At 70.4% G+C, this 41,637-nt stretch carries 35 protein-coding genes and 1 riboswitch (1 of these 36 cut by a window edge); of the genes, 28 read left to right on the forward strand and 7 right to left on the reverse strand.

Annotated features, from left to right (window positions below):
* Together KME78_RS42790 and KME78_RS42795 are read right to left on the reverse strand one after the other, a co-directional pair.
* Nucleotides 1-427, reverse strand: the 5' portion of a protein-coding gene (locus KME78_RS42790) for an ABC transporter permease subunit (RefSeq protein ID WP_219535245.1). The gene continues 1,142 nt to the left of window position 1, outside the view; 427 of the gene's 1,569 nt are visible here — the first part of the coding sequence; it begins with the start codon at nt 425-427; the stop codon falls past the left edge of the window.
* A gap of 4 nt (nt 428-431) precedes the next feature.
* Nucleotides 432-1,715, reverse strand: coding sequence for a sugar ABC transporter substrate-binding protein (locus KME78_RS42795; protein ID WP_219535246.1), 1,284 nt, complete (start codon nt 1,713-1,715; stop codon nt 432-434).
* A 267-nt stretch (nt 1,716-1,982) separates the two neighbouring features.
* Here KME78_RS42795 and KME78_RS42800 point away from each other — a divergent pair, with 267 nt between their 5' ends.
* The 3 genes from KME78_RS42800 to KME78_RS42810 all read left to right on the forward strand — a co-directional run bounded on the left by KME78_RS42800 (nt 1,983) and on the right by KME78_RS42810 (nt 5,835).
* A complete protein-coding gene (locus KME78_RS42800; RefSeq protein ID WP_219535247.1) occupies nt 1,983-3,470 on the forward strand; it encodes a glycoside hydrolase family 13 protein in 1,488 nt (495 codons plus the stop codon).
* Between the two features lie 125 nt (nt 3,471-3,595).
* A complete protein-coding gene (locus KME78_RS42805) occupies nt 3,596-4,939 on the forward strand; it encodes a sensor histidine kinase (protein WP_219535248.1) in 1,344 nt (447 codons plus the stop codon).
* 77 nt (nt 4,940-5,016) lie between these two features.
* On the forward strand, nt 5,017-5,835 hold the full coding sequence (locus KME78_RS42810; protein WP_219535249.1) for an SAM-dependent methyltransferase: 819 nt from the start codon (nt 5,017-5,019) through the stop codon (nt 5,833-5,835).
* Here KME78_RS42810 and KME78_RS42815 read toward each other — a convergent pair.
* Complete coding sequence (locus tag KME78_RS42815) at nt 5,832-7,166, reverse strand: cation:dicarboxylate symporter family transporter (RefSeq protein ID WP_219535250.1); 1,335 nt, start codon at nt 7,164-7,166, stop codon at nt 5,832-5,834. The genes KME78_RS42810 and KME78_RS42815 overlap by 4 nt on opposite strands.
* Before the next feature lie 105 nt (nt 7,167-7,271).
* On the opposite strand from KME78_RS42815, the gene KME78_RS42820 reads away from it, so the two are divergent.
* From KME78_RS42820 to KME78_RS42840, 5 genes are all read left to right on the forward strand, one after another.
* Complete coding sequence (locus KME78_RS42820) at nt 7,272-8,786, forward strand: sensor histidine kinase (protein ID WP_219535251.1); 1,515 nt, start codon at nt 7,272-7,274, stop codon at nt 8,784-8,786.
* Nucleotides 8,783-9,448, forward strand: coding sequence for a response regulator (locus KME78_RS42825; RefSeq protein ID WP_219535253.1), 666 nt, complete (start codon nt 8,783-8,785; stop codon nt 9,446-9,448). The genes KME78_RS42820 and KME78_RS42825 overlap by 4 nt, the downstream gene beginning before the upstream one ends.
* Nucleotides 9,449-9,520: 72 nt before the next feature.
* Nucleotides 9,521-11,560, forward strand: coding sequence for an N-acetylneuraminate synthase family protein (locus KME78_RS42830; RefSeq protein ID WP_219535254.1), 2,040 nt, complete (start codon nt 9,521-9,523; stop codon nt 11,558-11,560).
* 11 nt (nt 11,561-11,571) lie between these two features.
* Nucleotides 11,572-12,552: a glycosyltransferase family 2 protein gene (locus KME78_RS42835; protein ID WP_219535256.1), complete on the forward strand. Its 981-nt coding sequence runs from the start codon at nt 11,572-11,574 to the stop codon at nt 12,550-12,552.
* Nucleotides 12,549-13,787, forward strand: coding sequence for an alpha-2,8-polysialyltransferase family protein (locus KME78_RS42840; RefSeq protein ID WP_219535258.1), 1,239 nt, complete (start codon nt 12,549-12,551; stop codon nt 13,785-13,787). Before KME78_RS42835 ends, KME78_RS42840 begins: the two co-directional genes overlap by 4 nt.
* A gap of 138 nt (nt 13,788-13,925) precedes the next feature.
* On the opposite strand, the gene KME78_RS42845 is transcribed toward KME78_RS42840, so the two are convergent.
* Both KME78_RS42845 and KME78_RS42850 read right to left on the reverse strand, forming a co-directional pair.
* Complete coding sequence (locus tag KME78_RS42845; protein WP_219535259.1) at nt 13,926-15,092, reverse strand: DUF6716 putative glycosyltransferase; 1,167 nt, start codon at nt 15,090-15,092, stop codon at nt 13,926-13,928.
* A 110-nt stretch (nt 15,093-15,202) separates the two neighbouring features.
* Complete coding sequence (locus KME78_RS42850) at nt 15,203-16,147, reverse strand: hypothetical protein (protein ID WP_308127344.1); 945 nt, start codon at nt 16,145-16,147, stop codon at nt 15,203-15,205.
* Nucleotides 16,148-16,243: 96 nt separating this feature from the next.
* On the opposite strand from KME78_RS42850, the gene KME78_RS42855 reads away from it, so the two are divergent.
* The 13 genes from KME78_RS42855 (at nt 16,244) to KME78_RS67530 (ending at nt 29,097) form a co-directional block, all read left to right on the forward strand.
* Nucleotides 16,244-17,071 carry an aldo/keto reductase gene (locus KME78_RS42855; RefSeq protein ID WP_219535261.1) on the forward strand — a complete coding sequence of 276 codons (828 nt, stop codon included), beginning with the start codon at nt 16,244-16,246 and terminating at the stop codon, nt 17,069-17,071.
* A 19-nt stretch (nt 17,072-17,090) separates the two neighbouring features.
* A complete protein-coding gene (locus tag KME78_RS42860; RefSeq protein WP_219535263.1) occupies nt 17,091-18,044 on the forward strand; it encodes a Gfo/Idh/MocA family protein in 954 nt (317 codons plus the stop codon).
* Between the two features lie 118 nt (nt 18,045-18,162).
* A riboswitch (cyclic di-AMP (ydaO/yuaA leader) is annotated at nt 18,163-18,299 on the forward strand.
* 12 nt (nt 18,300-18,311) lie between these two features.
* Nucleotides 18,312-18,992 carry a CHAP domain-containing protein gene (locus KME78_RS42865; protein WP_219535264.1) on the forward strand — a complete coding sequence of 227 codons (681 nt, stop codon included), beginning with the start codon at nt 18,312-18,314 and terminating at the stop codon, nt 18,990-18,992.
* A 269-nt stretch (nt 18,993-19,261) separates the two neighbouring features.
* Nucleotides 19,262-19,426: a hypothetical protein gene (locus KME78_RS42870; RefSeq protein ID WP_214641500.1), complete on the forward strand. Its 165-nt coding sequence runs from the start codon at nt 19,262-19,264 to the stop codon at nt 19,424-19,426.
* Between the two features lie 136 nt (nt 19,427-19,562).
* On the forward strand, nt 19,563-20,003 hold the full coding sequence (locus tag KME78_RS42875) for a YciI family protein (RefSeq protein WP_219535265.1): 441 nt from the start codon (nt 19,563-19,565) through the stop codon (nt 20,001-20,003).
* A 62-nt stretch (nt 20,004-20,065) separates the two neighbouring features.
* Nucleotides 20,066-21,307 carry an RNA polymerase sigma factor gene (locus KME78_RS42880; RefSeq protein WP_219535267.1) on the forward strand — a complete coding sequence of 414 codons (1,242 nt, stop codon included), beginning with the start codon at nt 20,066-20,068 and terminating at the stop codon, nt 21,305-21,307.
* A gap of 328 nt (nt 21,308-21,635) precedes the next feature.
* Nucleotides 21,636-22,976, forward strand: coding sequence for an ABC transporter substrate-binding protein (locus tag KME78_RS42885; protein WP_219535268.1), 1,341 nt, complete (start codon nt 21,636-21,638; stop codon nt 22,974-22,976).
* 57 nt (nt 22,977-23,033) lie between these two features.
* Nucleotides 23,034-23,984, forward strand: coding sequence for a carbohydrate ABC transporter permease (locus tag KME78_RS42890; RefSeq protein ID WP_219535269.1), 951 nt, complete (start codon nt 23,034-23,036; stop codon nt 23,982-23,984).
* Entirely contained in the window at nt 23,981-24,811 is an 831-nt protein-coding gene (locus KME78_RS42895; RefSeq protein WP_219535271.1) for a carbohydrate ABC transporter permease, read from the forward strand. Before KME78_RS42890 ends, KME78_RS42895 begins: the two co-directional genes overlap by 4 nt.
* On the forward strand, nt 24,808-26,217 hold the full coding sequence (locus tag KME78_RS42900; protein WP_219535272.1) for a GH1 family beta-glucosidase: 1,410 nt from the start codon (nt 24,808-24,810) through the stop codon (nt 26,215-26,217). Before KME78_RS42895 ends, KME78_RS42900 begins: the two co-directional genes overlap by 4 nt.
* Nucleotides 26,198-27,199 carry a LacI family DNA-binding transcriptional regulator gene (locus KME78_RS42905; RefSeq protein WP_219535273.1) on the forward strand — a complete coding sequence of 334 codons (1,002 nt, stop codon included), beginning with the start codon at nt 26,198-26,200 and terminating at the stop codon, nt 27,197-27,199. Before KME78_RS42900 ends, KME78_RS42905 begins: the two co-directional genes overlap by 20 nt.
* Before the next feature lie 42 nt (nt 27,200-27,241).
* Nucleotides 27,242-28,084, forward strand: a complete 843-nt coding sequence (locus KME78_RS42910) for an aldose 1-epimerase family protein (RefSeq protein WP_308127345.1) — start codon at nt 27,242-27,244, stop codon at nt 28,082-28,084.
* A gap of 17 nt (nt 28,085-28,101) precedes the next feature.
* Nucleotides 28,102-29,097: a phosphotransferase family protein gene (locus tag KME78_RS67530; protein WP_219535276.1), complete on the forward strand. Its 996-nt coding sequence runs from the start codon at nt 28,102-28,104 to the stop codon at nt 29,095-29,097.
* Here KME78_RS67530 and KME78_RS42920 read toward each other — a convergent pair.
* Nucleotides 29,041-31,308, reverse strand: a complete 2,268-nt coding sequence (locus KME78_RS42920) for a M64 family metallopeptidase (protein WP_246653147.1) — start codon at nt 31,306-31,308, stop codon at nt 29,041-29,043. The genes KME78_RS67530 and KME78_RS42920 overlap by 57 nt on opposite strands.
* Nucleotides 31,309-31,738: 430 nt before the next feature.
* Nucleotides 31,739-32,773: an anti-sigma factor gene (locus KME78_RS42925; RefSeq protein WP_219535278.1), complete on the reverse strand. Its 1,035-nt coding sequence runs from the start codon at nt 32,771-32,773 to the stop codon at nt 31,739-31,741.
* A gap of 118 nt (nt 32,774-32,891) precedes the next feature.
* Here KME78_RS42925 and KME78_RS42930 point away from each other — a divergent pair, with 118 nt between their 5' ends.
* From KME78_RS42930 to KME78_RS42960, 7 genes are all read left to right on the forward strand, one after another.
* Nucleotides 32,892-34,088, forward strand: a complete 1,197-nt coding sequence (locus KME78_RS42930; protein ID WP_219535279.1) for an FAD-dependent oxidoreductase — start codon at nt 32,892-32,894, stop codon at nt 34,086-34,088.
* 90 nt (nt 34,089-34,178) lie between these two features.
* Nucleotides 34,179-35,525 (forward strand): class II 3-deoxy-7-phosphoheptulonate synthase, encoded by a 1,347-nt coding sequence (locus tag KME78_RS42935; protein WP_219535280.1) that lies wholly within the window; start codon nt 34,179-34,181, stop codon nt 35,523-35,525.
* 353 nt (nt 35,526-35,878) lie between these two features.
* Nucleotides 35,879-36,748 (forward strand): branched-chain amino acid ABC transporter permease, encoded by an 870-nt coding sequence (locus tag KME78_RS42940; protein ID WP_219535282.1) that lies wholly within the window; start codon nt 35,879-35,881, stop codon nt 36,746-36,748.
* 10 nt (nt 36,749-36,758) lie between these two features.
* Complete coding sequence (locus tag KME78_RS42945) at nt 36,759-39,314, forward strand: ATP-binding cassette domain-containing protein (protein WP_219535283.1); 2,556 nt, start codon at nt 36,759-36,761, stop codon at nt 39,312-39,314.
* Nucleotides 39,314-40,438 carry an acyl-CoA dehydrogenase family protein gene (locus tag KME78_RS42950; RefSeq protein WP_219535284.1) on the forward strand — a complete coding sequence of 375 codons (1,125 nt, stop codon included), beginning with the start codon at nt 39,314-39,316 and terminating at the stop codon, nt 40,436-40,438. Before KME78_RS42945 ends, KME78_RS42950 begins: the two co-directional genes overlap by 1 nt.
* Before the next feature lie 79 nt (nt 40,439-40,517).
* Entirely contained in the window at nt 40,518-41,306 is a 789-nt protein-coding gene (locus KME78_RS42955; RefSeq protein WP_219535285.1) for an enoyl-CoA hydratase/isomerase family protein, read from the forward strand.
* A 57-nt stretch (nt 41,307-41,363) separates the two neighbouring features.
* Nucleotides 41,364-41,637, forward strand: a 274-nt coding sequence (locus KME78_RS42960; RefSeq protein WP_219535286.1) for a Zn-ribbon domain-containing OB-fold protein, incomplete at its 3' end; no start/stop codon positions are given.

Raw genomic sequence — 41,637 nt, forward strand, 5'->3', positions numbered from 1 at the left:
TCAGCGCGCTGGTCAGGTTGTACTCCGGCGAGCCGGGCGCCTGCCGCACGGAGCCCGTCTCGATCGCCGCGATGGCCGCCGTCTTGTCGCCGCGGTGGCCGTCGCCGAAGTTCGTGAACGCCGTGCTCACCGTGTAGAGGACCGGGAACACCTGGAAGGCGATCAGGAAGATGGTGCCGGGGATCAGATATTTGGCCGGGACGAACCGGCGGGTCAGGTAGAGGTAGGCGATCACCGCGGTGGCGCCGCCGAGGATCACCAGGGCGGGCCACGACCCGGCCGCCACCAGGGGCGGCGCCGCGTACACCAGGAGCGCCGCCGCCACCGCGAGCACCGCGATCCTGCTCACCAGGAAAGCCGTGGTGATCTCGCGGCGGGGCCGCGGGGGAGCATGAGCCCCCGTGGCCTCACGCACGTCCAGGGTCATGGCGTCAGTTCTTGAGCGAGGTGTCGATGGCCTTCTGCGCGGCCGCCGCGGCCTTGGCCGGGTCGCCGCCCTTGACCACCGCCGCCTCGGCGATGCCGAACGGCTCCCAGACCGCCTGCATCTCGGGGATGGCCGGCATCGGCAGGCCGTTCTTGCCCGCGTCCATGAACTTGCCCGCGTCGGGGTCGGTCGCCCCGACCTCCTGCAGCGCCTCGGTCAGCGCCGGGGGCCGCGGGTCGGCCGCGTACAGGGCCTTGGCCACGTCCTTGTTGGTCACGTAGTTCGCGACGAACTCCTGCGCGAGGGTCTTGTTCTTGCCCTTGGAGGCCACGAAGAACGACTGGACGCCGACGAACGGCGTGGCGGGCTTGCCGTCCTTGAACGACGGGACGGGCGTGATGTCGTAGCTGATGCCGCCCTTCTTCACGTCGCCCATGGCCCAGGGGCCGGAGATCAGGAACGCGCACTTGCCGCCGGCGAAGCTGGCGATGTAGTTCTCGTTGGTGATCGACGTCTTGAGCGCGCCGTCACCCTTCTCCCCCAGCTCCTTCAGCTTGCCGAACGCCTTGACCGAGTCGGGCGAGCCGAGCAGCACCTTCTTCGGGTCCGGGTCGCCGGAGGCGGTGGTGCCGAACAGCGAGCCGCCGCCCGCCGCGAAGAGCGGGTAGACGTGGAAGGCGTCGCCCTTCTGCGCCACCGGCAGGCAGAGCACCTCCTTGACCTTGCCCGCCGCCTTGAGCGCCTTGCCCTGCTTGACCAGGTCCTCCAGCGTCGCGGGGGCATCGGGCGCGAGCTTGGTGTTGCGGATCAGCGCGATGTTCTCCACCGCGTACGGTGCGGCCATCACCTGGCCGTCGAACGTGACCGCCTTCATGGCGATCTCCGGGAACGCCGCCTTCTGCGCGTCGGTGAGGTTGACCGGGTCGATGGCGCCGTTCTGCACCAGGTTGCCGATCCAGTCGTGCGCGCCGACCATGATGTCCGGGCCGCTGCCCTGCTGGGAGGCGGTGAGGAAGGTCTGCTGGTTGTCCTTGCTGATCTCCTTCACCTCGACGGCCACGCCGTTCTCGGTGCCGAACTGATCGGCGAAGGGCTTGAGCGCCTTGACCCGGTTGGGGTCGGCCCAGATCACGAGCTTGCCGCTGCCCTTGTCGGCGGCGGGGGCCGAGGCCGAGGTGGCGGAGCCGCTGGGGGCGGCGGAGGGGGTGCCGGGCTGCGAACCGCCGCACGCCGTGGCGGCTAATGCCAGGGACGTGAGTGCGGCCACACCCAGGGCTCGCTTGCGCATGGGACCTCCTGAGGTCCGGAGGGGGCTAATGACCGCTTTCGCGGCTTATATTTCGGGGACGTTAGCGAGTCTTTGCAAGAATTGGAAGAACTTGCGAAAGAGCGTTACCTGATCCAGATGCACGGGATACTCCCTTGACCTCGCCGCCTGGTCTCCTGGGGGAAGTACGGTGTTGTCTGCAACTTTCCGCAACTTACGCTTGACCCCACAGAACCACGCAAGCCATCCTTCACCAGACATCACGGACATTTCCCCCGGAGGACCGCAATGCTCGGCAACGACGATTGGTGGCGCGACGCCGTCGTTTACCAGGTCTACCCACGCAGCTTCGCCGACGCCAACGGCGACGGCATCGGGGACCTGCCGGGCGTGCGCGAGCGCCTCGGCTACCTCGCCGAGCTGGGCGTGGACGCCATCTGGTTGAGCCCCTTCTACACCTCGCCGATGGCCGACGGCGGCTACGACGTGGCCGACTACCGCGACGTGGACCCGATGTTCGGCACGCTGGCCGACCTCGACGGGCTGATCGCGGACGCGCACGAGCTGGGCATCAGGGTGATCGTGGACCTGGTGCCGAACCACTCCTCCGACCGGCACCCGTGGTTCCAGGCGGGGCTGCGCGACCGTTACATCTTCCGGGACCGGCCCAACGACTGGGAGTCCATCTTCGGCGGGCCCGCCTGGACGCAGGTGGCCGACGGGCAGTGGTATCTCCACCTCTTCGCCCCCGAACAGCCCGACCTCAACTGGGAGCACCCGGAGGTGCGGGCCGAGTTCCGCGACATCCTGCGGTTCTGGCTGGACCGCGGGGTGGACGGCTTCCGCGTCGACGTGGCGCACGGCATGGTCAAGGCCGCCGGGCTGCCCGACGTGGGACCGAAGGAGGGCCGCCAGGCCGAGATGCTCGGCGACGAGCAGGTGCCGTACTTCGACCAGGACGGCGTGCACGAGATCTACCGCGAGTGGCGGCCGATCCTCGACTCCTACCCCGGCGGGCGGATGGCCGTCGCCGAGGCGTGGGTGTCCTCGCCCGAGCGGCTGGCCCGCTACGTCGGCCCCGACGAGCTGCACCAGGCGTTCAACTTCGACTTCCTGCTGGCCGACTTCCACGCCAAGTCCTTCCGCGCGGTCATCGAGAAGGCGCTGGCCGAGGCGGAGCTGGTCGGTGCGCCGACCACCTGGGTGCTGTCCAACCACGACAAGCCCCGGCACGTCACCCGGCACGGCGGCCTGGCCCGGGCGAAGGCGGCCACGCTGCTCATGCTGGCGCTGCCCGGCTCGGCCTACCTCTACAACGGCGAGGAGCTCGGCCTGCCCGAGGTGCTCGACCTGCCGGACGAGCTGCGGCAGGACCCGGCGTTCCTGCGCAGCGGCGAGAGCCGTGACGGCTGCCGGGTGCCGATCCCGTGGACCACCGCCCCCGGCTTCGGCTGGCGGGACCCGTGGCTGCCGATCCCCGACTCGTGGGCGCCACTGTCGGCCGAGGCCCAGCACGACGACCCCGGCTCCACGCTGAACCTCTACCGGGCCGCACTGCGCCTGCGCAAGGCCCACCCGGCACTCGGCGGCGGCACGCTGGCCTGGCTCGACTCCCCCAAGGACGTGCTGGCCATCGAGCGCTCGCCCGGCCTGGTCGTCGTGCTGAACACCAGTGACGAGCCGGTGGAGGTGACCGGCGAGGTGCTGCTGTCGAGCGGCCCGCTCACCGCCGAGGGCACCCTCCCGCCCGACACCACGGTGTGGCTCCAGCGCTGAGGCCGGACGCGGCCCGTACGGCCTTCGCGGGCTGTGCGGGCTGAACGGCCCGCGCAAGCTGACCATGGGGGAAATTTTCCCTCTGGCCGCCATATAACGGTACTTACCGTTAGTAGCCTCGTTTAATGACCCCGCGCCTATGGGCGAGGTCCCTGCGCGGCCGCGTCACGCTCGTGGCGGCCGCGGTGGCCGCCTCCGTACTGATTCCCGCGGGTGTCGGCAGCGTCGTCGTGGCCAAGTCCGTGATCGAGGCCCATGTGTGGGAGGAGACCAGGGACGCCGCCGAACAGGTCGCGGTCGATTCACGCGGGGGCCATCTTCCCCTGGGGGCGGCGATGCCGTTGCCCGACCCGTACGTCGACCTGATCCAGGTCGTGGCCCCGGGCGGTCAGGTGATCGGGACGAGCGACGCGGCCCGCAACCTGCCGCGGCTGAGCGACGTCTGGCCCACGCCCGACAACCGGGTCATCAGCACCACGAGCTGCCTCCCGAGACTGTGCATCCACCTGACGGCCGTCCGCGTGTCGCCGGCGCCGAGCTCGAACGTCGTGTACGCCGGACGCACCACGCCGGGCCTGCTGGACCTGCGGATCCTGGAGACCGTGGTGTTCACCCAGATAGTCGTGCTCATGGTCCTGGCCACCTGGACGACCTGGCTGACCATGGGCCGGGCGCTGCAACCGGTGGGCGCGATGCGGGCCGAGCTCGACGAGGTCAACGCCAGTGACCTGAGCCGCCGGGTGACCCAGCCGTCAGGGGAGGACGAGGTCGCCGAGCTCGCGCGGTCCGTCAACGGCACCTTGGCCCGCTTGGAACGTTCCGCGTGCCAGCAGCGCCGCTTCGCCTCCGACGCCTCGCACGAGCTGCGCACCCCCATCGCCGGGCTGCGCGCGCAACTGGAGAGCGCCCAGCTCTACCCCGAGGACACCGACTTCGTCGCCCTGGTGGACAGCGCGCTGCGCGACACCGACCGGCTCGAAGCGATCATATCCGACCTGCTGCTGCTGGCCAGGATCGGCTCGCGCGTGGATGTGGTGAAGGAGCGGGTGGACCTCGCGGCCCTGGTCCGCGACGAGCTGTCGTGCCGCGACGGCCCGGTGCCTGTCAAGCCGGCGCTGGAGGAGGGCGTCGTGGTGGCCGGGGTACGGATGCAGCTCGCCCGGGTGCTGACGAACCTGCTGGACAACGCCCAGCGGCATGCCGAGACCATCGTCAGGGTGGTCGTCACCAGAGACGGGGGCATGGCCGTCGTGGCCGTGGAGAACGACGGTGTGGAGATCGCGCCGGCGGACCGCGAGTGCATCTTCGACCGCTTCACCCGGCTGGACGCGGCCCGCAGCCGCGACGCCGGCGGCACCGGTCTGGGCCTGGCCATCGCGCGCGACGTCGCGGTGGCGCATCGCGGCGAGATCCGCGTCGAGGAGTGCCGAGGCGGCGCCCGCTTCGTCCTGAGACTGCCTGCCGCGTGACACGATCCACCTACCGTCGTTCACCTTGTGACATGAACCGGTGGATTTACGCGCCCTTTGTCCGAGATCATGGGGACATGACGGAACAAGCGCCGCAAGGTGTGGACCCGCACATCCCCAACGCGGCGCGGATGTACGACTACTTCCTTGGTGGCAAGGACAACTTCAAGGCCGACCGGGAGCTCGCCGAACTGGTCATGAGCGTGTTACCCGAGGTCAGAGAGGGCACGAGGCAGAACCGCAAGTTCATCGGGCGAGTGGTCGAATACCTCTGCCGTCAGGGCGTCACCCAGTTCCTCGACCTGGGCTCCGGCCTGCCGGCCGCGGAGAACGTGCACGAGGTCGCCCACCGGTTCGCGCCGGAGGCGCGCGTGGTGTACGTCGACAACGACCCCGTGGTCGCCGCGCACGGCCGCGCCCTGCTGGCCGACCCGGAGAAGGTCACCATGGTGCTGGGCGACGGCCGCGAGGCGGAGAAGATCCTCGGGCATCCCGACGTGCTGTCGGTGCTGGACTTCGACCAGCCGGTCGCGGTGCTCATGATGTTCTTCCTGCACCTGGTGCCCGACGAGGACGAGCCGCACGAGTTCGTGGCCACCTACCGCGACGCGCTGGCGCCGGGCAGCTATCTGGCCATCTCGCATGTCGGCAACGACGTCGTGCCGGAGCAGGTGGCCAAGATCAGCGAGTTCTACCAGAAGGCCAACGCGCCCTTCTGCCCGCGCCCCGGCAAGGAGATCGCCCGATTCTTCGGTGACTTCGAGCTGGTCCCGCCGGGGCTGGCGAGCGGCCTGGGGCCGGAGGTCGGCTGGCCGTTCAACGACCCCCAGGAGACGCTGTTCCTCGATGAGGAGATGGCGCGGATGGGCTATGCGGGCATCGGCCGCAAGCCCTAGACGGCCGTCATCTCCCGTTGCTCGTCCGCCGCGGGCGGTTCGGGTCGTACGTCCTCGTCCAGCAACGTCGCCTCGTCGAACGGCACGTTGCCGGCGAGCACCTCGGCCGCCCGCGCCCTGTCGAACTCGCCCGTCCAGGTGGCGACGAGCACGGTGCCGATCGCGTTGCCCGCGAAGTTCGTCAGCGCCCGCGCCTCGGACATGAAGCGGTCGATGCCGACGATGAGGCCGACGCCGTCGACCAGCTCGGGCCGGTGCGACTGCAGGCCGCCGGCCAGCGTGGCGATGCCGGACCCGGTCACGCCCGCCGCGCCCTTCGAGGCGATCATCATGAACCCCAGCAGCGCGAGCTGCTCACCGAAGCGCAGCGGCGACCCGCTGGCGGAGGCGATGAACAGCGTGGACATGGTCAGGTAGATCGCGGTGCCGTCGAGGTTGAAGGAGTAGCCGGTGGGCACCGTGATGCCCGCCACGGTACGGCTCACGCCGAGGTGCTCCATCTTGGCGATCAGCCTCGGCAGCGCGGCCTCGGACGACGACGTGGACAGGATCAGCAGGAACTCGCGGCCCAGATAGCGGAACAGCGGCCACAGGCCGATCTTGGCCACCCCCCAGAGCAGCGGGCCGAGTATCAGGCCGATGAACAGCACGCAGGTCGTGTAGAAGGCGATCATGATGATGGCCAGGCTCCTGAGCGCGTCGAGGCCGGTGGCGCCGACGACCGCGGCGATGGCGCCGAACGCGCCGACCGGCGCCGCCCACATGATCATGGCGAGGATGCGGAACACCAGCCGCTGGATGTGCTCGATGGCCGTCAGGATCGGCGCGGCCTTGGGCCCTATGGCCTGCAGCCCGAATCCGGTGAGCAGCGCGACCAGGAGCGTCTGCAGCGTCTGACCCTCGGTGAACGCCGACACCACCGTGGTGGGGATGATGCCGAGCACGAAGTCGACCGAATCGGTGGCGCCCCCCTTGGCCGCCTCGCCCTCGGCGACCTTCTTGGCGGCGTCGGTGAGGTGCAGCCCCGAGCCCGGGTCGATGAGGTTGCCGACCAGCAGCCCGATGATGAGGGCTACCGTGGACATGACGAGGAAGTAACCGATGGTCAGCCCGCCGACCTTGCCGACCTTGGCCGCCTTGGTGACCGAACCGATGCCGAGCACGATCGTGCAGAAGATGATCGGGCTGATCATCATCTTGATCAGGTTGACGAAGCCGGTGCCGAGCGGCTTGAGCGCCTGACCGGCGTCCGGCCAGACGAATCCCACCAGGATGCCGAGCAGGACCGCCCCGATGACGGCCAGGTAGAGATAGCGAGTGCGATCACGCATGGAGGGTCTCCGGTCGCTATGAGTAAAAGTCCTAACCATGCGACTATGCGGTCCGTGGTGATCCAGGTCACTATTGCGTAAGTTTCGTTCATTGAGAGGTCCCCGATGCGCCGCTGGAGCCTGGCAGGGCAGATGTTGCTCCTGCAACTGCTCGTGGTCACCGTCACGCTGGTGGGCGCCGCCACGCTCGTCTCCGTGCTGGCGGACCAGCTCGTCACCGCCGAGGCGGCGGGCGCGGCCAGGTCGGCGGCGGCGGCCGTGGCGGCCTCGCCCGACGTGCTGGCCGCCCTGGACGAGCCGTCGCCCACCACGCGGCTCCAGCCGTTCGCCGACCGGGTGGAAGCCGAGTCGGGCGTCGACTTCGTCACCATCATGAAGCCCGACGGCACCCGCTACACCCACCCCAACCGGGCGGAGATCGGCAAGCGGTTCCTCGGCCACATCGACCGCGCGCTGCGCGGCGAGACGTTCACGGAGACCTACACCGGCACGCTCGGCCCATCCGTGCGGGCGGTCGCCCCGGTCCGCGCGGGCGGCCCGAACGGCCCGATTCGGGCGCTGGTCAGCGCGGGCATCAAGGTGGACAGAATCAGCGCCAGGCTGCGCGGCCAGCTCATCTGGACCGGGCTCATCGCCCTGCTCGGGCTCGCCGTCGGCGCCGTCGGCACGTGGCTGGTGACCGCCCGGCTCCGCAGGCAGACGCACGGGCTCGGGCCGGTCGAGCTGGGCCGCATCCACGAGCATCACGACGCGGTCCTGCACGCCGTACGGGAGGGGCTGCTGCTGGTCGGCAAGGACGGCACGCTGACGCTCTGCAACGACGCCGCGCGGCAGCTGCTCGACCTGCCCGCCGACGCCGAAGGGCGGCACCTGGACGAGCTGGGCCTGTCGGGGTTGTTCGACACGGACCAGGAGCGGGTGCACCTGGTCGGCGACCGGGTGCTGGCCGTCAACGGCGCAGCCAGCAGGCTCGGCACCGTGGTGACCGTGCGGGATCACACCGAGCTGCAGGCGCTGGCCGGGCAGCTGAACGCCGAGCGCGGGTTCGCCGACTCGCTCCGGTCGGCCGCCCACGAGTCGGCCAACAAGCTGCACACGGTCATCACGCTGGTGGAGCTGGGCCGTACCGAGCAGGCGGTGGCGTTCGGCACCGCCGAGCTGCGCGCGGCGCAGGAGCTCACCGACCGGGTGATGGGCGCGGTACGCGAACCAATCCTGGCCGCGCTGCTGCTGGGCAAGAGCGCCGAGGCGGCCGAGCGCGGCAGCGAGCTGGTGATCAGCCAGGACAGCGACCTGGACGACCTCGGACTCGACCCCGGAGAGCTGGTGACCATCGTCGGCAACCTCATCGACAACGCGATCGACGCGGCCACCCGGGTCGAGGTGCTGCTGCGGGGCGGCCGCGACGGCTTCCTCATCCGGGTCGCCGACGACGGGCCCGGCCTGATCGCGCCCGACGCGTTCCGGAAGGGCTGGACCACCAAGGGCGACGGGCACGGGCTGGGGCTCGCGCTGGTCGGGCAGGCGGTACGGCGGCTGGGCGGCACGATCGAGGTGGACGGCTCGGTGTTCACCGTACGGCTGCCGGTGCCGCGGTCCGTGGCGGAGCCGGTCCGATGATCTCGGTGCTGGTGGTCGAGGACGAGGAGATCACCGCCGAGGCCAACCGCATCTACGTGAACCGGGTGCCGGGCTTCGAGGTGGCGGGCGTGGTGCGCTCGGGCGGGGAGGCGCTGCGGTTCCTGCGGCACACGCCGGTCGATCTCATCCTGCTCGACCTGTACCTGCCCGACATGCACGGGCTGGAGGTCTGCCGGGCCGTACGGGCGGGCGGGCTGCTGTGCGACGTGATCGCGGTCACCTCCGCGCGTGATCTGGCCATGGTGCGCAGGGCCGTGTCGCTGGGCATCTCCCAATACCTGCTCAAGCCGTTCACCTTCGCGACACTTAACGAGAAGCTGACCGGCTATGCCCGGTTCAAGGAGGAGGCCGGCGAGATCGTCGGCCAGGGTGACGTGGACCGGGTGCTCGGCACCCTGCGCGGCCGCTCTGAGCTGCCGAAAGGGATGGCCCGCGACACCCTTGACCTGGTCGCCGCCGAGCTGCGCGGCAGCCCCGCGGGGATGTCGGCGCAGGCCGTGGGGACGGCCGCCGGAGTCTCCAGGGTGACCGCCCGCAGATACCTGGAACACCTGGTGGAGCTGGGGGTGGCGGTCCGGATGCCCCAGTACGGCGGAGTGGGTCGTCCAGAGCTGCTCTACCGGATCCCCCCGGAAAGTTAATAAAGGGGACGCTGCTCGTTCAATCCGCACCTCTAGCTTCGGGATGCAACCCGTTAGCACTGAGGAGTCACGTTGCGAGTCCTGGCCGTTGTTCCCGCCCGCGGAGGTTCTGCCGGCGTTCCGCTGAAGAACCTCGCGCCGGTGGGCGGTATTCCCCTGGTCACCCGTGCTGTGCGCGCTTCGCTGCGCAGCGAGCTGATCGACCGGGTCGTGGTCAGCACCGACCACGCGGGGATCGCCGAGGCCGCCAAGGAGGCGGGCGCGCTCGTCGTGGACCGTCCCGAGGAGCTCAGCGGCGCGACCGCCTCCAGCGAGTCTGCGGTGTTGCACGCGCTCGACGCGCTCGGCGAGGACCCCGAGGTGGTCGTCCTCGTGCAGTGCACCAGCGCGTTCATCGACTCCGACGACCTGTCGGCGGCCGTGCGCAAGGTGCTGGACGGCGAGGCCGACACGGTCGTGTCCGGCCTGCCGACGCACGAGTTCCTCTGGACCGCCACCGGCGGCGGGATCAACCACGACCCCGCGATCAGGCAGCGCAGGCAGGACCGCGAGCCGCAGTTCCGGGAGAACGGCGCCTTCTACGTCATGCGCACCTCCGGGCTGCGCGAGCACGGCCACCGCTTCTTCGGCACCGTCGCCGTACAGCCGGTGCCCGTGCGCCACGCGATCGAGATCGACGACCCCGAGGACCTGGAGCTGGCCCGCGCGCTGGCCCCGTTCGTGGACGTGCCCGAGCCGATCGACGTCGACGCGGTCATCACCGACTTCGACGGCGTGCACACCGACGACCGCGCCTACGTCGACTCCGACGGCCGTGAGATGGTGCTGGTCAGCCGCTCCGACGGGATGGGCATCTCGTTGCTGCGCCGCTCCGGGGTGAAGGTGCTGGTCATGTCGACCGAGCACAACCCGGTCGTGGCGGCCCGCGCCCGCAAACTGGGCGTCCCCGTGCTGCAGGGGATCGCCGAGAAGCGGATCGTCCTGCGTGACTGGCTGACGATCGAGGGCCTGGACCCGGCCCGCGTCGCCTACGTGGGCAACGACGTCAACGACCTGGGCCCGATGGCCGAGGTGGGCTGGCCGATCGCGGTGCCCGACGCGCACCCGCGGGTCCGCGCCGCCGCCAGGGTCGTGCTGACCAAGGTGGGCGGCGACGGAGCGGTGCGCGAGCTGTGCGACCGGGTCGTGGCCGCCCGGCCCGAGGCGCCCGCCGCGCCCGAGGCCAAACCGCGTCTCAGGTTCCGCCCGGTGGCGGTCGGCGAGGTGCTGGTCGGCGACAGCGAGCCCGTCTACGTCATCGGCGAGATCGGCATCAACCACAACGGCGACCTCGACCTCGCGCGCCGGCTCATCGACGTGGCGGCCGACGCGGGCTGCCAAGCGGTGAAGTTCCAGAAGCGCACCCCGGCGATCTGCGTGCCCGAGGCGCAGAAGGGGCAGATCAGGCAGACGCCCTGGGGCGAGATGACCTACCTGGAGTACAAGGAGCGGACCGAGTTCGGTCACGACGAGTACCGCCAGATCGCCAAATACTGCGACGAGCGCGGCCTGCACTGGTTCGCCTCGCCGTGGGACGTGCCCTCCATCGACTTCCTGGAGGAGATGGACGTCGTGGCCCACAAGGTGGCCTCGGCCAGCGTCGCCGACCACGAGCTGCTCCGCGCCCTTGCGGCGACCGGCAAGCCGCTGATGCTGTCGACCGGCATGTCCACGCTCTCCGAGATCGACCAGGCGGTCGAGATCCTCGGCACCGACAAGCTGATCATGATGCACGCCACCTCCACGTACCCCCTCCCGCCGGAGGAGGCGAACCTGCGCACGATCACCACCCTCAAGGAGCGCTACGGCGTGCCGGTCGGCTACTCCGGCCACGAGCGCGGCCTGCAGATCTCGCTGGCCGCGGTGACGCTCGGCGCGGTCTGCGTGGAGCGGCACATCACGCTCGACCGCACCATGTGGGGCTCGGACCACGCCGCCTCGCTGGAGCCCTCGGGTCTCGAGCACCTGGTACGCGACATCCGGATCATCGAGCAGGCGATGGGTGACGGCGTCAAGCGCGTCTTCCCCGGCGAGGAGGCGCCCAAGGCCCGCCTGCGCCGCGTCACCGTCTGACGAGCGCCATCTTGATCACTCTGTCCGTCATCGTTCCTGTGCGTGACGGCGAGCGTTTCATCGCCGACGCGCTCTCCTCGCTCTGCCGCAACGCCCGGCGCGACTTCGAGTTCATCGTGGTCGACGACGGGTCGGTGGACGCCACCGGCGACATCGTCGAGGACTTCCGCGCCGACCTGCCCGGTCTTGCCGTGCTGCGCAACCCGGCGCCGGTCGGCCTCGCGGACGCCCGCAACACCGGGCTGTCGGCCGCCTCGGGGCGGTACGTCACGTTCATGGACGGGGACGACTGGCTCGCCCCCGGCTACCTGCCCCAGCTCGTCGCGGCCATCGACGGGCTCGGCTGCGACTTCGTACGCGCCGACCACGTGCAGGTCGAGGGCCGTAAGCGGGTCGTGCACCGCGCCCCGCTGGCGCGGCGGGGCGCGGTGCTCAACCCCCGGGAGGCGATCCTGCCCGCGAACGTGCGGACCATGGTCGACTACCCCTACGCGTGGGCCGGCGTCTACCGGCGCTCGCTGCAGGACCTGCTGCACTTCCCCGGCTCGCTGCACACCGCCGAGGACCGCCCGTGGATCTGGCGGCTGCACCGGGAGGCGGCCTCGTTCGCGGTGGTGTCGCTGGCCGGGGTGTTCTACCGGCGGATGGTGTCGGGGTCGCTCACGCGGGTGGGCGACGAACGGCAGCTGCACTTCTTCGACGCCTTCGAGCTGGTGTTCAAGGACCTTGAGGAGGAGTTCCTGCCGAAGGCCGTACGCAACTTCTGCGCGCTGCTCGCGCACCACCTGGAGATCGCCGACCGCTTCACCCCGCAGTTGCGCGCCCGCTTCGAGGAGCGCGGCGCGGAAATGGTACGGGCGCTGCCCGCCGCCCTGGTGGTGGACGCGGTGGCGCGCATGTCCGTGGACCGCGAGGCCACGCTGCGGGCGCTGCTGCCCTACCTCCCCCCAAGCCCCCACGTCCGGCTCCGCCGTGAACGGGAGGACTCATGACCACGGTCTTCTACGCCTCGACGCTGTTCGGGGCGATGTCGCTGGCGGCCGGGATCGACGACGGCCGGTTCGCCGAGGGGCGCAGGGTCCTCATCGTGTCGAACAACGCGGCGGTCCCCGAGGTGACCGTCCCCCTGGACCGGACACCGGGCTTCGCGGTGCTGCGCTCCCGCTTCGACGTGATCCACTCGTGGAACGAGCTGATCGCGCCGCTGCACCCGTCGGAGTGGAAGGCCCGCGTCATCGAGGTGCCGATGATGGAGCGGCTGATCCGCGCCCAGCTCGCGCTCGACGACGTGACCGAGCTGGTGCTGGAGTCGATCGCGGTGCCGCCCGCCCGGACGATCGCGGGGCTGGTGCGCGACTGCCCGATCACCGTCTACTCCGACGGCCTGATGAGCTACGGCCCGACGCGCGACCCGCTGCCCGCCGAGATCTTCCGCCGCATCACCCGCCTGCTGCACCTGGACCTCGTGCCGGGGCTGGAGCCGCTCTTACTGAGCGAGTACGACGTGCCGGCCGCGCTCCTGCCGGACGAGGCGTTCCTGTCGGTGCTCCGGCAGGTGGCGACGACCGCGCCCGACATGCTGGCCGGGCAGGCGATGATCCTCGGGCAGTACCTGTCGGCGCTGGAGATCGTCACGCCGGAGGAGGAGGCGGCGCTGCACGAGTCGATGCTGCGCGGCCTGGTCGCCCGCGGCTTCTCGAGCGTGGTGTTCAAGCCGCACCCGGCGGCCGGCCGCAGGCACGCCCAGCTGCTCAGGGCCGCCGCCGAACCGCTGAACGTACGGCTGACGGTGGCCGACGAGAGTGTCCCCGCCGAGGTGTGCTTCTCGGCGCTCCGGCCGGAGCTGGTCGTGGGCTGTTTCTCGACCGGTCTGGTCACGGCCGGGCGGTTCTTCGGGCTGCCGGTGGCCTCGTACGGCACCGAGCTGGTGCTGGAGCGGCTGGCCCCGTACGAGAACAGCAACCGGGTGCCCGCCACGATCGTCGACGCGCTGCTGCCCCGCATGTCGGTGGACGGCACGATCGAGCCGGCGCCGCGCGGCTACCTGCGGGAGCTGGTGCGGGCGGTGGGCTACTGCATGCAGGCGGAGACGTATCCGGAGCTGCGGCCGGTGGACTTCGACTTCGACCCGCGCTACTTCAAGCGCAAGCGGCTGGAGACCCTCGGCCTGACGGCCAAGCCCACCGCGCTGACCCGGCTGCGGCGGAAGATCAAATCAGCCATCTGAGGGGCGCCACCCGGCAGGGGCGGGCGGCGCCCCTGTCCTGCGGCGCCACCCCTCTCGGCGCCCCGCCCCTCTCGGAGGGCACTCCCCTCTCGGGGGCACTCCCCTTTCGGGGGGCACTCCCTTTCGGGGGGCACTCCCTTAGGACAGCGCCCGCAGATACCGGCGCATCCGCCGCTTGGCCCGGTAGCCGGCGCGCAGCACGGTGGGGTGCACGTCCAGGCGCATCCTGGCGCGGCGGCGGGCGGCGGCGTGGTCGGGCCCGTCGAGCAGTGACCTGGCCGGGACCCGGGGGCCGCCGGTCACCAGGCCGCCCAGCAGCCCTGCCCAGTTGTTGCGATCCACCGGGTGGAAGTAGTTGGCCGAGCACCACCCGGCGTCGGCGGCGCGGAACCCGCCCGTGGCCAGCTCGTCGAGCGTGCCCAGCAGCCCGCTGCCCTCGAACACCAGGTTGATCATCTCCGCGCTCACGCCGAAGTCGCTCAGCACCAGCAGCGGCACGTCCTGCGCGATGGCCTCCAGCGCCGCCGTCGAGCTGACCGTCACGAACCCGGCCGCCTGAGCGAGCTGGTCGTGCATCGAGCCCGCCTCGAACGCCACCCGCCCCGGCTCGCCGAGCTCGCGCCAGAGCCGCTGGTAGTGGTGGCGTTCGTTGTGCGTCTGCCGTTCGTCCTCCAGGGCGCGCAGCTTCACCACCACGTCCAGGTCCGGCCGGCCGGCGGCCAGCTCGGCCAGTGACAGCAGGATGCGTTCGCGGTCCTCGCGCTCGCGCGGCACCTTGGCCTGGGTGGCGAACACCACCCGGTTCCCGCCGCCGCGCACGGCCCGCGGGCGCAGGAACGGCAGCCGGGCCAGCCCGACCGCCCCTCCCCCGCCGAGCTCGGCGGCGATCCCGCCGAACTCGGCCACCTCCCGCTCGCTGTGCACCACGAACAGGTCGCAGCCGCTGCGGAACAGCCACGCCTTCTCCGTCGCGGGCACCGAGATGCCCGGCAGCCCGGTCACGAACACCGGCCGCGACCGCAGCCCGGCGAACGCCTCGGCCACCAGCACGTCCACGACCGGCCCCGTACAGGCCACGATGATCGCGTCCGGCCGGGTACGTTCGGCCAGCCGCCGCACCGCCCGCGCCGACATCAGCGGCGGCGTGGGACGGTCGCCCACGGCGGCGGCGATCTGCTCGGGCGACGGCGCGATCGGCGTGCGCACCACCACGAGCTCCGTCTCACAGCCGGGAGGCAGGTCGCCGAGCAGGCAGGCCGCCCACTTCAGGTACGAGTCGGAGTCGGCCACGGCCAGCACTCTCACGCGGTCACTCCAGTCGAATACGGGTTGACGATGGTCACCCGGTTGTTCCCATCAGGGAGGGGTTGCCGCCGGTCATCCGGCCGCTCCGGTCAGACAAGGGTTGACGCCGGTCACCCGGCCACGCCGGTCAGATGCGAACGCAGGGCGGGAGCCGCCCTGCTGGTCCACCAATCGTCCGGTACGTCCACCGGCTCGACCGCGACGCCGCGCGGCGTGAGCAGCACCCGCAGCGAGCTGATCGCGGTGGACGGCAGGCTGAGCACCCGCTGGCTGGGATCGAGGCCGCGCAGCGTCAGCTCGGCGGGCACGCCGGCGTCGTACACGGTGATCTCGGGCCGCTCGCGGATGAGCGCCACGTCCGCGGGGTCCTCGCGGCGGTGCGGGAAGTAGGCGAGCGGCTCCTCGGCGGCCAGGTCCGTCAGCCAGCTCAGGTAGCGGTCGCGGCGCACCAGCCCGTTCCTGATCAGGGAGGTGCCGAGCACGACGGTCCGCTCGACCGGTCCGGGACCGCCCAGCGGCTGCTCACGCAGCCACCCGAAGTCGTGGCGGACCAGGTCGACGCCCGCCGCGCGGACGGCCAGCGCCAGCTCGTCGGAGACCGGCAGCGCGGTGAAGACCGACACCCGGCTCGCGCGCAGCCTGATCGCCGCCGCCAGCCCCAGCGCCGCACGCAGCTTCCCCGGACGCGCCCGCGCCCGCAACAGCGGCTTGTACGGCCCGGCGGCCAGCAGTTCGAGCAGCCGGAGCGTGGCCAGCCCGTCGTCGACGATCACGATGCGGCCCGGATGGGACACGAGCCAGCGGAGCTGAACCCGGCCGGAGAAGGCGTCGCCGACGGCGTGCGGCGAGCGCGGCATGCGCTCGCGCGGCTCGGCCAGCTCCAGCCCCTCGGGCAACGCCAGGTCGGACAGCGCCCGGCGGGTGGCCTTCAACGCCCGCAGACCGGCGCGCGGGACGACGGCGGTGACCGGCCCGAGCAGCCCAGCGCGGTGGGCCTCGATGGCGCACAGCATCTGGAGCGGGGACTCCACCCAGGCCGACGCCTGTTTGCCCACTCTGTTCTCCCCGCGCGGTGATGGCCCGTTCACGACCGCTTCAAGCTAGCCCGCCCGGCTTAAGCCGTCAGAAACGACACGTGAACAATGGAGACCATGAACTCGCTACTACTCAATACGGACGGCGTACAGGTGCCGCAGCTCGGATTCGGCGTCTGGCAGGTGCCGAGCGACGTGGCCGAGCAGGTCGTGACGACCGCCCTGGAGGTCGGTTACCGCCACGTCGACACCGCCAGCGCCTACGGGAACGAGGAGGGCGTCGGCCGCGCCGTACGCGCCTCGGGGATCCCGCGCGAGAAGCTGTTCGTCACCACCAAGCTCTTCAATCCCGACCACGGCCGGGCCGAGGAGGCGTTCGACGAGAGCCTGTCGCGGCTCGGGCTCGACTACGTGGACCTCTATCTGATCCACTGGCCGTTGCCGGAGCACGGCACGTACCTGCAGGCGTGGCGCAGCCTCGAGAAGATCTACCGTCAGGGGCGCGCCAAGGCGATCGGCGTGTCCAACTTCACCGTCGAGACGCTCACCCGGGTGATCGACGAGGCGGAGATCACGCCGTCCATCAACCAGATCGAGCTGCACCCGTACTTCCAGCAACGGCGGATGCGGGAGTTCCACGAGGCCAACGGCATCCTCACCGAGGCGTGGAGCCCCCTGGGGCAGGGCCAGGGCCTGCTCGGCGACCCGGCGCTGGCCGTGCTGTCGGAGAAGTACGGCAAGACGCCCGCGCAGATCGTGCTGCGCTGGCACATCCAGCTCGGCAACGTGGTGATCCCCAAGTCGGTCACGCCGGCCCGGATCAAGGAGAACTTCGGGGTGTTCGACTTCGTCCTCGACGCCGAGGACATGACCGCGATCGGCGCCATGAACACGACAGACGGCCGCATCGGCCCCGACCCGGACACTTTCCACTGGATGGGTTGATTCCCTACGATCTCCCCCCATGAAGAATTTCGCATGGGGTATCGCGGCCACGGGTGTCATCGCCAAGAGGGTCGGCACCGTCATCGCGGCCGAGCCGGGGATGCGGGTGGCCGCCGTCGGCTCCCGCGACCTCGGCCGCGCACAGGCGCTGGCCTCGGAACTGGGCGCCGAGTCGGCGTACGGCTCGTACGAGCAGTTGTGCGCCGACCCCGCCGTCGACGCGGTCTACGTGGCGACCCCGCACGCCCAGCACCTGGAGGTGGCCGAGGCGGCGATCGCGGCGGGCAAGGCGGTGCTGTGCGAGAAGCCGCTCGCCGCGTCCATCGCCGACGCGGAGCGGATGGTCCGCCTCGCGCGCGAGGCCGGGGTCTTCCTGATGGAGGCCATGTGGATGCGGTTCAACCCGCTGATTCAGCAGGTGGCCGCCGATCCCCGGTTCGAGGAGATCCGCTCGGTGCAGGCGTCGTTCGGCTTCAGGTCGCCGTACGACCCCGCGCACCGGCTGTGGGCGCCGGAGCTGGGCGGCGGGGCCCTGCTCGACCTGGGCGTCTACTCGTTCGGGCTGGCCCAGCTCCTGCTCGGAATGCCGGAACGGGCGCACGTCACGGGCTCGCTGGCGCCCTCGGGGGTGGACGCGGAGGCGGGCGGGGTGCTGGTCTATCCGGGCGGCCGGCGGGCTCTGGTGGAGTGCTCGCTGCTGGGCCCGTACGCGAACGACGCCTACGTCGTGGGGACCGGCATGCGCGCCGACATCAAGGCGCCGTTCTGGGCGCCGGAGCGGGTCGTGCTGAGCGGGCCGTCGATGGAGACGGAGGAGCTCGTGCTCGATCCGGCGGACAACGGATACGCCGGCGAAGTCCGCGAGGTGCGGGCCGCCGTGGCCCAGGGAAGTAAAGAATCCGCGATCATGCCACTTGACGAAAGCCTTGCCATGATGGGGCTTCTGGCGGACGCAAGGGGGCAACTCTCCTGACCTGTAGTTTTGCTATTTGTAATCCTCTTGCCCCATGTATTACCTTGTACGACATCTAAGGCATACGTACCTGTTTGTCCGGTTCGTTGCCTGACCATCGCACAAGCATCACAGGATCGTCCTGTGACCGCTGAATCCGCCTCACGCGGAACCGGGGACCCATGTCCTTTGGGGTGAATCGGCACGTCAGTGCCGTAGGGCAGCTTCCACGCCCGAACCCGTCAGCTAACCCGGTAAGCGGCATGGAAGCAAGGAGCAACCCCCTCGATGGCCATGAGTCGTCTTACCCGTGTCCCCAAACTGACCTTCGCTCAGGCCGCCCTCGGTGTGGCCGTCGCGGCCGCCGCCATCGGCGGGCAGTCCACCGCCCACGCGGAGACCCTCGGTTCGGGCACACAGCAGTACGCCGCCGCCCACGCGGACCACCCGGAGACCAACGTTCAGGCCAAGGCCAAGATCTCGGCCGCGCAGGTCCTGGCCCTGGCCAAGGCCCAGGTCGGCACCTCCGAGGACGCCGCGGGCGGCGGCACCAAGTTCCAGAAGTGGTACATGAACTCGCCGCGCGCCCTGGAGACCGTCAAGCGTGACGGCGGCAGCCGGCAGGAGTACCTGAACGCCGCCTGGTGCTCGATGTTCGTCTCGTGGGTCGGCGCGCACACCGGCGCGCGCAGCATGGTCGGCTGGGACGCCTACACCGTCGAGCACGCCCGCTGGTTCGCCAAGAACCACCGCTGGGGCCAGGCCCCGAAGCCGGGCGCCGTGGTGTTCTTCTCGTGGAGCGGCAGCAAGAGCCTGGACGACATCCAGCACGTCGGGTTCGTCGTCAAGGACAACCACAACGGGACGATCTCCACGATCGAGGGCAACACCGGCAACGGCACGGTCGCCCAGCGCGTCCGGCCGACGTCCCAGGTGGTCGGCTACGGATACCCGAACTACACCGGCTGACGGCTACTCCCCCGAGCCCTCCGGTCCGCCCCTCCCCTCCTCTCCCCCACAAGCTTCGCTGTCGACGAGCGCGCGTCCTTTGGGCGCGCGCTCGTCGGCGTCCTCCCTGGCGTGCTGCTTCGGAACACCCGAAAGGCCATCACGTTCCACCGAACACCGCATTATCCGGCCGTAACCCCCCAAGTTTGGGGATGTACGGGTCCGCCCGCCACCTCCAACACTGGCGATGACCGGACAACGCGCCGGTGCTCGATACCGCAGGAGGGGACATGTCACCGACGACCCAGCAGGACAACTGGCGGTTCTGCAACAAGTGCTACACCCTTTGGTGGAACGGTCGCCCCGACAACGGGCACTGCCCCGCGGGTGGCGCCCATGAGGGGCACGGCAGCTGGAACTTCTACCTTCCGGCGAACCCCGCCGAGCACATCTGACGCAAGACCGATCTCCCCGCGAGGCCACGGCTTCGCGGGGAGATCTTTGTGTACGCCTCTTGGTAAAGAATTCCGCGTACGTGTCGATTCGGGGTCTGATTGTTCGACGCGTTCGCGAGAGTGAAGGAGGCGGGTCATGAAGTTCATGATCGTAGGGAAGGCCAACGAGGCGACCGAGGCCGGGGCACTGCCCAGCCAGGAGCTCGTCGACGCGATGGGCGCCTACAACGAGAGCCTGGCCAAGGCGGGGGTGCTGCTGGCGGCCGAGGGACTGTATCCCAGCTCCCACGGGGCGCAGATCGCCTACTCCAAGGACGGCAAGGCGACGGTGCTCGACGGTCCGTTCGCCGAGGCCAAGGAGCTGATCGCCGGGTTCTGGCTGATCCAGGTCAAGTCCCGGGAAGAGGCCATCGCGTGGGCGCTGCGGGTGCCTGTGCCCGGTGGGCACGAGGGGATCGGGCTGGACGTCTGGCAGGTGTTCGACGCGGCCGATCTGCCGGACGCGTCGATGAGCCCCGAGGCGGCCGAACGCGAGGCGGCGTTGCGGGAGCGGCTGCTGGGATCCGCCGAAGATTAGCGACCGCCGGCCTCCGCGCCCGGCTTGCGTGATCTTTGGGCGGCTGGTCTTATGACCAGGTGATGGCTTCCGATGCGCACCGGGCGATCGAGACGGTCTGGCGGATGGAGGCGGCGCGGCTCATCGCCGGCCTGACCGGGCTGGTGCGTGACCTCGGTCTGGCCGAGGAGCTGGCCCAGGACGCGCTGGTCGCGGCGCTGGAGCAGTGGCCGGAGTCGGGCGTGCCGCGCAATCCCGGGGCCTGGCTCATGACCGTCGCCAAGCGCCGCGCCATCGACCTGCTGCGCCGCCAGGAACGCTACGCGCGCAAACTGACCGAGATCGGCCGCGAGCTGGCCGAGCCGGGCGCCGAGGACGAGCCGCCCGGCCTGGACGAGATCGAGGACGACCTGCTGCGGCTGGTGTTCACGGCGTGCCATCCGGTGCTGTCCACCGAGGCGCGGGTGGCGCTCACGCTGCGGATGCTCGGTGGGCTGAGCACCGACGAGATCGCCAGGGCGTTCCTGGTCCCGGAGCCGACGGTGGCGCAGCGGATCGTCCGCGCCAAGCGGACGCTGGCCGACAAGCAGGTGCCGTTCGAGGTGCCGCGGGGCGAGGAGCTCGCCGGCCGCCTGTCGTCCGTCCTGGAGGTCATCTACCTGATCTTCAACGAGGGCTACTCGGCCACGGCCGGTGACGACTGGATGCGGCCGGGGCTCTGCGCGGACGCGCTGCGGCTTGGCCGGGTGCTGGCCGGGCTGATGCCCAAGGAGCCCGAGGTGCACGGCCTGGTCGCGCTGATGGAGATCCAGGCGTCGCGCGCGGCGGCCCGGGTGGGCCCGTCCGGCGAGCCGATCCTGCTGCTAGAACAGAACCGGAGCCGCTGGGACCGCCTGCTCGTCCGCCGTGGCCTGGATGCGCTCCAGCGGGCCGAGGACCTCGATGGCGAGCTCGGCCCGTACGTGCTGCAGGCCGCCATCGCCGCCTGTCACGCGCGGGCACTCACCGCCGAGGAGACCGACTGGCGGGCCATCGCCACCCTTTATGAGGCGCTGGCGCGGATGTCGCGGTCGCCGGTCGTCGAGCTCAACCGGGCGGTCGCGCTCGCCATGGCCTACGGCCCGGCGGTCGGGCTGGAGCTGGTGGACCAGCTCGTCGACGAACCGGCGCTCAAGGGCTACCACCTGCTGCCGAGCGTACGCGGGGATCTGCTCGTCAAGCTGGGGCGGCCGGATGAGGCGCGGGCCGAGTTCGAGCGGGCGGCGGTGATGACCCGCAACAGCCGGGAGCGCGCCCTGCTCCGGGAACGCGCCGCCGCCTGCTGACCCGCCCCGGCACGCCGTACGACCGTCGTGACTACGGGCGCGACCACGAGAAAAGCCCGCAGTGGGTGGGCGACATGCCCGGAAAGCAAACACAAACGAGTCCCTTGTGATGGGAGCGCTCCCAAACGGCCCTTTGTGCCGTTCATCCCGAAAAATCTCTTTCTAAACCGAGAAATAGCCCCATAGGTAACGGTTGCGTTTCAGCGCATTGACGGGCAAGAGCCGCAAGTGCACCCTTTGTGGGAGCGCTCCCAAGGACTTCCCACCGCGGCCCGGAGCGTGTGCCGCGGTGCACCTCCCCACCCATTCACCCGAGAAGGGGTCCACCATGATGATCCGCAACCGTCGCGGCGGTCTCGCCGCGGCTTCGGCCCTGGCCGCGGCGGCGCTGACCGTCGCATCTTGCAGCTCCGGTGGCACTCCGGCAGCCAGCAACGCACCTGCCTCCTCCGCGGCCGCCGAACCGGTGACGATCCGGGTGCAGACTTTCGGCGGCGGCTCGAACTTCGGCTACAAGAACGCCATCACGAAGTGGAACGCCGAGCACAAGGACGTCCAGATCAAGGAAGAGCACCTCACCGACCAGTTCGAGCAGCAGTACTGGCCGCAGATGATCCAGTGGTTGCAGGCCGGCAACGGCGCGGGCGACGTGGTCGGCATCGACGAAGGTGGCATGGGCCTGGCCAAAGCGCACCCCGAGTGGTGGGCCGACCTGAAGGAATACGGCCTGGAGTCCCGCAAGGCGGACTTCCCCGCTTGGAAGTGGGAGAACGGCACCACCGCCGACGGCAAGCTGTTCGGCCTGGGCACCGACATCGGCGGCATGAGCATCTGCTACCGCTCGGACCTGTTCAAGAAGGCCGGGCTGCCCAGCGAGCGGGACAAGGTCAGCGCCTTGTGGCCCACTTGGGACGCCTTCATGAAGGTCGGCCAGCAGTTCCAGGCGAAGGCGAAGGACACCAAGTTCGCCGACGGAACGAACACGCTCTACCAGGTGGTCCTGTACCAGGAGGCGGCCAAGAACGGCAACGTCACCTACTTCGACAAGGACAACAACCTCATCGTCGACAAGAACCCGGCGGTGAAGGCGGGCTTCGACTTCGCCACGAAGATGAGCCAGCAGGGCCTGACCGCCAAGCTGCGTAACTTCACCGACGAGTGGGCGGCGGGCACCCAGAAGGGCGCGTTCGCCACGGTCGGCTGCCCGTCGTGGATGCTCGGCGTGGTCAGCGGCAACGCGGGCGACGGCGGCAAGGGCAAGTGGGACGTGGCCGCGGTACCCGGCGGCGGCGGCAACTGGGGCGGCTCCTGGCTGTCCGTGCCGAAGCAGAGCAAGCACCCGAAGGAAGCCGCGGCGGTGGCCGACTACCTGACCCAGGCGCAGACCGAGGCGAGCATCTTCACCGACTTCGGCAACATGCCGAGCAACACCAAGGCGCAGCAGGACCCGGCCGTGCAGAGCGCGAAGAACGAGTTCTTCAACAACGCTCCCATCGGCGAGATCTTCGCCAAGTCGGCGGCGAGCCTGCAGCCGGTCTTCCTCGGCGTCAAGCACGCCCAGGTCAAGAACGCCATCGAGTCGGTGATCCAGGGCATGGACGACGGTTCGGTCCCCTACGGCAAGGCCTGGCAGCAGCTGGTCGACGACGCGGTGAAGGCCGCGGGCTGATCTCCCTGCCCGGCCCGCGTCGAAGCGGGCCGGGCTACTGCCGCCGAAAGGTCACTCATGAGTATCGACACCCTCCCGCGGGCGGTGCGGCCCAGCCGCCACCACCCGCCCGGCCGCCGCTGGCGTTCCCGACTGGACGTCAAGGTGATGCCGTACACCCTGGTGTCCCCGTACTTCATCCTGTTCGCCGCCTTCGGGCTCTTCCCGCTGGCGTTCACGCTCTACTACTCGCTCTACGACTACGACCTGGCCGGGACCACGGAGTGGACCGGGCTGGGCAACTACGCCAAGCTGCTGGCCGACGAGGACTTCTGGAACGCCGTCACCAACACGGTCGGCATCTTCTTCCTGGCCACCATCCCGCAGCTGCTGCTGGCGCTGTTCCTGGCCAACGCGCTGAACAAGCGGCTCCGGCTGCGCCTGGCCATCCGGATGAGCGTGCTGCTGCCGCTGGTGACCTCGGTGGTCGCGGTGGCGGTGGTGTTCACCCAGCTCTTCGCCCGTGACTGGGGCCTGGTCAACTGGATCCTCAGCTGGTTCGGCGTGGACGCCATCAACTGGCGGGCCGAGCGGATCCCGTCGTGGCTGGCCATCGCCACCATGGTCGACTGGCGCTGGACCGGCTACAACGCGATCATCTTCCTGGCCGGGATGCAGACGATCCCGCGCGACCTGTACGAGGCCGCGGCGATCGACGGCGCCTCGCGGCGGCGGCAGTTCTGGCAGATCACGCTGCCGATGCTCCGCCCGACCATGATCTTCGTGGTGCTCAACTCCACGATCGGCGGGCTCACGCTGTTCTCCGAGCCGACCACGTTCTACAACGGCAACGTCGACGGCGGTTCGCAGGGCCAGTTCCAGACGGTGGCGATGTTCGTGGTCAAGCAGGGCTTCCGCGAGTTCGACTACGGTTACGCCGCCGCGGCGGCCTGGCTGCTGTTCCTGCTCATCCTCATCGGAGCGCTGGTCAACTTCATGTTCGTGCGCCGGATCGGGGGCACCAAATGACCAACTGGTCACCGACCCTCATCACCCGGGTCATGCTGGCGGTGGCCATCGTGCTGTCCGCCTTCCCGCTGTACTGGATGCTGGTCATCGCCTCGCGCACCAACGCCGACGCGGTCGCGGTGCCGCCGCCGTTCCTGCCGGGCGGCAACCTGGGCCAGAACATCGTCGCGGTGCTGAACAACGAGGACGCCCACTTCCTGCTCGGCCTGACCAACTCGTTCATCGTGGCGAGCGTCGTCACCGTCTCGGTGGTCATCATCTCGACGCTGGCCGGCTTCTCCTTCGCCAGCCTGACGTTCAAGGGCAGGAACGTGCTGCTGCTGCTCGTCCTGCTGACGATGGCCGTGCCGCTGCAGCAGATGGGCGTGGTGCCGCTCTACCGGCTGATGGTGAGCCTGGAGTGGACAGGCACCCTCAAAGCGGTCATCTTGCCGTACCTGCTCAACGGGTTCGGGGTGTTCCTGATGGCCCAGTACACCCGCCAGGCGGTGCCGATGGAGCTGGTCGAGGCGGCCAGGGTCGACGGCGCGGCCACCCTGCGGATCTGGTGGAACGTCGTGCTGCCGGCCGTGCGGCCGGGCATGGCGGTGCTGGGGATCAACACGTTCATGCTGATGTGGAATGACTTCATGTGGCCACTGATCGTGCTGACCCCGGACAATCCGACCGTGCAGATCGCGATCACGTCGCTGAACGCGAGGTTCTCCACGAACTACACCTTGATCTTCGCGGGAACGGCGCTGTCCATCATTCCGCTCATCGCAGTATTCGTCGCATTCGGCCGCCAGATCGTCGGCGGACTCATGGAAGGTGCGGTCAAGGCGTGACGACACAAGAGGAACAGACGCGTGCCGGGCTGCAGTTCCCCACGGGGTTCGCGTTCGGGGCGGCCACCTCGGCGTACCAGATCGAGGGCGCGGTCGACGAGGACGGGCGCGGCGTCTCCATCTGGGACACCTTCACCAAGACTCCCGGCCGCGTGCTCAACGGGGACAACGCGGACGTGGCCATCGACCACTACCACCGCTACCGGGAAGACGTCCGGATCATGGCGGAGCTGGGCCTGTCCGCCTACCGCTTCTCGGTCTCCTGGCCGCGGATCCAGCCCGACGGATCCGGGCGGATCAACCAGAAGGGACTCGACTTCTACAAGCGGCTCACCGACGAGCTGCGCGGGCACGGCATCGACCCCTGGCTGACCCTCTATCACTGGGACCTGCCCCAGGCGCTGGAGGACAGGGGCGGCTGGCCCAACCGCGACACGGCCTACTGTTTCGCCGACTACGCGGCGACCGTCCACGAAGCGCTGAAGGACCACGTGCATACCTTCAGCACCGTCAACGAGCCATGGTGCACCGCGTTCCTCGGCTACGCCTCGGGCGAGCACGCCCCGGGGCGGCGCGAGCCGGAGAACGCGATCAGGGGCGCGCACCATCTCAACCTCGCCCACGGTCTGTCCGTACAGGCGATGGGCGCGCGGCGGGTCGGCGGCTGCGTGAACCTCTACGCGATCACCCCGGCCACCGCCAGCGAGGCGGACCAGGACGCGGCACGGCGCATCGACGGGCTGCAGAACCGGTTCTTCCTCGACGCGCTGATGACCGGCCGCTATCCGCAGGACGTCCTCGACGACCTCGGCATGGACCTGTCCTTCATCAGGGACGGCGACATGGCGACCATCAAGGCGCCGATCGACCTGCTGCTCGTCAACTACTACAGCCGCTTCACGGTTTCGGGAGCACCAGGCGGCAGAGCATCGGCGGCGGCGGCGCCCACGGACACCGGTTCGCCCTGGGTCGGCAGCGAGCACGTGTCGTTCGTCAACGGCGGCCGGCCGGTCACCGCGATGGGCTGGGAGATCGACCGGAGCGGCCTGCTGGAGGTCCTGTCCAGGGTGGCGCGGGACTATCCGGGGATCCCGATGGTCGTCTCCGAGAACGGCGCGGCCTTCGACGACGTCCTGGAGCACGGCCGGGTGCACGACGCCGAGCGCGTGGACTACCTGGACGCGCACCTGCGCGCCTGCCGCGACGCGATCGACGCCGGGGTGCCGCTGGAGGGCTACTTCGCCTGGTCGCTGATGGACAACTTCGAGTGGGCATGGGGCTACGGCAAGCGGTTCGGCCTCGTGCACGTGGACTTCGAGACCCAGCGGCGCGTACTCAAGGACAGCGCCCTCTGGTACTCGGAGATCATCCGGCAGAATAGGCGCCATGAACAGACCGACTCTTGAGGCAGTGGCTGCGCTGGCCGGGGTGGGCCGGGGCACGGTGTCGAGAGTCATCAACGGCTCACCCAATGTGAGCGAGAAGGCCCGCGACGCCGTGCAGCAGGCCATCCAGGAGCTGGGCTACGTGCCCAACCGGGCGGCGCGGGCCCTGGTCACCCGGCGCACCGACACGGTGGCGCTGGTGGTGTCCGAGTCCGAGCTGCGCGTCTTCGACGAGCCCTACTTCGCCGGGACCATCAGGGGCATCGGCTCGGCGCTGGCCGAGACGGGCCTCCAGCTGATCCTGGCCATGGCCCAGTCGCAGGAGGAGCACGAACGCCTGGAGCACTACCTGACGGGGCAGCACGTCGACGGCGTGCTGCTCCTGTCGCTGCACGGCGCCGACCCGCTGCCCGGCAGGCTGGAGGCGATGGGCGTGCCGACCGTGCTGGGCGGCCGGCCCGTCGGCCTCACCCCCTACAGCTACGTCGACATGGACAACCGGGCCGGGGCCCGGCAGGCGGTCAAGCACCTGCAGGGTCTCGGGCGGCGGCGCATCGCCACGATCGCCGGATCGCAGGACATGGGCGTGGGCGTCGACCGGCTGGCCGGCTACCACGACGCGCTGCGCACCTCGGGCGCGCCGGAGCTGGTGGCCTATGGCGGCGACTTCTCCGAGGAGAGCGGCGCGGCGGCGATGTGCGAGCTGCTGGCCGCCGAGCCGGAGCTCGACGCCGTGTTCGCCGCCTCCGACCCGCTGGCGGTGGGGGCGATGCGGGTGCTCAAGGCCGAGGGCCGGGCCATCCCGGGTGACGTGGCGGTGGTGGGGTTCGACGATTCCAAGATCGCCATGCATACCGACCCGCCGTTGACCACCATGCACCAGCCGGCCGAGGAGATGGGCCGCCAGATGGCGCGGCTGCTGGTGGCGCGCATCAACGGCGAGGTGCTCCGCCAGCCCGTGGTCATCCTCGACACCCACCTGGTGCGCCGGGAGTCGGCTTGACCAGGAGATATGCTTCGCCTGACCCCTGAGAGAGGATTCTCCGTGCCCCAGCTCGCCGCCGGCGGATACACCGCGCAGATCAGCCCGCGGGGCGCCGCACTCAGGACGCTCCGGCACGGCGAACGCGACCTGATCACGAGCTGGCCCGCCGCCGGCCCGGTCCCCTATTTCGCGGGCACGATCCTCGCCCCCTGGCCGAACCGGGTGGGCGGGGCCCGCTATCCGTTCGGCGGGCGGACGCACGAGCTGGCGGTGAGCGAGCCCGAGCGCGGCCACGCCCTGCACGGGCTGGTGTCGGGCGTCGACTGGCAGGTCGAGGCGCTGCCGACCGTCGGGGGCCGGCAGGCGTTCGTACGACTGGCGCACACGATCACCCCGACGGCCGGCTACCCGTTCACGCTGGCCTTGCGGGTGCTGCACCGGCTCGACGAGCAGGGCCTGACCACCACGGTCACCGCCCGCAACGAAGGCGACGCCGCCGCCCCCTACGGCTGCGGCCCCCACCCCTGGCTGCTCGGCGACGACCTGGAGCTGCCCGCCGCCAAGGTGCTGGTCACCGACGAGGGGCTGCTGCCCCGCTCCCTCGACGACGTGTCCGGCTCCCCGTACGACTTCCGCCAGGCCCGGCCGCTCGACGGCGACGTGATCGACCACGCGTTCACCGGGCTGGCGGCCGGGGAGGCCCGGGTCGGCGGGGTGCGCATGACGTGGGACCCGGCCGTGCTGCCGTGGGTGCAGGTCTGCACCAGCGGGCAGCTCGGCTACGAGGGCGTGGCGGTGGAGCCGATGACCTGCCCGCCCGACGCGTTCAACTCCGGCACCGACGTGGTGGTGCTGGAGCCCGGCGGCGAGCACGCGGCGAGCTGGACGATCAGCGCCGCCTGACCCCAGAATCAGGACTCGTGGACAGCAGGACGAAACGGCGTTTATCGCCCACCGAGCTCGACGACCTCGCCCGGCGCGCGCTCGGCGCGGGCGTGACCGAATCCACCGAACTCACCGACGGCTACGCCAACGCGGTCTGGCGGCTGTCCCTCGACGACGGCCGCGAGGTGGTGCTCAAGCTGTCGCCGCCACCCGAGCTGGACCAGCTCAGCTACGAGCGCAACCTGCTGCGGATGGAGGCGGCGGCCTACGAACTGGCCGCCACCACCGGCGTGCCGATGGCGACGCTGCTGGGCGCCGGGTTCGACGACCCCGTGCTGGGCGGCGACTACCTGCTGCTCGGCGCGCTCGACGGCGTGTCCTGGAACGACGTGAAACCGGACGGCGAAGCCGGCCTCCGCCGCGAGCTGGGCCGCCTCCTGGCCAGGTTCAACGCCGTGACGGGCGAGGTGTTCGGCTATCCGCACGCGGCCATCACCGGCGGCACCTGGCGCGAGGCGTACCTGGCCATGGTGGGGGCGCTGCTCGCCGACACCGAGCGCTACCCGACGCCGCTCCCGCTGCCCGCCGCGGAGATCGGCGCGCTGCTGGCCGCCGCCGCGCCCGTCCTGGACGAGGTGACCACGCCGCACCTCGTCCACTTCGACGTCTGGGCGGGCAACGTCTTCCTGGACCTCACGGGGACGCCCAGGATCCAGGCCATCATCGACCACGAACGGGCGTTCTGGGGCGACCCGCTGGCCGAGTTCGTCACGCCGACCATCTTCGGCGAGCTGCGCGAGGACGATCCGCTGCTGGCCGGGTACCGCGAGGTGACCCCGGTGGAGCTCACCCCCGCCGCGCGGACCCGGCTCGACCTCTACCGCGCCTACCTCTACCTGATCCTGCTGGTGGAGAACGGGCCGCGGCAGTATCCCGAGGCGGAGTACGCCCGGATCCGCGACCTGGCCACCACCTCACTCATGGACGTCCTCGACCGCCTCGTAGGACTTGCCCCCGGGACCCGGGGCTAGCTTCCCGCACTGACCGGCGCTCAGGCCGGTGATCTTGTTCGGTACGCCCAGGTTGACCGGCGCGGGCGTGTTGCCCGTACAGGCGAGCGCGCCCTTGACCGTGGTGCCCGACAGGATCGGGGCCGCGTTCGAGGTCAGCAGGGCCGCGCCGCGGATGTCGGCGCCCACGACGGCCAGCGCGCCGGCGCGGTCGACCGTCAGCGCGCCGTCCACCCGCGCGCCGAGCAGCTGCACCGAGGCGGCCTTCGAGGCGATGAGCGCGCCGTCGACGCGACCGCCGGTGACGACCACCGAGGCCCCGGCCCGCACGGTCACCGGGCCGCTCACCTGCGCGTGGTCCAGGCAGGTGACGCCGTCGGCGATGGTCAGCGGGCCGCGCTGGACGCCCGTGAGGGTCCTGGTGCAGGCGGGCGGCGGCGCGATCGTGGTGACCGTGAAGCTGCCCGCCTTGCCGTAGTTGCCCGCGCCGTCGATCGACCGGTACTCGATCGCGTGCCGCCCCCTGGGCAGCTTGCCGTACACGAGGGAGTCGATGACCGTGCCGTCCTCGCTGAACGTCCACGGCAGCTCGGAGGAGGTCGGCCAGCCGAAGTAGTTGAACCAGCCGTCCCCGTCGACCCTCGACTCCGAGACCACGTAGCCGCCCTGATCGTCGGTCCCGGTCAGCTTCATCGTGAACGGCCCGTTGTAGACGTAGGTGTCACCGGACCTGACCAGCGGCCGCGACAGCTCGTAGCCGGTCTTCGGCGAGGTGGCGTCGACCGTCCAGGTCAGCGTCCGGCCGCCGACCGTCGCGGTGAGCGTGTGCGTGCCGTCCGCCGGCTTCAGCGCGCCGAGGTCCAGGTCGCTGTCGCCGTCGCCGACCCGCTTCCCGTCGAGCGCCCACGCGACCGCGGGCACGCTCGCGGCCGGGTGCGTGGTCTCCACGTACACGACGTCGGTACGGCCCAGCGGCCGGTCCACCGGGGTGGACGAGACGATGCCGGGAGTGACGCCGTCGGGCGGAGTGGTCAGCGAGGTGTCGACGGTCCAGGAGCGGGAGGCGCTCATCGCGGCGCGGATCGCCGGGTCCCTGACGAAGTTCGTCGGGTCGGTGACCGTCGCCTTGACCGTGTGCGTGCCCGGGGTGAGGCCGAGCATGCGCAGGTCGAGCGCGTCCGGCTCGCCGCCGGGCAGGTCCGCGCCGTCGACGTTCCAGGTGACGGTGAGCGCGTGGCCGTTGGGGCGCATGGGCTCCACCCAGAGCACCCGGTCCGCGCCGACGGGCGCGGCCGACGGGGTGGCGTCCTGGATCACCGTCGTCTTGGCGGTGATCCGCTGCGCCATCACCTCCCGGCTCACCTGGTCGTAGTAGTAGCCGAGCGTCTTCATCATCGAATGCCGGCTGGGCCGCCAGACGCCCGTGGTGGAGTACATGCCGCCCTCGTAGCGGCCGATCGGGCCGCCGGACTCGCTGGGCTCGCCGAGCCAGCGCCACCACTTCTTCTTCTGGTCCAGCATCTGCTGCTCGGTCAGCAGCGTGTGGTGGGCGGAGGCGGGCTCGGGTCCCGTGTAGGCGCCGCCCGGGACGCCGCGCTGGTAGTAGTCGTACTCGTCCTGCAGGCCGCCCAGGGAGTGGCCCAGCTCGTGCGGGCTGATCAGGGCGGACATGGAGTTGCTGCCGGACGCGGTCGCGTAGGAACCGCCCGCGCCGCCGTACGTCCCGCTGTTGGCCAGCGCGAGGATCTGCCGGTTGGCCGAGGTGGTGCCGGTGACCAGGTTCGCGTAGCGGGTGGCGGCGGTGTTGTCCATGGTGATCAGCCGCTGGACGCTGCTCGCGTTGCACTGGCCCCAGAAGCCCATGCTGAGCGGGGTGGTCTTCCTCGGCGAGGTGAGGGCGGGGTCGCAGCTGATGCCCGACTCGCCGGAGACGATGTCCACCCGGTAGACGTTGATGTAGGCGCGATAGGACTTGTACGGCTCGATGGACCACATCACGTTGAGGTGCCGGTCGACGTCGGCCTGGAACTTGGCCTGCTCGGACTCGGTGTAGCCGTCGCCCATGATGACCAGGTTGAACCGTTTGGCGGGCGCGCCGGTGACCTGGACCGGCACGACGGTGGCGGCGCCGGGCGCGGCGGCCACGGCGGCCGCGTCGGCTGCGTTGGCTGGGTGGACTGGGGGGACGTATAAGACGGCGGCGGCAAGGACCAGGGCCGCGGATCTACGCATGCCCCGCATTATCGGCCCGTTGTTGGGCCGGCGTCTTATACGAATCGCCGATAACTTCGGGATGATCGTTTCCGGACGACGATCCGCTTTCGGACCGGACGGCGTGTGCGACCGCCGTACGGGCTGGGCGCCCTTGGGGAACGCGGCCAGGGTCAGGCCGTCATAGCCCGCCGCCCTGACCCGGCACTCACGACACCCCGTCCGGACCGCACACACCACGGCCCGCCGCCTCGCTGGGCGTCCCCAGCCTCCTCCGCCTCGCTGGACCCTCTAGCCTCCTCCGCCTCGCTGGACCCGCCAGCCTCTTTCGCCCCACTGGACCCGTCTTCCGCCTCACTGGGCCCCCCAGCCTCCTCCGCCCCACTGGACCCCCCAGCCTCCCGCCGTACCGGCTGGGCGTCACCAAGAGCCTCAGCCCGTGCGGTGCGGGTCAGGCCGTGGGGAGTTCGGCGAACAGGACCGGTTGGGTCGTGGGCTGTTCGGAGCCGCCCGCCGGTTCGACCGTGAGGCCGATGTGCTCGTCCCCCCTGGCCGCGGTGGCCAGCATGGGTGTGGTGACGCCGTCCGGGCGCTGGTTCAGGAGCCCCGCCGGGCGGATGCCGTCGCGGCCCATCAGCCACAGCTCGTACACCCTGGACCGCGGCAGTTCGGGCAGGCCCGACGACGTGAACACCATCCGCCCCCGGGCGCGCGAGACCACGACCGTGCCGCTGCCGCCCGCGGTGATCGGCTGCCGTACGGTCGCGACGTCGGGCGCGGCCAGGACCGCGGCGACCTCGCCGTCCCTGGCCTGGAGATCGCCCAGGTCACGGCGAGCGTCGAACACCACGACGCCGAGCGCGATGGCCGCCGCCGTGGACACCGCGGCCACCCCCGCCACCGCCCGCCCCCGCCAGCGCCGCAGCGGCACGACGACGCCTTCGGACCCGGCCCGCTCCTGAGACCGCCCGCCACCGCTCCCAGGCACCGCCTCGCGGCCCGTCGCGTCACCCGGCGGGCGGGTCGTGTCGCGGTCGGTCGCGTCGTTCGGCCACCGTCTCACGTCGCCGATCATCGCGTCATCGCGCGGCGATCCCGCCTTCCAGACCGTCACGTCACCCGGCGGGAGGCTCGCGTCGCGGAGCTGCGCATCCCGGGCAGGGTGGGTCACCTCCCACACCGCCTGGGTCTCTCCCGGGCGGCGGGGGTGCCAGACGGTGGGGGCGTCGTCGGCGGGTAGCGGCCGTACGCGGGGGGCGGGCTCCTGCCGTACCCGGGCGACGGCAGCGAGGACGCGGGCGCGCAGGGCGGCGGGCGGTGGTTCGGCGATCGCGAGTGCGAGCAGGGCGGCCGTCTCGCGCAGGCGCCGCACCTCCGCCCGGCACGCGGAGCACTCCTTCATGTGCTTTTCGAACAGCACCCCGTCGCTGTCCGGCAGCGCGTGCACGGCATAGGCGCCGGAGAAGGTGTGGAGCTCCTCGCTCATGTCGCACTCCACGTCGCTCGGGGGTTCACGCACTTACTTCGGCGTCTCGGGCGTTTCGGATGGCGGATGCTCTATGCATTTCTCCACAGAGAGCTACAATCTCATCGGGTGATGAAATATGTCCTGTGTAATAGCGGGCGGCGGACCGGCGGGCGCGATGCTCGCCCTCCTGCTGGCCAGAGCGGGCGTCGAGGTGACCCTGCTGGAGAAGCACGCCGACTTCCTCCGTGATTTCCGTGGCGACACGATCCATCCATCGACCCTCCAGGTGCTGGACGAGCTGGGCCTGGCGGAAGAGTTCCTGAAGCTCCCCCACCGCAAGGCGTACGGGGCGGCCCTGATAACCGACGACGGGCCGATCCAGCTGGCGAACCTGCGTGGACTGCCGGGCAAGTACGACTACATCGCGTTCGTCCCGCAGTGGGATTTCCTGAAGCTCATCACGTCGGCGGCCCAGAAGTATCCGACGTTCCGGCTGCTCATGGAGTCCGAGGCGACCGGCCTGATCCGCGAGGGCGACGCGGCGCGTGGGCTGCGATATCGCGATAAGTCGGGCGAGCATGAGATCAGGGCGGAGCTGACCGTGGCCGCGGACGGCCGCGGTTCGACGTTGCGCGCGGCGGCCGGGCTGGTGCCGCAGGAGTTCGGCGCGCCGATGGACGTCCTGTGGTTCCGGCTGCCGCGGGTCGAGAGCGACCCCGACCAGACGTTCCTGCGGATCTCGACCGGCCACATGATGGTCGGCATCAACAGGGAGACCTACTGGCAGCTCGCCTACATCATTCCCAAGGGCGGCTTCGACCGGCTGGCCGAGCGGGGCATCGACGCGTTCCGTGAGCCGGCGGCGCGGCTGCTGCCGTGGCTCGGGGACCGCATCGGGCAGATCACGAGCTATGACGACGTCAGCATGCTCACCGTGGCGATCAACCGGCTCCGCCGCTGGTATCGGCCCGGGTTCCTGGCCATCGGCGACGCGGCGCACGCGATGTCACCGATGTTCGGCGTCGGCATCAACCTGGCGGTGCAGGACGCGGTCGCCACGGCCAACCTGCTGGCGGCGCCGCTGGGGGCGGGCGGGCCCATCCCGGAGGCACTGCTGCACCGGCTGCAGCGCCGCCGCCAGCTGCCCACCAGGGTCACACAGGCCGTGCAGCGGGTGGCGCAGGACCGGCTGATCAGCCCGACGATCAACGGCCAGCTGAGCCCGCCTCGCATCCCGCGCGACCTGCCGCGCAACCCGCTGGTCACCGGGGTGGTCCGTCGCTTCCTCGGCCTGGGAGTGCGCCCGGAGCACGTGATGACGCCCGAACGCTGACCCGGTCCGGTCCGTCCGGGTACGCGGTTGTTCTCACAACGTGGACATCGGGGTCGGCGACCGCGGGCCGGTAGCATACCCTCGTATGTCGTGAGCGCACTGAGCAATCCCGAGGAACTCGATTCCTGGCGAGCCCTGCCGGCGGCCCAGCAGCCTGACTGGCCCGACCGCAGCGAGCTCGAGAAGGTCGTCGCCGAGCTCGGCGGCCTGCCCCCACTCGTCTTCGCCGGCGAGTGCGACCAGCTCAAGGAGCAGCTGGCCGCCGTCGCGCGAGGTGAGGCGTTCGTGCTGCAGGGCGGTGACTGCGCCGAGACGTTCGCCGGAGCGACCGCCGACAACGTGCGCAACAAGCTCAAAACGCTGTTGCAGATGGCGATCGTGCTGACGTACGCCGCCAAGGTGCCGGTGGTGAAGATCGGCCGGGTGGCCGGGCAGTTCGCCAAGCCGCGGTCCAAGAACACCGAGACGCGTGACGGCCTGGAGCTGCCCGCCTACCGGGGCGACATGGTCAACGGGTTCGCCTTCACCGCCGAGTCCCGCAACCCCGACCCGTGGCGGCTACTGAAGGCCTACCACTCCTCGGCCGTGACGCTCAACCTGGCCCGCGCGTTCACCAAGGGCGGCTACGCCGACCTGCGCCAGGTGCACGCCTGGAACCAGGACTTCGTGGGCGAGTCCCCGGCCGGTCGCCGCTACGAGCAGCTGGCCAGGGAGATCGACCAGGCGCTGGCGTTCATGCGCGCCTGCGGGGCCGACCCGGAGGAGTTCCACACGGTCGAGTTCTACTCCTCGCACGAGGCGCTGATCCTCGACTACGACCGGGCGCTCACGCGTATCGACTCGCGGACCGGCAAGCCGTACGACGTGTCGGCGCACATGGTCTGGATCGGCGAGCGCACCCGTCAGCTCGACGGCGCGCACGTCGACTTCTTCTCCCGCATCCGCAACCCCATCGGCGTCAAGCTCGGCCCGACCACCACGCCCGCCGAGGCGCTGGCGCTGGTCGAGAAGCTCAACCCCGAGAACGAGCCGGGACGGCTCACGTTCATCACCCGCATGGGCGCCTCCAAGATCCGCGAGCACCTGCCCGCGCTGGTCAAGGAGGTCACCGCGGCGGGGGCGCAGGTCGCCTGGATCTGCGACCCGATGCACGGCAACACGTGGGAGGCGCCGAGCGGCCACAAGACGCGCCGCCTCGACGACGTGCTCGACGAGGTGACGGGCTTCTTCGAGGTGCACCGCTCGCTCGGTACGCATCCCGGGGGCATCCACATCGAGTTCACCGGCGACGACGTCACCGAGTGCGTGGGCGGCGGCCACGAGATCGTCGAAGACGACCTCTCGCGCCGCTACGAGACGGCCTGCGACCCGCGGCTCAACCGCGGCCAGTCGCTCGACCTCGCGTTCCGGGTGGCCGAGCTCTACCGCTCCAGCTGAGTACGGCCGGCAGCCCCGGTTGACCCGGGGCTGCCAGAGCATTCTTCTGTCACACCCCGCCGCCAGCCGCGAGGGCCAGGAACGGACCCGCCGCGCGCTCGCCCAAGCCACCGCCGCCCGGCAGGCAGCCGCCGAGGCATAAGGACAATCGCGAGCCACTCGCCGGCGTTCCTTGTCACGCCGTCTTCCATCCATCTGCTTCCCCCCTCCTCGGTCCCGCCGTCGGCAGGAGCCTGACCGGTCACCTATTGCTGGCCGCCCGTTCCTCATCTACAGTTCTCGAACTGAGTTCAATTTTGGTGCGGGGGGACGTCTGCCGAGTGAGTCACCCCGCCGAGAAGGTGGCGGTCGGAGTGGATCAGTTCCTGCTTGTCCTGGTGAGCGGTATCGCCAGTGGCGCGATCTACGGCTTGATGGGCCTCGGTCTGGTGATCATCTACCGGGCGACGGACGTGGTGAACTTCGCCCTCGCCGCCCTGGCCACGCTGGGGCTGTACGTGGCGATCACGTTCCGTGACGGTGGTGTCGCGATGCTGCTGGGGGTGGTCGCCGCGATAGCGGTGACCGCGGTGGTCGGGGTGATCGTGCGAGAGGTGGTGATCCGGCCGCTCGGTCAGGGGCAGTTGTTCTCCGCGCTCGTGGTGACGATGGGTGTCTCGCTCATCGTCGAGAGCGTGGTGGACTCGATCTGGGGCACCCAGCCGAAGACCTTTCCCAGCCTGGTGGAGGGCACCGTCCGATGGGGTGACGCGGCACTGCCGACGCAGAGCCTGGTGACCATCGGCATCGCGGCGGCGGCGATGGCGGCCGTCGCCTTCCTGTTCGGGCGCACCACACTTGGGTCGGCGATGCGGGCCGTCGCCGAGTCCGCGGACACCGCCCAGCTCATCGGCATCAGCGCGCAACGCGTGGCGCGGATCGCGTGGGCGCTCGGCCTCGCTCTGGCCGCTCTGGCCGCCTGCCTCTACGCGCCCAGATCGGGGCTGGTGCCGACCGTGCTGGCCGCGCCGCTCTTCCGCGCGTTCGCCGGGATCTTCCTCGGTGGTCTCACGAGCATGTACGGAGCCGTCATCGGAGGGCTGACCGTCGGAGTGCTGGAGAACATCGCGGCCAGCTATGTCTCGGCCAGCTTCCGCGACACCTTCGTGTTCTCTTTCACCATCCTCGTGTTGCTGATCCGCCCGCAGGGCCTGTTCGGCACGCGCACCTTCCAGCGGGTCTGAGGAGTAGCACATGGTATTCACCCGCTCGAACCTCGCGTGGGCCGCGCTCGGCCCGGTCGCCGGGCTGGCGCTCATCGCGCTGATGCAGTCCGGAGCGATCCCGGCCTACCAGGCCTATTCGGTCGCGCTCGCCGCGGTCTACGCGATCGTGGTCCTCTCGGTCGGCCTCCTGGCCGGCTGGTCGGGGGTGTGGTCCGTGGGTCACCCAGCGTTCGTCGCGGTGGGCGCCTACTTCGCGGCCTACGGCGGTGCGCATCAGTGGCCGCTGGAGTGGGTGATCGTGGGGGCGATCACGTCATGCGCGCTGATGGGCGCGTTCCTCGGGTACGCCGGCGCCAGGTTCTCGGTGCTCTACATCGCCCTGCTGACGTTGGCGTTCAGCCTGGTGTCCCTGGAGGTGATCAACCGGTGGACCAGTGTGACCGGCGGCGACCAGGGCGTGGCGGTGTCCCCCCTGGACAGCGCGCTCGGCCTGGGCACGGTCCCGAGCGGCGGTAGCGAGGCCCAGTATCTCGCGGTCCTCGTGGCGGGCGTGGTGTTCGCGATCGCGGTCTTCGCCAAGTCGAGCGCGCTGCGCATGCGGCTGGTCGCCGCGAAGGCACACCCGCTGGTCGCCCGTTCCGTGGGCATCGTGCCCGAGGCGCAGACCGCTCTGTCGTTCGCGGTCAGCGCGGCGTTCACCGGCTTGGCCGGCGTGCTGCTGGGCCTGATCACCGGCTTCGTCAGCCCTGATACGTTCTCGCTGAACTTCGGTGTCACCATCATCGCGGCCTGCGTGCTCGGTGGCGTCGGCTCGGTGTTCGGCGCCGTGGTGGGCGGGGTCTACCTGGCGTGGGTTCCGGCGGCGGCAGACGCCGTGTCGGTGCCGCAGCCGGTGGTGCAGGGCGTCCTGCTGATCACCGCGCTGATCTTCCTCCCCGGTGGAGTGGTCCCGTTCCTGGGCTCGCTGGTACGAAGGGCGCTGGGCAGGCGAGGCCCCGGCCTTCTCGACGGCGAGCATCACGTCAGCGCGACCGTCGACGACAACGGGGACGGCGCTCCCGTCACCTCGGCGAGGGACCGGCCGGCCGCGGACGACGCGGCGCCGTTGCTGGTCGTCGATGGCCTGTCGGTGCGATTCGGCGGTCTGAACGCCCTTGAAAGCGCGTCGCTCGACGTACGGCCCGGCGAGGTGCTCGCCATCATCGGCCCGAACGGCGCCGGCAAGACCACGCTGCTCAACGCCGTCTCCGGGCTCATCGGTGGCGCGCGGATCACCGGAGCGGTCGACTACGCGGGTGTGAAGCTGATGGGGACGAGGGCCACCGCCCGGCGCAGGCTGGGCATCGCCCGCACCTTCCAGCACGCGGAGACCTTCTCGGAGCTCACGGTCGCGGAGAACGTGCTGTGCACGAAGCGCTGGGCCGGCACGGCGGACCGCGCGCGGGCCGATGAGCTGCTCGCCCGCACCGGGCTGGCCGACGTGGCCGACCGCTATCCGGCCGAACTGCCGTTCGGGCTGCAGAAACGCCTGGACCTCGCGCGGGCGATCGCCGAGGAGCCGAGGCTGCTGATCCTGGACGAGCCGTTCGGCGGCCTGGACGCGACAGAGCGTCAACTGGCCGCCCAGCAGATCGTCCGTCTGCGTGCGCAGGGCGCCGCCGTCGTGATCATCGATCACGTCCTGGACGACCTGTTCGCCGTCGCCGACCGGGTGGTCGCCTTCGACTTCGGCAAGCCGATCGGTTCCGGCGAGCCGGGCACCATTCTGACGGACCCGCAGGTGCGGTCGTCGTACCTCGGCCTGATCGCCACACGCGCCGAGTTGCCGGCCCGCGCCGGCGAGAGCGTCGCCGTCGCCCTGCGCGACGTCAGCCACCACTACGGCGGTGTCGCCGCCCTGCACGACATCCACCTGGACATCGGCAAGGGCGCGGTCATCGGTGTCGTCGGAGCGAACGGCGCGGGCAAGAGCACGCTCGGCAAGATCATTCATGGCTCGCTGCGCCCGTCGTCGGGGCAGGTGCGGATCGGCGAGCCCGGTGCGCGCCCGGTCCGCAGCAGCCTGGTCCCCGAAGGCCGTGCCCTCTTCAAGACCCTGTCGTTGCGGGAGAACCTCGAAGTGGCCGGTTACGCCGTGGGCGTCCAGGGATCGGCCCTGCGCACCCGCCTCGACGAGACCGCCGAATGGCTGCCGGAGCGGCTCCGCGCCCGCCTCTCGGTGGCCGCGGCCGGGCTGAGCGGAGGCGAGCAGCAGATCCTGGCCGTCGCACGGGCCCTGATGGCCCGGCCGGATGTGCTGATCCTCGACGAGCCCGCGCTGGGGCTGGCGCCGGCCCTGGTCGACGAGGTCTACGCCCGGATCAACCAGCTCGCCCGCGACGGGATGACGATCGTGCTCCTGGAGCAGCTGCTCAGCCGGGCGCTCACCTCCTGCCATGAGGTGGTGGTGCTGCACGAGGGCCGGGTGGCCGCCCGCGGGGACGCGTCGGACCCCCTGTTCGCCGAGACCGCGGAGCTGGCCTACTTCGGTGGGGAGGCCGCGACCTTGCTCAAGCTACGCGACGTCAACGAACTGGAGGCCTGATGCTCGACGTCGATCCGGCGCTGCTCGGCGACACCGATGAACGCAAGCAACTACGGGAGGTCCTGCGCGACTTCTTCACCGAGGCCGCCGCGTCGCAGGACGTACGCGAGCACCTGACGACCGGCCGCGGACACGACCCGGCACTGTGGGCGCGGATGGCCACCGAACTGGGCGTCCAGGGGCTGGTGATACCGGAGGAGTACGGCGGGTCGGGCTTCTCGTTCGCGGAGCTCGCGGTGGTCTTCGAGGAGGCCGGGCGGGCGCTGCTGTGCGCCCCCTTGCTCTCCACCACCGTGCTCGCGACCTACGCCCTGTTGCTCAGTGGAGATCGCGAAGCCTGCGCCCGCTACCTTCCCGGCATCGCCGAGGGCACCCTCACCGCGACGGTCGCGGGCTTCGACGAGGGTGGCGGCGGGCTACGGGCCACGCCGGGAAAGGGCGGGTGGGTCGGCAGCGGGGCGGCCGACTTCGTGCTCGACGGGTGCGGAGCCGACCTGATCCTCGTCGCGGCGCGGACCGCCGATGGGGCCGGTCTTTTCGCGTGCGAGCGTGGCGCGGAAGGCCTCACCCGGACGGCCCGGACCGTTCTGGACGGTACCCGTCCCCAGGCTCTGGTCACCTTCGCGGACACCCCGTTCACGCAGATCGGGCAGCCGGGGAGCGCCGTCGCGATCACCGGGCGGGTGCTCGACATCGGGCGCGCCGCGCTGGCCGCCGAGCAGGTCGGCGGGAGCGCGCACGCGCTCGACGCGACCGTGTCGTACGTGCTGCAACGCCGTCAGTTCGGCCGGCAGATCGGCTCGTTTCAGGCGATCAAGCATCGGCTGGCCGACCTGCTGGTCGAGATCGAGGCGGCGCGTTCGGCCGCCGTCTACGCGGTGGCCTGCGTCACAGCTTCGGCCGAGCACCTGCCGGTGGCGGCGAGCACGGCGAAGGTGGTCTGTTCCGGCGTGTACCGCCAGGCCACCGCCGAATACGTGCAGTTGCACGGAGGCATCGGCTTCACCTGGGAGCACCCCGCCCACCTCTATCTGCGTCGCGCTCGTGCGGCGGAGGTTCTGTTCGGCACGGCCGACGACCACCGGGCACGCCTGGGCGGCCTGCTCGGTTTCACCGTGGCCTGACATGCCCGATGCCAACCCTTGACAGGGCCGTACCGGGCCGCTGAAACTGTACTGAATTCAGTTTAGTTTAGGAGGAACAGTGACGGTAGAGGACGAGATCCAGTTCGAGCGCGATGGCAACGTCGCGCGAGTGTGGCTCAACCGCCCGTGGAAGAAGAACTGCGTAACCCTGCCGATTCTCAAGCGGCTCGACGAGATCATCACCGAGGTCGACGCCGACCCAGAACTGCGCGTCCTGGTGCTGCGCGGCCGGGGTGGCACGTTCTGCTCGGGCTTCGATCTCGACGAGCTGCAGGCCGACTACATCGGCAGCAGCACGGCCATGGACGTGGCGGTCATCTCGGCGAAGGTCTGCGACCGGCTGTACTCGATGAGCACCCCCTCCGTGGCGGTGCTGGAGGGTCATGTCACGGCCGGCGGCTTCGAGCTGATGATCTCCTGTGACTTCGCGATCGCCGCGGACGATGCCAAGATCGGTGACTTTCACATCCGCCGGGCGCTGTTCGGCGGGGCGGGGCCGATCTACCGGGTGCCTCGCATGATCGGCATTCGCAAGACCAAGGAGCTGATGCTCACCGGCAAGCTGCTGTCCGGTGCCGAGGCGGTCGACTTCGACCTGATCAACAAGTCGGCGCCCGCGGAGGAGCTCGATGCCACGGTCGAGGAGTTCATCAGCCACCTGACCGACAAGAGCCCCTTCCAGATGCGGATCACGAAGATGACCATCGACCGCAGCCTGGAGGCCGACATCCAGTCGCTGATGGTGATGGAGCACCTGGCCGTCGGGGTGACGCTCAACTCCCAGGACGCCGCCGAAGGCGTGGCCGCGTTCCTGGAGAAGCGCGAGCCGAAGTGGAAGGGTCGCTGACCGGTGTCGGCGCATCAGGCCACTGGTCTGCGAGGTTCCCGGTGCGAGGCGTGCGCGGTGACGGTCTACCCGGCTGACGGCGCCTGTCCGCGCTGCGGTCAGGCGGCCTCTCCGGTGACGCTGTCCTCGGCTGGGGAGCTGTGGACCTGGACGGTTCAGCGGTTCGCTCCGAAATCACCCCCGTTCGTGCCGCCGCAGGACGGCTTCCGGCCGTTCGCGCTGGGTTACGTGGAACTGCCGGAAGGCGTCCGCGTCGCGGCGGTGCTCGACATCGACGACCTCGGCTCGATCCGGATCGGCATGCCGCTGCGGATCGAGCCGGCCACCCGAG

The organism is Nonomuraea guangzhouensis, from assembly GCF_019396345.1.
Taxonomy (GTDB): Bacteria; Actinomycetota; Actinomycetes; order Streptosporangiales; family Streptosporangiaceae; genus Nonomuraea; species Nonomuraea guangzhouensis.

Excerpts from the sequence above, each read along its gene's own strand:
- KME78_RS42815 (WP_219535250.1), bottom strand. The coding sequence starts at position 7,166 with ATGCGTGATCGCACTCGCTATCTCTACCTGGCCGTCATCGGGGCGGTC.
- KME78_RS42930 (WP_219535279.1), top strand. The coding sequence starts at position 32,892 with ATGTCCTGTGTAATAGCGGGCGGCGGACCGGCGGGCGCGATGCTCGCC.
- KME78_RS42890 (WP_219535269.1), top strand. The coding sequence starts at position 23,034 with ATGAGTATCGACACCCTCCCGCGGGCGGTGCGGCCCAGCCGCCACCAC.
- KME78_RS42810 (WP_219535249.1), top strand. The coding sequence starts at position 5,017 with ATGACGGAACAAGCGCCGCAAGGTGTGGACCCGCACATCCCCAACGCG.
- KME78_RS42825 (WP_219535253.1), top strand. The coding sequence starts at position 8,783 with ATGATCTCGGTGCTGGTGGTCGAGGACGAGGAGATCACCGCCGAGGCC.
- KME78_RS42855 (WP_219535261.1), top strand. The coding sequence starts at position 16,244 with ATGAACTCGCTACTACTCAATACGGACGGCGTACAGGTGCCGCAGCTC.
- KME78_RS42805 (WP_219535248.1), top strand. The coding sequence starts at position 3,596 with ATGACCCCGCGCCTATGGGCGAGGTCCCTGCGCGGCCGCGTCACGCTC.
- KME78_RS42795 (WP_219535246.1), bottom strand. The coding sequence starts at position 1,715 with ATGCGCAAGCGAGCCCTGGGTGTGGCCGCACTCACGTCCCTGGCATTA.
- KME78_RS42880 (WP_219535267.1), top strand. The coding sequence starts at position 20,066 with ATGGCTTCCGATGCGCACCGGGCGATCGAGACGGTCTGGCGGATGGAG.
- KME78_RS42885 (WP_219535268.1), top strand. The coding sequence starts at position 21,636 with ATGATGATCCGCAACCGTCGCGGCGGTCTCGCCGCGGCTTCGGCCCTG.
- KME78_RS42905 (WP_219535273.1), top strand. The coding sequence starts at position 26,198 with ATGAACAGACCGACTCTTGAGGCAGTGGCTGCGCTGGCCGGGGTGGGC.
- KME78_RS42920 (WP_246653147.1), bottom strand. The coding sequence starts at position 31,308 with ATGCGTAGATCCGCGGCCCTGGTCCTTGCCGCCGCCGTCTTATACGTC.
- KME78_RS42870 (WP_214641500.1), top strand. The coding sequence starts at position 19,262 with ATGTCACCGACGACCCAGCAGGACAACTGGCGGTTCTGCAACAAGTGC.
- KME78_RS42820 (WP_219535251.1), top strand. The coding sequence starts at position 7,272 with ATGCGCCGCTGGAGCCTGGCAGGGCAGATGTTGCTCCTGCAACTGCTC.
- KME78_RS42840 (WP_219535258.1), top strand. The coding sequence starts at position 12,549 with ATGACCACGGTCTTCTACGCCTCGACGCTGTTCGGGGCGATGTCGCTG.
- KME78_RS42895 (WP_219535271.1), top strand. The coding sequence starts at position 23,981 with ATGACCAACTGGTCACCGACCCTCATCACCCGGGTCATGCTGGCGGTG.
- KME78_RS42860 (WP_219535263.1), top strand. The coding sequence starts at position 17,091 with ATGAAGAATTTCGCATGGGGTATCGCGGCCACGGGTGTCATCGCCAAG.
- KME78_RS42800 (WP_219535247.1), top strand. The coding sequence starts at position 1,983 with ATGCTCGGCAACGACGATTGGTGGCGCGACGCCGTCGTTTACCAGGTC.
- KME78_RS42865 (WP_219535264.1), top strand. The coding sequence starts at position 18,312 with ATGGCCATGAGTCGTCTTACCCGTGTCCCCAAACTGACCTTCGCTCAG.
- KME78_RS42945 (WP_219535283.1), top strand. The coding sequence starts at position 36,759 with ATGGTATTCACCCGCTCGAACCTCGCGTGGGCCGCGCTCGGCCCGGTC.
- KME78_RS42925 (WP_219535278.1), bottom strand. The coding sequence starts at position 32,773 with ATGAGCGAGGAGCTCCACACCTTCTCCGGCGCCTATGCCGTGCACGCG.
- KME78_RS42950 (WP_219535284.1), top strand. The coding sequence starts at position 39,314 with ATGCTCGACGTCGATCCGGCGCTGCTCGGCGACACCGATGAACGCAAG.
- KME78_RS42875 (WP_219535265.1), top strand. The coding sequence starts at position 19,563 with ATGAAGTTCATGATCGTAGGGAAGGCCAACGAGGCGACCGAGGCCGGG.